This window comes from Desulfosporosinus nitroreducens, from assembly GCF_023897015.1.
GTDB lineage: Bacteria > Bacillota > Desulfitobacteriia > Desulfitobacteriales > Desulfitobacteriaceae > Desulfosporosinus > Desulfosporosinus nitroreducens.
In genome coordinates, this window is sequence record NZ_JAMHFY010000032.1 from 1 (window position 1) to 53451 (window position 53451).

Annotated in this window: 41 protein-coding genes, 1 tRNA gene and 3 pseudogenes; 30 read left to right on the forward strand and 15 right to left on the reverse strand. The window is 41.7% G+C overall.

Annotated features, from left to right (window positions below; genetic code table 11):
• Positions 1–974: 974 nt before the first annotated feature.
• A complete protein-coding gene (ligD, locus tag M8E35_RS22730; RefSeq protein WP_252472835.1) occupies positions 975–3431 on the forward strand; it encodes a DNA ligase D in 2457 nt (818 codons plus the stop codon).
• Positions 3432–3529: 98 nt separating this feature from the next.
• Here ligD and M8E35_RS22735 read toward each other — a convergent pair whose 3' ends face one another.
• Positions 3530–4126, reverse strand: a complete 597-nt coding sequence (locus tag M8E35_RS22735) for a TetR/AcrR family transcriptional regulator (RefSeq protein ID WP_252472838.1) — start codon at positions 4124–4126, stop codon at positions 3530–3532.
• A 142-nt stretch (positions 4127–4268) separates the two neighbouring features.
• Between M8E35_RS22735 and M8E35_RS22740 the strand changes: the two are divergent.
• Positions 4269–4969, forward strand: a pseudogene (locus M8E35_RS22740) (ABC transporter ATP-binding protein).
• Positions 4963–6798, forward strand: a complete 1836-nt coding sequence (locus tag M8E35_RS22745) for an ABC transporter permease (RefSeq protein ID WP_252472841.1) — start codon at positions 4963–4965, stop codon at positions 6796–6798. Before M8E35_RS22740 ends, M8E35_RS22745 begins: the two are co-directional and overlap by 7 nt.
• A 315-nt stretch (positions 6799–7113) precedes the next feature.
• Here M8E35_RS22745 and M8E35_RS22750 read toward each other — a convergent pair whose 3' ends face one another.
• The 4 genes from M8E35_RS22750 to M8E35_RS22765 form a co-directional block, all read right to left on the reverse strand.
• Positions 7114–9612 carry an FtsX-like permease family protein gene (locus M8E35_RS22750; RefSeq protein WP_252472844.1) on the reverse strand — a complete coding sequence of 833 codons (2499 nt, stop codon included), beginning with the start codon at positions 9610–9612 and terminating at the stop codon, positions 7114–7116.
• Complete coding sequence (locus M8E35_RS22755; protein WP_252472846.1) at positions 9609–10286, reverse strand: ABC transporter ATP-binding protein; 678 nt, start codon at positions 10284–10286, stop codon at positions 9609–9611. The genes M8E35_RS22750 and M8E35_RS22755 overlap by 4 nt, the downstream gene beginning before the upstream one ends.
• A 110-nt stretch (positions 10287–10396) precedes the next feature.
• Positions 10397–11317: a sensor histidine kinase gene (locus tag M8E35_RS22760; RefSeq protein ID WP_252472849.1), complete on the reverse strand. Its 921-nt coding sequence runs from the start codon at positions 11315–11317 to the stop codon at positions 10397–10399.
• Entirely contained in the window at positions 11317–12003 is a 687-nt protein-coding gene (locus M8E35_RS22765) for a response regulator transcription factor (protein WP_373887477.1), read from the reverse strand. Before M8E35_RS22765 ends, M8E35_RS22760 begins: the two co-directional genes overlap by 1 nt.
• A 162-nt stretch (positions 12004–12165) precedes the next feature.
• Here M8E35_RS22765 and M8E35_RS22770 point away from each other — a divergent pair, with 162 nt between their 5' ends.
• From M8E35_RS22770 to M8E35_RS22785, 4 genes are all read left to right on the forward strand, one after another.
• On the forward strand, positions 12166–12399 hold the full coding sequence (locus tag M8E35_RS22770; RefSeq protein WP_252472852.1) for a hypothetical protein: 234 nt from the start codon (positions 12166–12168) through the stop codon (positions 12397–12399).
• Between the two features lie 370 nt (positions 12400–12769).
• Positions 12770–14134, forward strand: coding sequence for a fibronectin type III domain-containing protein (locus M8E35_RS22775; RefSeq protein WP_252472863.1), 1365 nt, complete (start codon positions 12770–12772; stop codon positions 14132–14134).
• Between the two features lie 651 nt (positions 14135–14785).
• On the forward strand, positions 14786–17428 hold the full coding sequence (locus tag M8E35_RS22780) for a translation factor GTPase family protein (protein WP_252472866.1): 2643 nt from the start codon (positions 14786–14788) through the stop codon (positions 17426–17428).
• 61 nt (positions 17429–17489) lie between these two features.
• Positions 17490–18122, forward strand: coding sequence for a YczE/YyaS/YitT family protein (locus tag M8E35_RS22785; protein WP_252472869.1), 633 nt, complete (start codon positions 17490–17492; stop codon positions 18120–18122).
• A gap of 323 nt (positions 18123–18445) precedes the next feature.
• Here the strand turns inward: M8E35_RS22785 and M8E35_RS22790 are convergent, their stop codons facing one another.
• Both M8E35_RS22790 and M8E35_RS27240 read right to left on the reverse strand, forming a co-directional pair.
• Positions 18446–19657, reverse strand: a complete 1212-nt coding sequence (locus tag M8E35_RS22790; protein WP_252472872.1) for a cell wall-binding repeat-containing protein — start codon at positions 19655–19657, stop codon at positions 18446–18448.
• A gap of 6 nt (positions 19658–19663) precedes the next feature.
• Positions 19664–19840, reverse strand: a pseudogene (locus tag M8E35_RS27240) (hypothetical protein); the annotation flags it as partial.
• 152 nt (positions 19841–19992) lie between these two features.
• Between M8E35_RS27240 and M8E35_RS22795 the strand changes: the two are divergent.
• The 13 genes and pseudogenes from M8E35_RS22795 to galU all read left to right on the forward strand — a co-directional run bounded on the left by M8E35_RS22795 (position 19993) and on the right by galU (position 33633).
• Positions 19993–20653: pseudogene (locus M8E35_RS22795) on the forward strand (DUF1847 domain-containing protein).
• Between the two features lie 267 nt (positions 20654–20920).
• On the forward strand, positions 20921–21331 hold the full coding sequence (locus tag M8E35_RS22800) for a hypothetical protein (RefSeq protein WP_252472875.1): 411 nt from the start codon (positions 20921–20923) through the stop codon (positions 21329–21331).
• Between the two features lie 835 nt (positions 21332–22166).
• Complete coding sequence (locus M8E35_RS22805) at positions 22167–23747, forward strand: [FeFe] hydrogenase, group A (protein ID WP_252472878.1); 1581 nt, start codon at positions 22167–22169, stop codon at positions 23745–23747.
• Between the two features lie 18 nt (positions 23748–23765).
• A complete protein-coding gene (locus M8E35_RS22810) occupies positions 23766–24542 on the forward strand; it encodes a 4Fe-4S dicluster domain-containing protein (RefSeq protein ID WP_252472881.1) in 777 nt (258 codons plus the stop codon).
• 29 nt (positions 24543–24571) lie between these two features.
• The gene (gene nrfD / locus M8E35_RS22815) at positions 24572–25795 is read left to right on the forward strand and encodes an NrfD/PsrC family molybdoenzyme membrane anchor subunit (RefSeq protein ID WP_252472884.1); all 1224 of its coding nucleotides are present in this window, start codon (positions 24572–24574) and stop codon (positions 25793–25795) included.
• A gap of 265 nt (positions 25796–26060) precedes the next feature.
• Positions 26061–27104: a 4Fe-4S dicluster domain-containing protein gene (locus tag M8E35_RS22820; RefSeq protein WP_252472887.1), complete on the forward strand. Its 1044-nt coding sequence runs from the start codon at positions 26061–26063 to the stop codon at positions 27102–27104.
• Between the two features lie 47 nt (positions 27105–27151).
• Positions 27152–27466 carry an ArsR/SmtB family transcription factor gene (locus M8E35_RS22825; RefSeq protein ID WP_252472890.1) on the forward strand — a complete coding sequence of 105 codons (315 nt, stop codon included), beginning with the start codon at positions 27152–27154 and terminating at the stop codon, positions 27464–27466.
• Positions 27467–27580: 114 nt separating this feature from the next.
• Positions 27581–28150 carry an SF0329 family protein gene (locus M8E35_RS22830; protein WP_252472893.1) on the forward strand — a complete coding sequence of 190 codons (570 nt, stop codon included), beginning with the start codon at positions 27581–27583 and terminating at the stop codon, positions 28148–28150.
• Between the two features lie 309 nt (positions 28151–28459).
• Positions 28460–28894, forward strand: coding sequence for a DUF1285 domain-containing protein (locus M8E35_RS22835; RefSeq protein ID WP_252472896.1), 435 nt, complete (start codon positions 28460–28462; stop codon positions 28892–28894).
• A 332-nt stretch (positions 28895–29226) separates the two neighbouring features.
• Positions 29227–30309 carry an AAA family ATPase gene (locus tag M8E35_RS22840; RefSeq protein WP_252472910.1) on the forward strand — a complete coding sequence of 361 codons (1083 nt, stop codon included), beginning with the start codon at positions 29227–29229 and terminating at the stop codon, positions 30307–30309.
• A complete protein-coding gene (locus tag M8E35_RS22845) occupies positions 30306–30959 on the forward strand; it encodes a hypothetical protein (RefSeq protein WP_252472912.1) in 654 nt (217 codons plus the stop codon). Before M8E35_RS22840 ends, M8E35_RS22845 begins: the two co-directional genes overlap by 4 nt.
• Positions 30935–32308: a vWA domain-containing protein gene (locus tag M8E35_RS22850; RefSeq protein ID WP_289710983.1), complete on the forward strand. Its 1374-nt coding sequence runs from the start codon at positions 30935–30937 to the stop codon at positions 32306–32308. The genes M8E35_RS22845 and M8E35_RS22850 overlap by 25 nt, the downstream gene beginning before the upstream one ends.
• Positions 32309–32745: 437 nt before the next feature.
• Entirely contained in the window at positions 32746–33633 is an 888-nt protein-coding gene (galU, locus tag M8E35_RS22855; protein ID WP_252472916.1) for a UTP--glucose-1-phosphate uridylyltransferase GalU, read from the forward strand.
• Positions 33634–33789: 156 nt separating this feature from the next.
• Here the strand turns inward: galU and M8E35_RS22860 are convergent, their stop codons facing one another.
• The 3 genes from M8E35_RS22860 to M8E35_RS22870 form a co-directional block, all read right to left on the reverse strand.
• Positions 33790–34152 (reverse strand): hypothetical protein, encoded by a 363-nt coding sequence (locus tag M8E35_RS22860; RefSeq protein ID WP_252472918.1) that lies wholly within the window; start codon positions 34150–34152, stop codon positions 33790–33792.
• 61 nt (positions 34153–34213) lie between these two features.
• Positions 34214–35203, reverse strand: coding sequence for an NAD-dependent epimerase/dehydratase family protein (locus tag M8E35_RS22865; RefSeq protein ID WP_252472920.1), 990 nt, complete (start codon positions 35201–35203; stop codon positions 34214–34216).
• Entirely contained in the window at positions 35200–36480 is a 1281-nt protein-coding gene (locus M8E35_RS22870) for a UDP-glucose dehydrogenase family protein (RefSeq protein ID WP_252472922.1), read from the reverse strand. The genes M8E35_RS22865 and M8E35_RS22870 overlap by 4 nt, the downstream gene beginning before the upstream one ends.
• Before the next feature lie 187 nt (positions 36481–36667).
• Here M8E35_RS22870 and M8E35_RS22875 point away from each other — a divergent pair, with 187 nt between their 5' ends.
• The 7 genes from M8E35_RS22875 (at position 36668) to M8E35_RS22905 (ending at position 45805) form a co-directional block, all read left to right on the forward strand.
• Positions 36668–39505 (forward strand): CotS family spore coat protein, encoded by a 2838-nt coding sequence (locus M8E35_RS22875; RefSeq protein ID WP_252472925.1) that lies wholly within the window; start codon positions 36668–36670, stop codon positions 39503–39505.
• 766 nt (positions 39506–40271) lie between these two features.
• A complete protein-coding gene (locus tag M8E35_RS22880; RefSeq protein ID WP_252472927.1) occupies positions 40272–41810 on the forward strand; it encodes a sodium-dependent transporter in 1539 nt (512 codons plus the stop codon).
• The gene (locus M8E35_RS22885) at positions 41807–41911 is read left to right on the forward strand and encodes a methionine/alanine import family NSS transporter small subunit (protein WP_252472929.1); all 105 of its coding nucleotides are present in this window, start codon (positions 41807–41809) and stop codon (positions 41909–41911) included. Before M8E35_RS22880 ends, M8E35_RS22885 begins: the two co-directional genes overlap by 4 nt.
• Positions 41912–42129: 218 nt before the next feature.
• Positions 42130–43056: a DUF2935 domain-containing protein gene (locus M8E35_RS22890; RefSeq protein WP_252472930.1), complete on the forward strand. Its 927-nt coding sequence runs from the start codon at positions 42130–42132 to the stop codon at positions 43054–43056.
• Positions 43057–43510: 454 nt separating this feature from the next.
• Positions 43511–43918, forward strand: coding sequence for an IS200/IS605 family transposase (tnpA, locus tag M8E35_RS22895; protein WP_252472932.1), 408 nt, complete (start codon positions 43511–43513; stop codon positions 43916–43918).
• 4 nt (positions 43919–43922) lie between these two features.
• A complete protein-coding gene (tnpB, locus tag M8E35_RS22900; RefSeq protein ID WP_252472935.1) occupies positions 43923–45017 on the forward strand; it encodes an IS200/IS605 family element RNA-guided endonuclease TnpB in 1095 nt (364 codons plus the stop codon).
• Between the two features lie 584 nt (positions 45018–45601).
• The gene (locus M8E35_RS22905) at positions 45602–45805 is read left to right on the forward strand and encodes a hypothetical protein (RefSeq protein ID WP_252472938.1); all 204 of its coding nucleotides are present in this window, start codon (positions 45602–45604) and stop codon (positions 45803–45805) included.
• Positions 45806–45954: 149 nt separating this feature from the next.
• Here M8E35_RS22905 and tlp read toward each other — a convergent pair whose 3' ends face one another.
• Complete coding sequence (gene tlp / locus M8E35_RS22910) at positions 45955–46170, reverse strand: small acid-soluble spore protein Tlp (protein ID WP_252472940.1); 216 nt, start codon at positions 46168–46170, stop codon at positions 45955–45957.
• A gap of 952 nt (positions 46171–47122) precedes the next feature.
• Between tlp and M8E35_RS22915 the strand changes: the two genes are divergently transcribed.
• Entirely contained in the window at positions 47123–47890 is a 768-nt protein-coding gene (locus tag M8E35_RS22915; protein WP_252472942.1) for an alpha/beta fold hydrolase, read from the forward strand.
• A 170-nt stretch (positions 47891–48060) separates the two neighbouring features.
• Here M8E35_RS22915 and M8E35_RS22920 read toward each other — a convergent pair whose 3' ends face one another.
• The gene (locus M8E35_RS22920) at positions 48061–49104 is read right to left on the reverse strand and encodes a hypothetical protein (protein WP_252472944.1); all 1044 of its coding nucleotides are present in this window, start codon (positions 49102–49104) and stop codon (positions 48061–48063) included.
• A gap of 328 nt (positions 49105–49432) precedes the next feature.
• Here M8E35_RS22920 and M8E35_RS22925 point away from each other — a divergent pair, with 328 nt between their 5' ends.
• Positions 49433–50092 (forward strand): NAD-dependent epimerase/dehydratase family protein, encoded by a 660-nt coding sequence (locus M8E35_RS22925; protein ID WP_252472945.1) that lies wholly within the window; start codon positions 49433–49435, stop codon positions 50090–50092.
• Positions 50093–50307: 215 nt separating this feature from the next.
• Here M8E35_RS22925 and M8E35_RS22930 read toward each other — a convergent pair whose 3' ends face one another.
• The 3 genes from M8E35_RS22930 to M8E35_RS22940 all read right to left on the reverse strand — a co-directional run bounded on the left by M8E35_RS22930 (position 50308) and on the right by M8E35_RS22940 (position 52723).
• Positions 50308–50811, reverse strand: coding sequence for a CBO0543 family protein (locus M8E35_RS22930; protein WP_252472947.1), 504 nt, complete (start codon positions 50809–50811; stop codon positions 50308–50310).
• A 249-nt stretch (positions 50812–51060) separates the two neighbouring features.
• The gene (locus M8E35_RS22935; protein WP_252472949.1) at positions 51061–52026 is read right to left on the reverse strand and encodes an NAD(P)H-dependent flavin oxidoreductase; all 966 of its coding nucleotides are present in this window, start codon (positions 52024–52026) and stop codon (positions 51061–51063) included.
• A gap of 520 nt (positions 52027–52546) precedes the next feature.
• The gene (locus tag M8E35_RS22940) at positions 52547–52723 is read right to left on the reverse strand and encodes a hypothetical protein (protein WP_252472951.1); all 177 of its coding nucleotides are present in this window, start codon (positions 52721–52723) and stop codon (positions 52547–52549) included.
• 652 nt (positions 52724–53375) lie between these two features.
• On the opposite strand from M8E35_RS22940, the gene M8E35_RS22945 reads away from it, so the two are divergent.
• A tRNA-Glu gene (locus tag M8E35_RS22945) sits at positions 53376–53451 on the forward strand.

Here is a 53451-nt window from a genome sequence, read left to right on the forward strand (position 1 = left end):
CTTTCTTTAGTGGTTTTATTATATCAGGTTCATTATCTTTTCAAGAAATCTTGTCGAGTTTTCCTAGACCATTATAGGTCTACAAAGTAATTCTTTTTAGGATGTTCACAATCAGCTTTTTACTAATTTCAAATAACCCCAAGTAGCCAAAGGAAACCAAAGAACAAATGGTATAATTGAGTCTATTATTCCATGTGAAAGTTTTAAAACGCCAAGTTTCGTAATCATTTGGCAAAACATCATGCTATAAAACACGCCAGAAATAGTGTAGAGATAAATATAAGATCGTTTGTTCGGCAAGAAGTAGAAATATATTATAAAGAAGATAGCCCAACTAATCGGTGCCAGAAAATGAATACCTATTAGTCCAAAAGGCTCATAATTAATATACCTAAATGATTCGGTAATATTTGCTATACTAACAAGTACAACATCAAATATTGCCCCAAAAATAATTCCGTAAATCGATAATCTGCGAATTTCAGCTTTAGGTACTACTGCAACGAGAATTGTAGCAAAAATCAACGTGTAAAAGAAAGGAATAAAATTTTATTGCCATCTTGTATCTCCTAACAATTTAATAATTATAGTATTCCTTCTAATCACTATTATATTTATGCTTGAAAGGCCTCATTCCAACTCTCCAGGAAATAAGCGGATACTTATAATTCAATTGGAAACAATAGTTCCGAAGGTGTATTCACAATGATATCGTGTAAATCGTTCCTAACTTTTGGCATGGCTGCGATCCCCATCGCGATCGCAATGTACACAGCCACAGAGGATAATGACATCCCATTTCAATAAGTTACATAAGGAAGACAAATAGCCACATCCGATTTAAGAAGACCAGCGCCCACTGCTGTAAGAGGGTCGCCTTGGAACCCAAGTTCCGGCCAAAGTGATCGACCCTAATAAGAGTTACTTAAAGCAGTGTTGAGAAGGCAAAAAAGAGAAGGAACCGGCGTGATTATATGACTGCAAAACTCAATGAATACAACCAAAAAAGGAATTTTGCCAGAACCTTGGAACCGGAAGGGATAACAGAAGTGGCCCAAGAGGGTCTGAGGTATGTCGTCCAGCACCATCTGGCTCGCAGAGATCACTACGATTTCCGCCTGGAATGGGAGGGAGCTCTATTGAGCTGGGCGGTGCCCAAGGGCCCTTCCTATGATACCCGTGACAAGAGGCTCGCCGTACGGGTGGAGGAGCATCCTTTGGAATACAGAAACTTTGAGGGGACGATTCCCCAAGGGGAATATGGCGGCGGTGTGGTCATGCTCTGGGATGAAGGGTGCTGGGAACCCTATGGGGATGTAACTGAAGGACTCAGTGCCGGTATGCTGAAGTTTGTTCTGAAAGGACGCAGGCTTAAGGGAAAGTGGGCTCTGGTGCGTTTGAAAGGGAAAGCGGGCGAGAAGCAGGAGAACTGGCTGTTGCTTAAAGAAAAAGATGAGTATGCCAAAACTGCCGAGGGGATTTCTGAATTTACCACCAGCATCAGAACCGGGCGCACCATGACGGAAATTGAAGAAGGGGAAGAAGAAAGGATCACGAGGAACCCCTTCAGCAGTACCGGCGTGCAGTTGGCCCAATTAGTCCATACGGATCCTAAGGGTGAGGATTGGCTTTATGAGTTGAAATACGACGGCTACAGGATACTGGCCTATATTGAAGGCAACAGTGTCCGGCTGATCACCAGGAACGGCCATGATTATTCAAAGCGGTTCCTGGATGTCGCCTCTTCTCTCGCTGAATGGGCGGTTGGCCGGGCGATGATTCTGGACGGCGAAATGGCCATCACGGACGCAGCGGGCAAGACGGACTTTCAGGCACTGCAGAACTATCTGAAAAATCCCCAGGCCAATAACCTGACCTATATCGTCTTTGATCTCCTGGCCTTGGATGGAGCGGACCTCAGGGGACACCGCCTGATTGACAGGAAGGAAACCCTGGCAGCGTTGCTGAAAGATGCCCCCGAAAACCTCCACTACAGCCGGCATGTGAGAGGAAACGGCAAGGAAAGTTTCCGCGCGGCCTGTGAGGCAGGCATGGAAGGGATCGTCGGCAAAAAAGCCGATTCCGTCTACAGCGGAGCAAGAAACGGTGACTGGATCAAACTAAAATGCGATAAAAGGCAGGAATTTGTCATCGGTGGATATACTCTTTCCGATAGAAAAACGAGGGGGGTAAGTTCCTTGCTCTTGGGCGTCTATGCAGGCGGGGAATTAGTCTATGCCGGACGTGCCGGCACCGGCCTGAGGGAAGCCGACATGAAAGAGCTGGAGGGAAAATTTGCGGGCCTACAGAGAAGGGAGCCCCCTTTCCAACTCGGGCCCAAGCCCAGGTCGAAGGAAAAGATCACTTGGCTTGAACCTGAGCTGGTGGCGGAAATTAAATTTGCCGAATGGACCGCAGATCATCTCTTAAGGCAGGCAAGCTTCAAAGGCCTGCGGAGGGATAAGAATCCCAGAGATATTAAAAAGGAAAAAGCGGATGAGGATAGAGCGGATGAGAAAATAAAGTCCCCATCAGCCGTTAAAGAAACGGAGAGCGTTGTGGAAGTAAACACCAACGGTATCATCATTGAAGGAATCAAGATCAGCAACCCGGACAAAGTGATCTTTGCCGACTCGGAAATCACCAAAGTGGATGTGATCCGGTATTACGCCCAGGTGGCAGAGCGCATGCTGCCCTATGTGAGCCACAGGGTTCTCAGCATTGTCCGCTGTCCCAAAGGCATAGCCCAGACTTGCTTTTATAAGAAGCATCCCGGTCCGGGCAGCAAAGGAATCGTCACCATCTCTATTTCCACCGGCGGCGGAGAACAGGAAGACTACTTCTATATTGAGAACCCAGCCGGGCTGATCGCTGAAGCACAAATGGGCACCCTGGAATTTCATATCTGGGGAAGCCGTGTCGACGAGCTGGAAAAGCCTGATATGATGGTATTTGATCTGGATCCTGACGAAGGAATGGACCTGAGCAGGGTGCGCCAAGGTGTGCTGGATGTGAAAAATATTCTTGCCGATCTTTCCCTGAACTCGTACCTCAAGACCAGCGGCGGCAAAGGGTACCATGTGGTCGTCCCTTTAAAACCTGCCGTAGCCTGGGATGGGTTTCACGATTTTGCCAGGCGCGTCGCCGAAGTGATGGAGCAGAAGTGGCCTGACCGCTACACAAGCAATGTGAGAAAGGCTAAGCGTACCAACAAGATCTTCATCGACTGGATTCGCAACGGCAGAGGTGCTACCAGCATTGCCCCCTATTCCCTGAGAGCGAGGAACGGGGCCGGGGTTTCCATGCCCATCGCCTGGGCTGAACTGGACACGGTGGCTCCTGACGGTGTCAATATGGCGGAGGCGCTCCGGAGGATCGGAGGCAATGATCCTTGGAACGATTTTTTCCGGAATAATCAGCAGCTTAAATGAATTGCTGTTGAGTGCATGTGAATTAGGCAAAAAAATAAAGAGGCTTGATTAGGACAATCAAGCCTCTTTGCATATAAAGCAGCCATAATGGCGGACGTCTATTGCTCCCTATGTCTGATGAGCCCGTTCAGAAACAGCAGGTTGATTTCCTCTGCCAGTTTGGGGTTCTGCTCAAGGGTTGGGCGGATTTTTCTGTTATGGAGGAAATAGTGGTAGAAGATGTCGATATAGATTTCTATCGCAGTGTCGGAAATATCCGCTGAAAAATAGCCGATTTTCTTTCCCTCTTTGATGAGACAGGAAATCAGGCGTTTGTTTTCTATATTGAAATCATCGAGATACTGTCGGAGAACAGGATCGCTTTCCACGGCTTCAAAAAAGAAATCCATGTTGTACCGGTTTTCATAGATAATTCTGTTTTCCAGGTATTCCCTCATCTTGTCAATGAAACTACACTCTTTTTCAACCAGTGCTTTTGTCTCATTCAGGCTTTCATCTAAAATGTTTTTAACGATGATTCGGCGCAGATTGTCTTTGCTCTCAAAAAAGTTATAAATGGATACCTTGGAGACGTGGGCTTTTTCGGCGATTTCGGTTACGGTTACTTTCTCAAAGCCGTATTTACCGAACAGCTCTAAAGCCGTTTGCAGGATTATGGCTTTTTTATCGTTTCTTCTCTTTTCAAATCCGTCCATCAAATCACCTCCCCGAAATATGAACTATATAAACCTTAAACGTAAATAATATTACCATACCCTCGTTGACGCGTCAACGAGGGTATGGTAATATATAAACCAAAAACGGTTATAAAGTTCATAATTTGAGAGGAGCAGAGATATGGCGGACGTTATTTTTGATAATGTGAGCAAGGATTACCAAATAGGAGAAATCACTATCCAGGCTGCAAAGAAGGTGTCGTTTCAGGTCCGGAACGGTGAGCTTGGCATTATTCTCGGACCCTCCGGCGCAGGCAAGACCACGGTGCTCAACCTTTTGGGCGGCATGGAGAACGCCACGTCCGGGAAAATTCTTTTTGACGGCAAGGATATTACGGTCATGAACGATTTGGAATTGACCGACTACCGGCGATACAAAATTGGCTTTGTTTTTCAATTTTATAATCTGATCCCGAATCTGACTGCGGCGGAAAACGTGGAGCTGGCCAAGCAGGTTTGCAGATCACCGCTGGAGCCGGAAGAGGCCCTGGGTATTGTTGGCTTAAAGGACAGGATTCACAATTTCCCGGCGCAGCTTTCCGGCGGAGAACAGCAGCGCGTCGCCATTGCGAGGGCTATCTGCAAAAAACCGGACCTGTTGCTCTGTGACGAGCCCACCGGTGCCTTGGATACCGAAACGGGCAAAACCGTTCTCAGGGTTTTGTCTGACATCAGCCGCAAGTGGGAAAAACGGTGATTATCATCACCCATAATTCTCTGGTCGCACCCATTGCCGACCGGCTGATTGAAATGAAAAACGGCAGGGTAGTCCAAGAGAGCGTGCAGGATTCTCCCGCCGATCTGGAGGGAATCAAATGGTAACGATGCTGCAAAAAAAGATTTTACGGGATATTAAGGAAAACCGCTGGGCGTTTTTGGCCATTGTGTGTATTTGTTCCCTGGGGATTGCCCTGTTCAGCGGCATCAACTTGTATGTGAGTACGGTTAAAAACGAAGTGGCCGATTATTACGAACAGGCAAATCTTGCTGATTACTGGATTTACAAGGTGGAGGTTTCCGATTCCGATTTGAATAACATACGGTCATTGACCGATATTCAAGAAGCGCAGCGTCGGAAAGTAACGGACATTTCACTGCCAGGAGCATCAGGTGCGGTTCTGCATATCCATGCTGTTGATGAAGCGGCCATAATCAATGTGCCGGAGCTTCTCGAAGGAAATCTGCTTGACGGAAGCGAAACAAACGCTCTTTTGCTGGACAGCCGCTTTGCCGAAGCACACGACCTGTCCGTAGGTGACATTATTACCACCGGGGAAAGTGAAAGGCAGAAAGAGTGGCTGATCAAAGGGATTATCCGGGATGTGGAATACGTTTACTACGCCCCGGAAGGGTTAACAGTCCCGGAATACCACAAATACGGATTTGCCTACACAAACGCTTCCGCTCTGCCGGATGTGGCTTTCAATGAAATCGTCTTGACTGTTCATGAAGCATCAAATCTTTCACAGGAAGAAATTTCGAACAAAGTACGCAAAACGCTTGAGGGAGCCAATATCCTTAGCCGCCATCATCAGACCAGCTACCGGAAGGTTGCGGACGCTATGACCGGTGTAAAACAAATCGGGCTATTGTTTTCCATCGCCTTTTTCCTGACAGCGGCCCTAGTGACCTGGATTACTGTATCCCGTATGATGGAGAATCAACGCCAGCATTTGGGAACACTTCGTTCGCTGGGCTACTCCAAAAAGGAAATCACAGGACGGTACGCGCTTTTCGGGGGGTTGATCACCATTCCAAGTATGATTTTAGGATGGGTCATTGCCAGGTACCTGATTGCGGAATTCCTGTATGGTATTGGGATTACCTATTACACAATAGACGCGACTGGTGTCACGCCCTTTACGCTGCATTTCTTTTTGTCGGTGCTCTGCGTGGCGGCGGTTACCTGCGGCGCCGCGATGCTCTCCTGCCGTAAATTACTAAAATTGACACCTGCTTCACTTATGCGGCCAAAGCCGCCGGCACATGGTCACCGGATTCTGCTGGAACGAATCACGCCATTTTGGAGACGCTTAAGCTTCAGCGGAAAAATTGTGACAAGAAATCTGTTCCGTAACAAGGCACGGATGCTCATGGGGCTAGTCGGTATTATCGGTTCCACTTCCCTGATTCTGTGCGGCTTCGGGCTGATGAATTCTATTAACGCGATGCTCGACAAGGCGTTTGATGAAACAGTGCAGTATAATGTGGAGATTAAACTCCGAACCCCCTCGACCGGCGAACAGCTTTCCGATATTTATGATACGCTAAACAGTGCGCGGAATATCGACGCCACTATGGCGTTCAGTGTTTATCTTTATGGTGAAGACGGTAATGTGCAAAGCCCCTATCTTGTCGTGATGGACGAAGGACAAAAAAGCTTGGGCTTCAAGGACACAAAGGGCAACTCGGTCCATTTCCCAGAGGATGGGGCCTTTATCACTCCAAGGATGGCGGCCGCTCTTGGTGTGGATGTCGGCGATACGCTCACAGCACAGCTCCTTGATGGATCAATTATTTCACTTGAGGTTGCCAATATAGTGGATTTTCCTCTCGGAAATGAGGTCTATATGGGCAAAACCGCATTTTTCAAAGGTATCAGATCTCCCGTTCCTGGTAAGAACGCTGCTGATAAACGGGCAGGGGCTTGACCTGAACAAGCTGAAAAGGTGCATAGCCTTATCAAAGAAAATGAGATGACAACAAAAAATCTGGCCACGATATTCATTTTGAGCATCCGGAAAAATTTATTCAGGTAATGGCAGAATCTTTGAACAGAATAAGTCGTATTCCTTAAAGCAGATATTGCGGAATCCGTCTCAAGGTGAAAACACTAGGGATATCTTATGGTGATACTGTAAAAGGTAAACTTCAGGAGTGTGATAAAATGACAAAAGACGTATAAAAGCGCTGCCATGGATGGCAGCGCTTTATCCATGAGATAGCATAACAATGCGGTTGAATACTCATGACTCAGTTTCTCGCAATCGTTCTACAATACTCTGCTTATCTGTTGTGTGATAAGCAATCAAAGGAACGAAAATTCCCAGGACAAACAGCAATGGCAAAACAATCAGCAACGGCCAGAAAACAAAGTGATAACTGGTAAACCAGATTTGCCCGCACAGCGGGCGCACAATCAGCAGCGAGCAAGCGATACTCAAGACAACAGAACTCGTTGCCGTCAAAGTTGCATAATATCTGCCTTCAAAACACAACATTTTCACAAGCTGTTTACGCGTCATGCCAATGCTTTGCAGCATAGCAAATTCTTTGCGACGGGTCAGGATACTGGTCAAAATAGCGTTGATAAAGTTCAGCACCCCAATGAGTCCGATGATCAGCGCTAAGGCACCGCCAATCAAAACGGCCGTGTTCTGTATGCCCTTCAAGCCCGCCAGCGCAGTAAACTTAGACTTGTAATTCATGGTCGGCTCAACGCTGTCTGTATACTGTTTCAAAAAGGTTTCCATACCGGCCTCTTGATCATCGCTAATGTTAAAAGCGTAGCTCATAACATAGGTTTTGCCGGTTAGTTCTTTGTACACCTCACTCGGCAAAAAGAAGATGGAACCCAGCCAGCTGCCGTCTGTATTGGTGTTGGGGTTCTCAATCACATGGCCAAGCACGGTCATCTCCCGCACCTTATCGCCGCAGGTCAGCCTAAGCACATCCCCAACCTTGTGGTTGGCACTGTTCATTTCCACGTTGCCGTGATCATCTGTCGCTACTCCCTCCAGGATATAGTTGCCTGTGGCGAGCTTGTCGGCGTCAAGTTCACCATCCACAAGGCGCAGACGGCTAAAGGGAAATTTGTCAAGGCCGTATAGGGCTGTTGAGAATGAACCATCCGGTTGTCGGTTCATGGTCTGCGCGGAGGTTTCGCTTTGATAGCTGCCCCAGGAGCCATACAAACGTCCTCCTGTCTCAAAGTCTTTTTGACCACTTACGGCAGCGATGAACCTCTCGCTCAAGGCACTTTCCTCACCGTCGTATTGGTTATTGAACAGATCGGCATGGCCAATCAAGAAGTCTGAATCGCAGAAGTTTTCAAGAGCTTTGTTGACGTCCACACTCTGAGATAGGGTGAATACTGTGTTGGTAAGCACAATGCTCAGGCCTAAGCTCAGGATCACCAGAAGGGTGCGTTTTTTATTGCGACCGAGGTTTGCCAGAGCCATACGTTTTGGTTTGGCGCCATTTTTGGACTTCTTCAGTTTTTTTCTATTACCCTGAACGTTATCGGTGTAACCCACCGCTTCGACAGGAGATACCTTTGCCGCCATCTTTCCCGGCTTATAGGTGCTAATCAATACGGTAAGCAAGGCAAAAACAGCAGCACCTGCAAAAATGAGTGGATTGGGCGATACGGACACGGCACTGCCTGCGTAGGTGGATTGTGCCATCAAGGTCGGCACCAGTGCCTTGCCCACAAAGAAACCGCCTAGCAAACCAAGAGGAATGCCGATCAACGAGAGCATAAGTGCCTGACGGCGGATGATGGTGCGCAGCTGTCGGCCGGTGGTGCCGACAGTTTTCAGAAGACCGTAGAAACGAATATCCCGCAAAACGGAGATTTGAAAGATATTGTAGATAATTAAATAACCAGTGAATACAAACAGCAGGAGGGCGCTGGCCAGCCCTATGATCGTTCCGGCATCGAGCGCGACGCCTGTGGACATATAAGCCCAGTTGACGCCTGTCGCCATGTAATTGGGTGAACCCTCTTCAATAGAGAATCCGCTTTCGGTCAAAACCCTTTCCAAATCCCTCTCGATGTTCAGACTGTTTTCAAATTTGATATACCCATTGACAGCACCTGTGAGTGAAGAGTCTTGATAATAAGTGTTTTGCAGTTCATCTAGATGGGCGTCCACATAAGCGCGAGAGGAAAAAATCTGCCCAATATTGAAGCCCGGGTCGCTTTCCCACCAGCCCGCCAACACGAAATCACGCTTTACCTGCTTACCGTGGACGCTAAGCTCCAAGCTGAGCGGTGCGCCTACTTCCAGTGGAACCCCCATCAGCTCCAGCGTCTTGGTATCGGCAAGTACCTCATTTTCGGCCTGTGGCTTGTGTCCACCTGTCGGTTCGGCAAAACCGAATTTCAGGCCCGTGTCATCATAATACCAAAACTCCGTACGCCGCTTGATGAGGTTTTCATTATCAACGCTGTCGCCAAGTATCCGGCAGTAGGCCATTTCCTTGATAAGTGGATGCTTGCTCACACCCTCATACTCTTGATCGGTAACATATTTGATGACGGCATGGCCATCTCCGCCGGACATAGCCATGCTGGCCCGTTGCATACTTTCCACAGCGCCAAATCCCATCGTAAAAATGCTGGTGAACAAGAGCGCAGTCAGCGCGATAGCAATCACAGCAAAGATGTTGCGTATTTTGTTGGCCCGAAAGCTCTTGTCGGCCAGATTGCGGATCGCTTTTTTGTTTCTGACTTTGATCATGTGTGCTCACCGCCTGCTATTTTTCCGTCCTCAATACGGATGATGCGGTCTGCAAGCTGAGCAATTTCTTCGTCATGGGTGATCATCACAATGGTCTGCTTGAATTTCTCAACCGTCACTTTAAGCAGGCCCAGGACATCCTGGCTGGTCCTGCTGTCTAAGTTGCCGGTTGGCTCATCGGCGAGGACAATTGCCGGCTTGGAAGCCAGCGCTCTGGCAATGGCAACCCGCTGCTGCTGACCGCCGGAAAGGTTGTTCGGCAGGTTCTGCAGCTTGTTTTCCAGTCCCAGCGTTTCGATGATCTGCGTTACATAGCTTTCATCCGGCTCGTTGCCGTCGAGCTGGGTGGGCAGGACGATGTTTTCATAGACATTCAGCACCGGTACTAGGTTATAGTTTTGAAATACAAAACCGATTTTGCGACGTCGAAAAATGGTCAACTCTTCATCTTTCAGCAAAAATATTTCTTTGTTATCTACAATCACTCTTCCGCTGGTAGGACGGTCAAGACCGCCTAGCATATGGAGCAGGGTGGATTTCCCGCTGCCGGAGGTACCAACGATGGCTGCGAATTCTCCGGTTTCTACAGACAGGTTCACGCCAGCCAGCGCATGGACAGCCGTTTCACCGCTGCCGTATTGCTTTTTCAAGTCTATTGTTTCTAAGATGGTCATTTTGGTTTCCTCCCCAAAAAAAAGTTCTGTATCACAGTTTTCTATGATACAGACACTCTAGCAAATCAATCTTTCCACATTCTTTCTCAAATCTAACAGTTTTGAAAGATTCATCGTTTTTCTGTTGGAAGAAAAATCGAGAAAGTAGCGCCTTGCCCCAATTTTGAGGACACTTTGAGATAGCCTCCGCCGGACGAAATGATCTCTCGTGCTAAAAACAGGCCAATTCCTACTCCCTCTTGACAGCTAACTGCAGCAGAGCGATAAAAACGCGAGAAGATTTTGCTGTGTTCCTCCTCGGCAACCCCAATACCTTGATCGGTAATGTCGATCCGGTTAAACAGCTCATAGGGCGTAGCTTTAATTTTGATGGTGCTTTGGGCAGGGGAATATTTAACCGCATTATCGATGACATTATATACTGCCTCGGTTGTCCATTTGAAATCAAAATAGGCGGTGCAGTCGGTTGAATCCACGACAACAGTGATTTCTTTGGCCGCAGATTTTGGCTTAATTTGCGCTATAGCAGCGTCCAGCAGCTTTTGTACTGCTTCCTTTTTAAGATTGATGGTGATGATCCCGGTTTCCAACCGAGAAGTTTTCACCAGGGCTCCTATTAGGAAATTCAGCTTTTCAGCTTGCGTAGATAAGGCTTTTACACATACGGCACAATCCTCCGGCAATTCATGTTCCTTCAGCAGCTGTGAGTAAAGCAAAATGTTGGCAATAGGTGTTTTGGTCTGGTGGGATATGTCTGAAATCAGACCTTTTATTTTATTCCTTTCCTTGATCAGGTTTTTAGAGGACACTGCACAGGAGGACAAAAACCGTGCCATTTTGGCTTCCAGGGCAGATAGAGTAGATTCGTCAAAAATGCTTTCGGAAAAATCACCGTCTATAGCGCAGATTAGCATAGTATTTAGCTTTGCCATGATCTGCCGCATTCTTCTGCGATAAAGGAGAACAGCTATAGCGGCAGCGACAACCCCAGTAATAGCAGCTGTAACATAAATCAAATTCGACTTGTCCATCACTTTAACGCCCATGTGTAGCCGGTACCGTAAATTGTTTTGATATATTTAGGCGAGGATGGGGTGTCTTCCAACTTGTCGCGCAAGCGTTTTATCGTAACTGAGAGAGCGTTTTCGTCCACATATTCGGCACCGTCCGTCCAAATCACATCAACCAATTGAGCCCTTGCCAGGGTATAGCCTCTGTTTTCGATTAAAATGCGGAGCAGCTTTTGTTCGGTTTTGCTTAGTTCAAGGGGCGCACCATTTTTGGAAAACTCCATCCTGCCAAAGGAAAACAGAAAACCGTCAATCTGCATGGTATCGGATGAAGCAGGGTTGCTTTTTCTTAAGCAAGCATTTACCCTTGCCCGTAAGATCATCAAGCTAAAGGGCTTGGTAATATAATCGTCTGCTCCTAATTCCAGACCTGACACCACATCCGTTTCCATATCGTTGGCGGTCAGAATGATCACGGGTACAGCGGATGATTGGCGAAGCTTTTTCAGAAAATCGAGCCCGTTACCGTCGGGCAGATTGATATCAAGAACAATCAAATCAAAAGGAAGGTTCTCCAGGTTCTGCTCTGCGGAACGCAAATCCTGTGCTTGAATAAACGCAAATTCACTGTCTTTGAGGGCAAGCGATATGCCGTTACTTAATGATAGATCATCTTCAATAATCAATATATTTTTGATTGCGCCCACCTCCTGCACAAGATTATTAAAGTTTGGAATCGTTCAGCTTTTACCGTGCACTTTGATTTTAATAACTTCTTCAGTATATCATAAAGAAAGGAATGGATGATGTTCTGCTAGCCATCTGCGTAAGGCGACCACAGTTCCCTTATTTTTAGAGCCACTAATTTATTGACCGATAAGGGAGCAGACAGCATATCGGATGTTATAGAACAAAATGGAGTAAAACTGCAAATTGATAATGGAGCATTGGTGGATCGATTTTTTGCTGGACTAATGCCAGTGCTTAGCTTTGTCATCTACTTTGATGAGTGGAAAGAACATTATCATATGTCGGATGAAGAATTTAAAGACGCATTTATAAAAAGCTATAAAACTACCTATGGGAATCATTATCGATTATAAAAGAGGTAAATTCTTTGCACTACTACTGACTGTCCGGTTAGTTAGTAATAAAGTACCTTGCTCTTAAAATAAACGAATTATATAAAGGAGGCTCTTATTATGAATGTAATTGAGATTAAAAATCTTACCAAAAAGTATGGTACTGAGTGCTATGCGAAATTTGGATACATATATAAGGATTAGGAAAGCCCGAAACAAACACCATACTAAAGGATCGACGTTATTTGAGAAAAACGGACTTTGGAATGAATATTTTTAAATAACTGGCTTTTAAGGTTATTAATATGCCTTTTTCCAATACACCCACCTAAACTGAATAATTAATACGTATTAGTTAATAAACCCATAATTTTGAAGAGGAGGTAAAATAATGTCCAAACTCAGAAAAATAACGTTAGTCGGTGTTTTAGCTGTAGGATGTTTAGTTGCTGGGGGTATACTGTCAAATGTTCCAGTAGCAAATGCTGCTTCCATGCAAGCTAATCAAAAGCCTGGTCAGCGACTTGGACAACAAGATCAAAAGCCTGGTCAGCGACTTGGACAACAAGATCAAAAGCCTGGTCAGCGACTTGGACAACAGGATCAAAAGCCTGGTCGGCGACTTGGACAACAGGTGCAACAACATGAACTATCCGTACCGGATGATTTTACTGCAACAGTTAAAGGTACCAGCGAAATATACCTAGCCTGGGATTCTGTTAGTGATGCAACATCCTATAATATTTACAGAGCAACTTCTTCTTTAGGAACTTACACCAAAGTTGATGCCGTTACAACCACAAATTATACCGATGATGATTTGTCCGGTGAAACAACCTACTATTATAAAGTAAAGGCTGTTAATAGTTCTGGAACAAGCGATTACTCATCTGTAGTTCATGCAACAACTTCTGATGAGGCTGATGAACTGTCCGTACCGGATGATCTTACTGCGACAGCTGAAAGTTCCAGCGAAATATACCTAGCCTGGGATTCTGTTAGTGATGCAACATCCTATAATATTTACAGAGCAACTTCTTCTTTGGGAACTTACACCAAAGTTGATGCCGTTACAACCACAAGTTATACTGATGATGATTTGTCCGATAATACAACCTACTATTATAAAGTAAAGGCTGTTAATAGTTCTGGAACAAGCGATTACTCATCTGTAGTTCATGCAACAACTTCTGATGAGGCTAATGAACTGTCCGTACCGGATGATCTTACTGCGACAGCTGAAAGTTCCAGCGAAATATACCTAGACTGGGATTCTGTTAGTGATGCAACATCCTATAATATTTACAGAGCAACTTCTTCTTTGGGAACTTACACCAAAGTTGATGCCGTTACAACCACAAGTTATACCGATGATGATTTGTCCGATAATACAACCTACTATTATAAAGTAAAGGCTGTTAATAGTTCTGGAACAAGCGATTACTCATCTGTAGTTCATGCAACAACTTCTGATGAGGCTAATGAACTGTCCGTACCGGATGATCTTACTGCGACAGCTGAAAGTTCCAGCGAAATATACCTAGACTGGGATTCTGTTAGTAATGCAACATCCTATTATATTTATAGATCAACCTCTTATTCTGGATCTTTTACAAAAATTACTACCGTTACAACCACAAGTTATACCGATGATGGTTTGTCCGATGATACAACCTATTATTATAAAGTAAAGGCTGTAAACAGTTCTGGAATAAGCGCATATTCATCCTTAGTTCATGCAACTACTGAAGACTAGTAACGATATATACTATAAATGAATACGGAAACCTTCAAAACTAAAATTTATTGAGTTTTGGAGGTTCTTTTTTTCATAGAAACAAAACAAAGAAGATGAATTTGCCTGAAATAATGATCTAAGATTTTGTTTAACCTCGATGAAAGAATCCATTCAATTTCAAAATAAATAGAGACTTCACACGGAAGGTGAATATTAAGTATACTGTATATTAGCTCCTTGAGAACTTCAATACAATTGGTAAATAACCCAAATTCCTTAATATTATTCTAATAAAGGCGGGAAAGCTACACGTAAAGACAGGGGGTGTCATAATGATGTCTGAGGACATTCAGTGAAAAGGCGGCTCCTTTTCACTTTCGAAAACAAGTGAGAGAGTAAAATTTGCTGTTTGCAAATTATACTCTCTCACTTGTTTTTAGGGACACCAAAAAGAGGCTCTTGTCGTCTTTCCAACAGCCACTGGTTTTTTATGATTGGCACATAGATTCATATGTCTGTGGCTTGATGAAGGGTTTTGGGCTTTGTTTCTCACGATAAAATTGTCAAATGACAAACTTACTAGTATCATGATAATGGAAGAAGTGACATTCAGGCCTAAAGGGGCTGTGATTTTGAGAAACTGACAAACAGAAGGATTTGAAATAGATTATGGGCAAATTAGTCATTGGAATAATAGCACATGTGGATGCAGGCAAGACGACATTATCTGAGAGTCTGCTTTATCTAAGCGGAAAAATAGGCAGATTGGGCAGGGTGGACAATAAGGATGCTTATTTAGATACCTATGATCTAGAAAGAGCAAGAGGAATCACCATTTTCTCCAAGCAGGCGATGTTCGAAATAGGTGAGACTCAGATTACCTTACTAGATACCCCGGGACACGTAGATTTCTCGGCTGAAATGGAAAGAACACTTCAGGTGCTGGATTATGCCATTTTAGTGATAAGCGGTGCGGATGGGGTGCAGGGGCATACCAAAACACTATGGCGGCTCCTTCACACGTATAGGATACCGGTTTTTCTATTCATCAATAAGATGGATCAGATTGGGGCGGATAAGGACAAGTTAATGAAAGAATTGAAAAATCAGTTGGATGATGGGTGTATAGAATTTGGTCAAGTTCAGACGGACGATTTCTACGAGCAACTGGCTATGTGTGAAGAAATAATGATGGAAACCTTTCTGGCAACGGGACATATTGAAACTTCGCAGATTAAAAGAGCGGTCACTGGGCGCAAAGTTTTTCCGTGCTTTTTTGGTTCCGCTTTAAAATTAGAGGGCGTTGAGCAATTTATGCAGGGTATTGTGAAGTATGTCATGATACCTTCTTATCCCGATCAATTCGGGGCTAAAATATTCAAAGTAGCAAGAGACGAGCAGGGGAACCGCCTTACGTATATGAAGCTTACAGGCGGAAGACTCAAGGTGAAAGATGTCTTAACGAATAGCATCTGGAAAGAGAAAGTTAATCAAATTCGTATCTATTCCGGACAGAAATTCGAGGCGGTGAATGAGATAGAGGCAGGCTCTGTATGCTCAGTAACAGGACTCAGCCAAGCCAGGCCCGGAGAAGGCTTAGGGATAGAGGAAGCTTCAGATACTCCAGTATTGGAACCCGTGCTGTCCTATCAGATTATTCTGCCGCAAGGGTGTGACCCAAGAGTGATGCTTCCTAAGCTACGTCAGATTGAAGAAGAAGAGCCGGAACTTCATATTGTCTGGGATGAACAGCTGCAGGAAATACAGGCGCAGATTATGGGAGAGGTACAGATTGAGATTCTGCAGAGCCTTATACAAAGTCGTTTTGGTGTTGATGTCGCTTTCGATGCAGGACGGATTGTCTATAAGGAGACGATTGCTAATGTCGTCGAAGGGGTGGGGCACTTTGAGCCCTTGCGGCATTATGCGGAGGTCCACCTGACACTCACGCCGGGTGAGCCGGGAAGCGGTCTGCAGTTTGGGGCGGAATGTAGTGAGGATAGCTTAAGTAAAAGCTGGCAAAGACTTATTTTATCCCATCTGGAAGAAAAGGCCCATAAAGGAGTTCTAACTGGGTCAGCGATTACAGACATGAAAATCACTTTAGTCTCAGGTCGAGCACACAATAAGCATACCGATGGCGGTGACTTCAGAGAGGCTACCTATCGTGCAGTGCGCCAGGGGTTAAAGGAGGCTAAGTCCATATTGCTGGAGCCTTATTTTGCATTTCAGCTGGAACTGCCTGGGAAAATGGTGGGAAGAGCTATGACTGACATTGAGAAAATGCATGGCTCATGCGAAATATCACAAACAAATGGCGAGATGGCGGTTCTTGTGGGGAGCGCTCCCGTTGTTACCATGAGGAATTATCAGAAAGAGGTAATGGCCTACACCAAAGGACTCGGCAGGTTGTTTTGCAGCTTAAAAGGGTACGAGCCATGCCATAATGCAGAAGAGGTCATAGAAAATACCGGCTATGATTCGGAAAGAGACCTGGCAAATCCGACAGGGTCGGTATTCTGTGCCCATGGTTCGGGCTTTTTGGTGGAATGGGATGCCGTCAAGGATTATATGCATGTTGAAAGCTATCTTCAGCAAAAAGACTCGTCGATAGAAACAGCCCCAAACCAGGCCTCATACACTGAAGAGCGGTGGATCAGTTTAGAGGAGATTGACCAAATTATCAATAACACTTTCTATGCGAACCAAGGTAAGAAGTCTGCCTGGAAAGCACGCAAAACAGCCCGGGACAGTTATTATGAACCGGTTACCTATGTCAGAGAGAAGGAAAACAAAGAAGAGTATCTCCTTGTGGACGGTTATAATATTATCCACGCATGGCCTGAACTGAAAGAGCTTGCAGACGATAATATGGATGGTGCCAGAATGAAATTGATTGATACTCTAAGTAATTATCAGGGGATTCGAAAATGCCAGATTATCGTTGTGTTTGATGCTTACCGTGTTCAGGGGCATTTTGAGGAAGCAATGGACTATCATAATATCCATTTGGTATATACCAGGGAGGCACAAACGGCGGACCAGTATATCGAAAAGTTCGCCTATGATAATCAGAAGAAATATAATATTACAGTTGCAACCTCAGACGGTTTACAGCAACTTATTATCAGGGGGGCAGGAGGTGCCTTATTATCCGCCAGAGAACTGAAGGTTGAGATCGAAGGGGCTAATGAAAGACTAAAGCAGGAATATCAAGAGGTAAAGGGAATAGATCGTAATTACCTGGTAGATGCATTGTCTCCAGCCGCGAAACAGCAGATGAAAGAAATAGTTAACAAAAATGATCAGTAAAAATTAATCCTCGAATTCACAGAGAGGGATTAAGATTTCCAGCAGGTTGAGGAGGAAATATATGTTTCAGTCACGTCAGCGTTTTATATTCTACGTCTCAGGTATTATTATCATGACCTTCGGGATAGCATTAACAATTCGTTCGTTAATGGGAACCTCCCCATTTGACGCACTCCTGGTAGGATTATTTCAGACATTTGGATTAACGATTGGAAGTTGGGAAATTGTTGTAGGTCTAGCTCTGGTATTATTTAATGCAGCTGCTCAGCGCCGAAAGCCTGAATATTTCGCCTTACTTACTTCTTTGATTACTGGTATGGGAATAGACCTTTGGCTTTTTGTATTGGGCGATTTAATTAGTCCTATAACACTGTTCGGTCAAGCTTCTTGTTTAATACTTGGAGTAGGGTTTGTGGGTTTAGGAGTTGCTGTTAATTTACAAGCCGACTTTGCACCAAATCCCATGGATCGGTCAATGCTAGTCATAAATGAATTAACGGGTCTTAATGTCGCAATTTCACGGGCACTAGTAAGCCTTGTCCTTGTAATACTTGCTTTCATATTTAGAGGCCCTATTGGTATTGGCACATTATTTTCTGCCCTTTTCACCGGGGTATTTATAAAATTTTTTATGCACTACACAGCGCGTATAAACAAGGATATGAACACCTATCTTAAGAGCATAACTCCCTAAAAAACCACAACCCGGTGTTTGATGCCTGACACCAACTTATCTTAAGGTTTAGAGAGAACTAGCTTGACATATACCGCAGTACGACATAACAAAGACCGATCAAATGATGATCGGTCTTTGTTAGTCAGTATTTTAATGATCATTTGAGGGCCGCTGAAATGATTTGTAGGTCAGTCTTCAGTTCAACCGTGTTATCTGAAGTTCTATACGTAATTGAACTTGATGATATAAGCCATGTTGTACTAGAAAACTAAGTTTGACGCAGGAAGTTAAGGATTTTATTGACCTAGAAACGTGTCGCACAGCATGTCCGACGAGTAGTATTAGTCGCGCAAGTATTTTAGAGTGCTAAATACATTTTCAGAAACGACACTTGTACTACCTAAGACGACGACTTTCTTGGGCGAAAGGGTGTTGAGGTAGACTGAGCTTAATTTCTCAGGGATCTCGTTTGGTTTAACTAAAACGATAGGGGATAGGATCGAACCAGCAAAAATTGAACCAGCTAGAGCATCTGGGAAATTTGTTCCAGTTGCCACGAAAAGATTAGGACTCAGGTCACTAAAGAGAGCATCGGCGATCATAGCTGAGGTTTCATACTGGTCAAAGCCTCCAAAACGTTGGAAGTTTGCATCTGGGAAAAGATCTTGGAGTTGTCTCTCAACCTGAGCACTAACCGCACCCACTCCCCCAACTATCGTAATATTCGTTGGTTCAAGATCTGTGAGATAGGCTAGAGGCTCAGAGGGGATGTTGTTTTTCTGAACGAGAACCATTGGGATACCAAGCGCAGAAGCATAAGGGGATATCGATAGAGAATCTGGGAAATTTTCTCCGGTAGCGATGATGACTTCCCCGCCTCCAGAAGGCTTGACTTGTTTAGCAATCTTGGCAGCAGTTCCATAACTAGTTACACCAGCAAGACGCTGAACAGTATAGTGATAATATGGCTCGTCTTTTAGCTCAGCTTCAAGAGCTGAAGATACGACTGCTGTTCCGCCAAGAATATAGATTTTACCCTCTGGGATTAGAACTCGTTTTATCTCGTCAATCGTTTTCTGATTATCGCCATAAGGGTCAACCAGCAAAAGAGGCGTATTTTCTAACACACCAAGACTTGCTCCGGCTAAAGCATCAGGGAAGTTATAGCCGGTAGCAAGAAGTACGGCATTTGTACTAAAATCGGCAGGGAACATTTTTTGAGAAATAGCGATAGAGGTATCAAATCGGTCATAACCAGCAAGTCTGGTACTGGTTGGAAGAAGGGTGTCCACTACCGGACTAGGGGTAGTTGTGAGCTTAGTTCCTGTATCATTTCCTAAAACCCCTTGTATATTATTACCCCAGGTTAAAATTGTGCCATCAGTCGTTAAGGCAATATAATTACTTGGTCCGGCAGCAATTCCTTGAACATTAGTTAAGCCGGAAACTTGTACCGGGTTCATCAATATATCATAACCGAGAGGAGAGTGATTTGATGGCTTGGTCCAATCGATACCCCAAACCCATACAGTTCCGTCTTGGCGTGTAGCCATCGTATGACCACTTCCTGCGGTAATGACTTTGACGTTATTAAGGCCTGAGACTTTAACAGGTATAGCTCGATTATTCGTTGTTCCGTCGCCTAATTGGCCATGAGAGTTATTTCCCCAGGCCCATACGGTGCCATCAGCTTTCAGGGCGGTTGAATAACTAAATCCTGCAGATACTGCGACGATTTCTGAGAGACCTTGAACCTTTTTGAAAAAAAGAAGGAAACTAAAGAAAAATGGAGAATTTTCGAGAGAGTTTAACTTCTACTGGTGAATAGAGGAGGGATGAAAATAAAATCAGTCGATTATTGAACGTAGGTTAAAAAGGGGTTTGAAAAATGAGTAAAGAAACTAAGAATCTAAGTTGCGTAGACTGCGGGCTTATTAACTGCTATAGGAGAGAAAAAAGCTTTCCGCAATTCTGCCTTACAACGAATACTGATAATGAAATGATCGAAGAAGCGAAAAGCCTTTATCTAAACGATGAGTTCGTTTCTAAGTTGTCCCATGCGGCAGCAGAGATTGAGGGGACATACTTTGGTAAGATAACTCGTGTAGAAGAGATCGTTCTCTTTGCTAAAAGAATTGGAGCAAAGAAAATTGGGATCGCAACCTGTGTTGGTTTAATGAGTGAAGCTAAAACGTTTGCAAAAATACTTAATTCAAAAGGGCTGGAAAGTTATTGTGTGATCTGTAAGGTAAGCTCAATTGACAAAACAGAAATCGGTATAGACGAAAAGTTTAAAATTAAAAAAGGCGGTCATGAATCCATATGTAATCCTGTTTTGCAAGCAAAATTACTTAATAAAGAAAAGACAGACTTAAATGTTATAGTCGGGCTATGTGTTGGTCATGACTCAATATTTATTAAGTACTCAGAGGCACCTGTGACAACCCTTATTACTAAGGATCGTGTACTTGCCCATAATCCCTGCAGGGGCATTATATACAAGCGGATTTTACTATACGAGATTGCTTGAAGAAAACGATACTGAATAAAGAACATACCCCCTTAATTTAGGGGGTACACTATTGCGCAAAATCATTATTCTCTCCTATCAGTAGGATCTTACTGCCAAGACCCACTGGAGACTGTGATTGTGCTATATCGGGGTTGAGTGATAGCTCTTAGTAAGAGCGTGAGCGGGATTAAGAAAGTGATTGTCTTTTCTTTTGTGTATCTTTTTAGAGGGATCACATGCATAGCTTCTTTAATGAATGCCTATAATGTAAGTAAAGATAAAGGTGACTAAAGAGGAGTTCAATATGAAAGAAAATAGTTTTATCCAAAAGGTTAAAGATAGTTACTTTGAAGAGTCAACGATTGAACTCGAAGAATTGAAGAAGATGCTGAAAGAAGTTATGCCTGTGGAAGGCTATGTAGATTCTGAAATGTTCGAAGAGGATGGAGTCATGACCTTCGTTTTTAAGGACTACTACAATGAAGATAAGTGGGATGCAGCAGACTTACTTTGTAAGTTAAAAATCAATTCTGAAGGAATCATTCAAGTTGTTGAACACGATATTCCCCCGCTCTTTAACGATATAAACAAAAAAATAGCGCTATTGCTCTCAGGTCTTGTTGGGAAGAAGTTGGATTATAAAGTTAAGGATGGCAATATCGACCCCCTTGAGACGGTGGTTGATTATTTGTATGACGAAACGAAAAGTTTATAATAGGTTAAATTCTCGTGTACTCTGTTGATAGATGCAGACTTAAGCGCGAATGGTGTTTTTGTCTTTGGAGCAGGGGACTTTATAAAGTACTGATAGAATGTATGAAGGAAAGTGACGAGGATATGGCTAAGATTTGCTGCTACGGCTTATTTGAGCAATAAGATTAACATATGCTCGATAATTGAACTTTGTATAAATTTAGGCTATGGGAAGTGGTGTTTTAAAGGCACCGCTTCCTTTTATGCTTATCAATAAGGATATTTTGCTGTTTACTAAAAAAACTTTAATCATAGGAAAGAAGCACAGGATAGACTGAATATTGTGGCTGTGGTTCATGGCATTCTTAAAAACAATGCTCTGCTCAAGTTAACTCTTAGGTTTCTTTTTAACTATTATAATGAATATTACGGCTTACATGTTAACATGTTTACCACTGTTTGAAAGGCCCTTTGAGCATCTTTTTAAATTACAAGTTGAAAATTAGTTTAAAGTTTCTAAATGTTTTATTTATAGACAAAAGACTTTTTTTATGTACTTTAACGTGACAGATGGTATTCAGATATTAAAATAAAAGAGATGAGTTATACTCAAAGCATTTCGTAAGAAAGGAGCTCTATACTAAATTTCCTCAAAAAGTGTATCTATAAGAAAAAGTTATTACCCATGTCAGAGATTAGTTTAACAAATGATTCATTGTTTTTTTGTTCAAATCATATGGGGTACATAAGTGTAAAAGTTCACAAAAACAAGTGAATATTTTCACCTGTTAGACAATTCTAAAAATATTCAAATAATGTTTGCAAAGAGAGTTCAATAAAAAAAGGTGGTAAAACACATGGCAAGCAAAGTAGGACGAGTAAAAAGTTTGTCCAGACGTTCTTTCCTTAAGTTTGTTGGAGGAGCAAGTTTAGTCGGTGTTACGTTAAACTTGACTGGTTGTGGCAAACCGATTACACCCGATAAAGCAATTGGTGGAAACGGCTGGATGCCGACCCAATACAATGCACCAGGCAACTGGCCAACCAGCGTTCGCGGTCGCGTTCCAATTGATCCAGAGAACCCGGCTATTGTCAGAGATGACCAAAAGTGTATTCTTTGTGGCCAATGTATTGAAGTATGTGAGAAAATTCAATCGGTTTTTGGAAATTATGAACTACCCATTAAAAAGGAATTCGTTTGTGTAAATTGTGGCCAATGTATTCAATGGTGCCCATCCGGAGCAATTTCGGAACGGGATGATGTTAATAAAGTATTCAAAGCTCTCGCAGATCCAAACGTCACAGTTGTAGTGCAGACTGCGCCTGCAACTCGTATTGGTCTGGGCGAAGAATTTGGTATGCCTGTAGGAACTAATGTTCAGGGCAAACAAGTTGCCGCCTTGAGAAAATTAGGGTTTGACGTAGTTTTTGATACTAACTTTACAGCTGACCTGACCATTATGGAAGAAGGCACAGAGCTTGTTAAGCGTGTCACTGGCGAATTGCATCACCCTATTCCGCAGATGACATCATGCTGCCCGGGCTGGGTTAAGTTTGTGGAATATTTTTATCCTGAGCTTATTCCTAATTTATCATCAGCCAAGTCTCCTCAGCAGATGGAAGGGGCTTTAATTAAAACCTATTTCGCAGAAAAGAAAGAAGTAGATCCTAAAAAGATCTTTTCAGTTGCCATCATGCCTTGTACAGCCAAGAAATTTGAATGTCAACGCCCGGAAATGAATTCAGCCAGTAAAGAGTTAAATGACAGTAAAGTTTCCCCTGATGTAGATGTAGTTCTTACAACAAGGGAACTTGCCAGAATGATCAAGCGATCCGGTATCGATTTCGCCTCTCTTCCAGAAGAGGAGTATGATAAGTTGATGGGTACCGGAACAGGTGCAGGAGTAATTTTCGGCACGACCGGTGGCGTTATGGAAGCTGCAGTACGTTCTGCCTATTATCTGATAACTGGGCAACAGCCACCCGCGGCGCTTTGGAATTTAACCCCGGTAAGAGGAATGCAGGGTGTTAAAGAAGCAGCAGTTAATATTCCAGGTGTTGGAGATGTAAAAGTTGCTGTAATTTCCGGTCTGGCTAATGCCAGAAAGGTAATGGATCAGATGAAAGCAGGTCATGCTCCCTGGGCTTTCATGGAAATAATGGCTTGTCCCGGAGGCTGCGAATATGGCGGCGGCCAGCCCCGTGCTTCATCACCTCCTTCAGACGAAGATCGCAATCGACGTGCTGCATCTTTATACAATATTGATGCGAAGGCAAAACTGCGCAATAGTCACGATAATCCCGAGATCAAACAAATCTATGCCGATTTCTTAACCGCTCCGATGAGCGAAAAAGCAGAAGAACTTCTGCATACACATTATGTTTCCAGAGCTGATGATTTTATTCCTAAAAAGTCCGAAGAAAACAAATTATATTAAGTTTAGGAGGTGGAAAAAATGGCAAAGGGAGTACTCGTAGATATACCGAAATGTATAGGCTGTGAAAGCTGTTCGGTCGCCTGTAAATTGTGGAATGAGCTTGAATGGGATGAGCAGGAGAAGAACAAGACTGCTATCGACAGAGCAAAGGAACCAAACAATGGCTTATGGCCTGAAGAATGGACATCAATAAATCGTTATGACCTGGAAAAGGACGGCGAATCCGTCGCACGATATGTCAAAGCCCAATGTATGCACTGTGAAGATCCTGCCTGTGTATCATCATGTTTCTCCAAGGCATTCCAGAAGCTTCCCGAAGGACCGGTTATCTATGATCAGAGTCTGTGTGTAGGTTGCCGCTACTGCATGATGGCATGTCCATTTGATGTACTGAGATACGAATGGAAGAAAGCCATTCCTGGAGTAAGGAAATGCCAGATGTGCGCCACAAGAGTTGCTAATAACCAGGAAACTGCATGTACATCAGTGTGCCCGACAGGAGCAATTATCTTTGGGGACAGAGACCAATTGCTGGCCGAAGCAAAAAAGAGAATCAAAGAAAACGGTTATGTAGATAGAGTATTTGGAGAGAAAGAAGCAGGAGGAACTTCCTGGCTATATATCTCGGATACGCCATTTGAGCAGATGAGATTCAGAACGGATGTAACAACCAAGCCGTTGCCTTCTTATACAGAAGGATATATGAAAGCTACACCATTTGTGGGAGTCGGCTGGGCGGCAATATTAGCCGGATTATATGTATTTAACAATAAAGGCAAGGAACCTCTAGATTAATACAGCAAAAACAGAATGGAGGGAAATGTATGGAACTCGTCACTACCGTCGTAAGTCGAGCAGGCGCTAAAATGTCCAGCGTGAGATGGAAGTTTAGAATGACCCCCATGAGATGGGTTTTTACGGGCATAGCGGCTGCAGCTATAGCAGTAATCCTGGTGCGTTTTGTCTTAGGCCTGGGTGCGACAACCAACCTAAACGACCAGTGGCCATGGGGACTCTGGATTTCTTTTGACGTATTGTTGGGGGTAGCCCTGGCAGGAGGCGGATATGGAACAGCCCTTATAGTATACGTACTTCGCCGTGATAAGTTTTATCCCATCGCAAGAAGTGCAATGTTGACATCATTATTAGGTTATATTGTTGTTGTACTCGGTTTATTGATTGAAGTAGGACAATGGTTCAACTTCTGGAGACCTTATGTATCATGGGGACATGCCAGTGTATTGTTTGAAGTTTTTTGGTGTATTTCCTGTTATACAGTGATTCAGATCTTGGAATTCTGCGAAGTGGGAACCGAGAAAGTATTTAAAGGGGCCCACAAATACCTGAAGAAAGCAATGCCTGTAATGCTGATAATCGGTATTACTCTGCCAACCTTGCACCAATCATCACTGGGCCAACTGTTTTATCTAATGGTAGGTAAAGTGAACCCACTTTGGTGGACAGCATTTCTGCCGGTGTTCTTCCTGTTATCCTCATTCTTCGTCGGGGCAGGTATGATTGTTATCGAAAGCACTCTAGCCGGGAAGGCACTCAATCATAAAGTAGAAATCCCTGTTTTAAGAGGGTTGGTCAAAATATCTGCTGGAGCTATGATCTTGTATCTGATGTTAAAGATCACGGATATGGTGGTAAGAGGGACCTTTGCTAATGCTTTTGCCTTTGATTTGCCCAGTATCATGTTCCTGAGTGAACTGTTTTTTGGGGTAATAATCCCGATAATCATAGCATTCAGTTCCTTGTCCAGCACCCGTAAAGGCCTGATCTGGTTTGGAATACTTACCGTCAGCGGAGTTATTATGAACAGGTTTGATGTACTTTTCACAGGAATGGGAAAATATCTGAACCAATACGGCGGATCTTATGTCCCTGCCGTGTCAGAGTTTATTGTCAGCTTAGGACTAGTGTCAATAGCTTGTTTAGCATACCTATTCTTAGCCGAAAACTTCAATATCATGGGCAATCATGAGTCAGAACATGCCGATGATATAACGATTAAAGATGGTAAATACGCTTCCACCGCAAAATAAGCATTTAGCTTAAGTTATCCACTTAATCCCTCTGATTAATTTTAGAGGGATTAAGTGGATATATGAAAATTAATGACTTGCCCAAATTTATACGATATAAGATATACTAGATAGAATGGTTACTAAACGTACGAGGTTAGATAAGCTTCTGCTTGAAAGAGCCCTTGAAAGAGTCAACTCAACTTATGCCAGGTCAAAATAAATGTCTGTGCTATAGTTTTAGTTATAGATAAAATTGAATAACCGTTCAGAAGAGGTGTCTTTAATGATATATAATGGTCAGATTGTTTATAATCAAAATAATTGTCTCAATGAAAAAAAGGCCTCTGATAATCTTTGTCGGTTATGTATCGACTCCTGTCCCCATCAAGCCATTTCCATATATCGTGAACTTGATGCTAAGAGCTGCACAGAGTGTGGGATTTGCACGGCAGTATGTCCCAGCGATGGATTTGTGTATCGCGACACGGATACGCTCTATGAGTATCTCAAAAATTCAGAGAAGATTGTTTTAAACTGCCCACAAGCAATTCCGGCAGGTCATGAAATCCCTTGTCTGGGAATTATTGACCGGGATTTATGGGTGACCCTAATGTTATATGCCCGGGAGAAGGAATTAACTATATTCACCGGAGTGTGTGCAGATTGTCCGGATAAAAAAGCATGCGGGATAAGTGTGCAGATTTTTATAGAATTACACAACGCATGGGAAGATCATCCGCCGGTATTGATAAAGGTTGCAGCTGACGATGGAGACAGTGAATCGACGGTGTCAGTTCAAGCCCAGAACGAGAGTAGGGGCTGGCGGGACATCGGACGTGAGAAATTTGAAGAAATCCGAGGGGGGAATACTTCCCTTGAGCCATATCTTATTCCAAAGACTCGGCAGTTCTTAGAGGAAACCTGGAAGTCCTTAAAATCCGAAATTGAGGTACTCCCTATACCCGCATTAAAGGTGAGCGAACGATGTACAAATTGTGGTGAATGTCCAGAGATTTGCCCGCAGGGAGCTTTAACAAAAACGGACACCAAGGAACAGCTGACCTTGATTTATGAACCACTGAAATGCGTCCACTGTCAAAGATGTGTCAGTATATGCCGTTCAAAAGCTATAAGTATGGAAGTTAAATCCTTATCCTATCGTTTGCTAACTGGCAAAGTTCTTTTGTATCAAGGAAAGCGACGGTTTTGCGCTTCATGTAACAAGCAAGTGTTTGACGACTTAGAGCCACCCTTGTGTATGGCTTGTGCGACAAAAAATCCGTATGGAAGTTTTATGATTACACAACATTCTAGAAGCCAGGTGTAGAGAATCGACAGTTATCTAATGCGCTAAAAAATTATAGGGGCTAAACGATGGATATTAAAAAAACGGCAAAGATATTTAAGGCCCTATCCAATTCCAATAGGTTAGAATTGTATCTAAAAATTGCCGAGGCCTATGAAACCGGTTTTGAAACGGGAGGAGAATGTTGTGTCGCGGATATTATGGGTTGTTTGAATATTGGTGCTCCAACTATATCACATCATATAAAAGAGTTGGCTAATGCAGATTTGATTACCACTGAAAAAAGGGGAAAGTTCTTAATCTGTAGAATAAATGAACAACTGGTAGCTGAAGTTGGCAAGATGTTAGTCCTAAATCGGCTGGATAAAAATCCAATCCGTTAATATAATATAATATAATTTTTAAATCAATGAGTTGGTGTTTTTGCTAAAACGATTCGACAGATATAGAAGTATAGAACTAAAATGAGTTGGGAAGTAAATTTATAGGAGGAATACATGGCCTGGAGCAAAATGAGGCAACTTCTCGAGGGCTTTCTTTGCCCTGCATTATATGGAAGAGTTGAATACTGTGCAACCGGCTACCGTTATTTACCTGATAAAGCTGGCTTTTGTTATATTACGGTAAATAAAAAGAACGTGTTCAATATGAGTGATGTTACTACATTGATTAGATGGTATCATACGGAGCAGGAAATAAAGAATGAGCCGGATCTTAGAATCCCTCTCAACAATGAAGAAATTGAAGCAGTCAGAAAAGATACCAACGGGACAGTCCCTGAGGATCGCCTAGTTGTAATTGCGAGAAATAGAAAAATATCGGAATATGCAAAGACGCTGTTGTCCGCACAGTCGGCATTAAGTAAATCAAATTTTTACGTTTTAGCAAATAAGTTTTTAGCTACTTCTATAGTGGAAAGTATAGAGAGCGATGATATATTATTGAATATATTGGCTTTGGTGGATAGAAGGGTCGGGAAAAAGCGACTTTTAAGTATGACTGAGAATATGAAGTTAAAGCACCCGATTGTACAGTATTTTTATGAGCTACGGCTTAGTGCTTTGTAAGATAGGATTAAATTTGACCAGACACCTTTCCATCGGAATGCTGGTGGTGTTGGGGAGCGTCCTGAACAGCATACAAAACCGTACTGGAGTTTATTTAACCATTAGGAAATGAAGTTTAAATGTAGCTATACAGTTTTTTGGTTGCTTTGCTACCTCGAGGGTTGGAAGAGATGGCCTTTTTCTTCGATGTTTTGCTTTGATTAGGAAGGTAGAAGGAGGAAGAATGGGAAAATAACTATAATTGATTGGTTTATGTGGAATTAAAAATTAGTTAGTGAAAATTAATATTACATGCAAGGAGGTAAAGCCTTGGATAACTTACGCGCCCCCGAACTTTTTATTGATAAGGATGGACTATGGTACGCCGATGGCGTACTTATGATCAATAAAGAAATTATTAAGTTATTTGCTGCCAATCTAAAAAAAGATGGTCATGATAAATATCAGATAGACTGGCAGAATCAATTGTACCCTGTGAGGGTGGAGGATGTTCCTTTTTTCGTTCAATCAGTAACCGAGCAGGTTGGTCAGCTTACGATACAGCTTAATGATGGCCGAAAATTCCCCCTGCCTCCTGGCAATATTGTAGTGAAAAACAATATCCCCTACATCTCTCTGTTCTGGCAGCGTGATACGAAACTATCTCGTCCTTCCTATTCTGAGTTATGTAAAAATCTGATCGAGCGGAATGGTCATTATTTTATCAAACACGGCGATAATGAATGGCTCGTTGAAGACGTATAATCTTATCGGACATAGTCGCAACCTCTTTCTTGGCGGATTTTGTGTTGTAACTCTATCGGACCAAGCGGTTGCTGCTAGGTCCTTATTTTTTTAGGACTAATTATATTTGCGTAATTATAATACCTTATCAAACATTTAAAGTTGAACTGCGATGAATTCTGGAAAAACACCAAAAGGTGGAGAAAAGAACTTAACCTTAGTGTTTATAAAAATTATGGTACTTGGGTTATATTATGGATATAAAATGGAAAGGATTTGATTGATTAAACATGGTCACACATGCGGTGCTGCATGTTACGGCACAGCTTGGACCAACGGAGGTGCAAAACAATATGTCTACGGCTTGTGCTCTTGCTATTGCTATTCAGGCTGGAGTACCGATCTTAACCTGGGGCCCCCCAGGTGTAGGAAAAACTGCAACTATTACGATGCTTGCCGATGTACTGGCACTCCCGCTCGAAGTTGTTCTGGCATCCATTCGAGAACCTTCGGATTTTTCCGGTCTTCCGGTAATTAGGGAGGAAGGTGTCCGCATGGTGCCTCCCGCATGGGCTCATCGCTTGGCACAGGCCGGAAAAGGTCTACTTTTTCTTGATGAAATCTCCACAGCTCCGCCTGCGGTTCAATCTGCCTTATTAAGAGTTGTTTTGGAAAGGGTAGTAGGGGATTTAGCTTTACCTGCCAATGTATCTGTTGTTGCATCGGCAAACCCTCCGGAACAGGCCGTTGGTGGATGGGATCTTTCCGCTCCTCTGGCGAACAGATTCTGCCACCTTTTTTGGTCCATGGACACTCAGGGTTGGATAGACGGTATGATTGGGGGATGGTCTATCTCTGACTTGCCGCATCTTCCTTCGTCCTGGGAGAATACTATATCGGAAAAAGAGGTGCTTGTGGCCTCCTTTATCCGGTATAGGCCAAATTTATTGCTACAGGTGCCCAAAGATGAAGGTCAAGCCGGAAAGGCTTGGCCGTCTCCTAGATCTTGGTCCACGACAGCTAGATTATTGGCAGCTGCGGAAACGGTGCGGGCAGAAGAGGACGTTATTGCTTCTCTCATAGCTGGATGTGTTGGCGAAGGAGCCTGTTTGGAATTTTTAGCCTGGCGCAGAGATTTAGATCTGCCGGATCCGGAAGTAATATTGGCCAATCCGACCTACCTTCGGCTTCCGGATCGCGGAGACCAGGCCTTTGCAATACTGACGGCTGTTATCTCTGCCGCTGTTGGCAGGCTAACAGAAGAACGCTGGTTTGCTGCCTGGTGCGTACTTGCCCTGGCATCGGAACACGGAATGAAAGATATTGCAGCGGTTGCCGCCAAAAAATTAGCCGCAGCCAGGAAACAGGAATTACCTATACCACTGAAAGAATTACAGGAATTTGCGCCGTTGCTGCAAAAAGGGGGACTAATGTGAATCCTCCTTATGAGTACCGCAACATACCTTGGAAGGAAAATGCTTTCGAGCAATCCGGCCGGGTTTTAGTGGGCATGGAAGGGATAAGGGAATCTAGACTGGACGTATTTAATTATGAAGGTTCAAAACTATCTGCTTACCATATTTATGCTGTTCTAAAAGTGGCAATGACTGAGTACTGGGTCGAAAGAATGGAAAAGTTGCATCAAAACCGGAAAAGCAATTGGAAGGCGGAAATGCTAGTGAGCCCTGAAGGGAAGAAAGAGTACCGTCTTTATACAACTGGACAGAATGATCCTGTCTGTTCGTCGGTAATTGCCATTTCCAACAACCAAATCCATAACTTTTCCATTCTGTCGGAAGATGCGGCCCCTCTCTTGAAGAAAATCTTTGAGGATTATCCTCCGGTCTTTCTGCCACGCTACCGAAATTACCGGCAAAATTCATGTTTTCCAACTCTTTATTATTTAGATGCTCAAACTATGAAATTTTTAAGGCTTCCGGAGCCAATAAAAGAGCAGAGAGAGCGAACTCAAAGAATTATGGTCGATAAAGATATTTTTTCATCCGGTACCTTTCAAGCAGGTGAAACGTCTGGAATCATTGAAACAATTGAAGCATTAAAATGTTTGGAGGTGTTACAGGCGTGATTCTCCCCCTGGAGCTGCAGTCAGCCCGCATTCGCCTGGCTAAAGAACGTCCCTATTTGGCTTCCGCTGCCTGGGCTCTCCAGCCGGTACCAAAGCCAGGCTTGGAAACAATGGCAGTCGATATGTATTGGAGACTCTATTACGATCCAGCCGTATTATCCCGTTGGTCGGTGGAAGTTATGGAAGGCGCTTTATACCATGAAATTTGTCATCTTCTCCGCAATCACTCTGAAAGGATGAGGAACTTTAATCCGCGCTTAAGCAACATTGCTGCAGACGCGGAAATTAATGACGACCTTATCCGTGAAGGTGTTAAATTTCCGAACCAACCGGTGACTCCCGAATTCATCGGACAACCGGAAAACCTCCTGGCAGAGGAATACTATGCGTCCTTGGAGAAACAGGAATGGCCGCCTTCTGCCGATCAAACGAAGAATCACGTACATTCAGATTCACCCGTCGAAAAAGAAACAGGCGAAGCAGCTCATGCCAGTGGTCGGAACTTTTCAAAGGTTATAGAGGGAGAGTACGGCGGTTCCGATTTACCGGAACCGCCTAGGCCCGGTTCTGGTCGGTGCGGCTCTTGTGCAACCGGTCAAATGGCGCCTTGGGAGGATAAACCGCCTACCAAAGGTTCCTCATCCGGTCTCAGTCGAACGGAAGGAGAGTTAATGCGCAGGGATGTTGCCAAGCAAATCAGAGAACATGTCAGAGATCAGGGCTGTGTACCTGGTCATTGGGCCCGATGGGCAGAAGAAAAACTTCATCCAAAAGTAGACTGGCGAAAACAACTTGCTGCTGCTGTCCGATTTGCTGTAGCGGATACAACTGGGGCAACAGATTATTCCTACCGTCGTCCCTCGCGTCGCCAGGGGCAGGTTGGAAATGGAGATGTTATTTTTCCGTCCATGCGCTGTCCTGTCCCTTCAGTGGCCGTTGTAGCGGACACCAGTGGAAGTATATCTGAGAAAATGCTTGCCCAGACCCTAGCCGAATTATCCAGTATCTTAAAGTCCTTGGGACAAAAGGAAGGAATCCACGTTTTGGCCGTGGATCAGACTGTTGAGTTTTGCCGTCGGGTGTTTCGTCCGGAACAGATCCAACTCGCGGGAGGCGGAGGAACAGACATGGGGATTGGCTTGGAAACTGCTGCAAGATTAAAGCCTTTACCTCAATTGGGAATCGTTATTACCGACGGACATACATCATGGCCCGATCGTCCACCACGAGGGATGAAAGTCATTGTAGTTTTGTTCGGGGACGTAACGGCCCCTGATTGGGCCAAGGTAATCCAAATTAGTGCACAGAGCGAGGGAGCTATAATAAAAGCTGTTCGGCTGATTGAATGAAAAAGTGAAATACTCATTGTTTTCACAGTGGCGCTGTCATGTCAACCATAGGGATTACCCCAAACTGGTGACGGGTGTTGAAATATCAGGGTATTATTCGTACAAAAACTTATAAACAATAGGTTTGTGGTCTGCTACAGAAAGGAAAATGGTATTCCCTGATATTTAACATCTAGGGGATGGTTTTAGGCATTTAGTCAGAGGGGTTTCCTCTAATAAATAACTAAACCTAGGTATATCGAAGGATAAGACCTAGGTTTAGTTATTTTATACTATTGACATATTAGCAGTGTAATAACGTAATTGAATATGTAAATGATCAGCTTAGGAAAACTACTAGCCTCTTCTTGCGGCATCAATAATTATTAATATTGGAATATTATCGAATTCACTCATATATGATGACATAATAATATAAACAATTAGTGAGGAAAGATATGAGAAAAATTCGTAAAGCAGTTATTCCGGCAGCAGGACTTGGCACACGTTTTTTACCGGCAACAAAGGCTCAACCTAAGGAAATGTTACCGATAGTGGATAAACCTACAATCCAGTTTATTGTTGAAGAAGCCGTTCAATCGGGGATTCAAGACATTATAATCGTGACAGGTCGTAGCAAACGCGCTATAGAAGACCATTTTGACCGTTCGGTTGAACTGGAGATGTTCTTAAAGAACACCAATAAAGAAGCCCTTTTGGATGTGGTACAAGATATTTCGAGTATGGCGAACATTTTCTATGTTCGTCAAAAGGAAGCTCTGGGATTAGGTCATGCTATCTATTGCACAAGCAAGTTTATTGGAGATGAGCCTTTCGCAGTATTGCTGGGGGATGATATCATTCATGCCAAGGTACCTTGTTTGAAGCAAATGATTAATATTTACGAACGTTATGGGGCTAGCATTGTCGGGGTCAAGGAGGTCCCTTTAGAAAAGGTTTCTAGATATGGAATCGTAGATGGAGAGAATATTGGTGAACGTATATATAGTGCTCGAGATTTGATTGAAAAGCCTAGTCCAGAAGATGCCCCTGCGACACGTCTAGCAATTATGGGGCGCTATATTTTAAATCCGGAGATTTTCGGAATTTTAGAGAGCCTTCAGCCTGGTCAGGGCGGAGAAATACAACTGACTGACGGTTTGCGCGAACTTAGCAAATTACAGAAGATTATCGCCTATGATTTTGAAGGACGTAGATATGATGTAGGAGACAAATTGGGTTTCATTCAAACTACAATTGAATACGGCTTAAGACATGATGATTTGTCTGATGATTTAATGAACTATCTACGTGAACTCATGCAGGTAATTCCACTCCGATCGTAGCCCTGTCAATAGAGAACCTGATGTTGAACCAGTGCCTTCAGAACATTACTAGAGGATGTCTCAACTAATTGAGTCATCCTCGTGCTGTTTTCGGCTTTTCACACTTGCAACTCCTGTGAAATACGCGTCTCCTGTGACGACCGAGGTCCAATTAGTTTATCTATTAATTACATTAACCTTCTGTCCCGTTTGATAACTAGTACCATTATTCTCTTTCTTGGGCTCAGCTTCTACTTCTTCAGCTTCAGCTTCTGCTTCTACTTCATCGTCATCATCATCGTCATCGTCATCGTCATCGTCATCGTCTTCATCTTCATCTTCGTCTACGTCTACGTCATCATCTTCTACTTCTTCAGCTTCTACTTCATCGTCATCATCATCATCATCTTCGTCTTCGTCATCCTCATCAAAATCGAGTTTTATTGTTTCTCCATTTTTAAACGTTACTTTGACTTTTTCAATATTGTCTTCATTTGTAATTGCATCATAAAATAGTTTTAGTAATTCTTCTTTGTACATAATCTCTTACCTTTCTTCAATAAATTTTCGGCCAAGATATATCTTTACCGTATAGAATGTGTTAGATATAAGATTCTTTGTGTATTATATGACCGCTTTTATAAAGTGGTACTGAATTGTAGCGAATGTCGTTGATCTGTTCTTCTAATCCCGATTTCAAAGAGCTTACTGGATTATAGTTTAATAATGTTTGCGCCTTCGATATATCTGCCCAAGTATCCTTCGGATCGCCATGAAGCTGCTCCATAAATTTCAGATTGGCCCTTTCGTTGAGTAAATCTTCAAGTATCGCTATGACTTCTAAGATGGAAGCTCGTTCCTTACCACCAATATTGATGGTTTCCCCGATCACTCCATCTGCATGAAGAGCCGCAACAGTTCCTTCAACACAATCCCTGATAAAGGTAAAATCACGGGTTTGCTTTCCATCTCCATAAATACTAAGAGGTTTGCGCTGCAAAATAGCATTGATAAATCGATGAAAAGCCATATCTGATCGTTGTCTTGGACCAAACAGAGTAAAATATCTTAAAATAACAATGGGGATCCCGTAACTTAGCTGATATACCTTACATAAATATTCAGCGGTTAATTTACTCACGCCATAAGGAGAAAGTGGAGTTGGAATAGAATCTTCTGCTACTTTCCCTACTTTCTCCCCATAAACTGAAGACGTTGAAATATAGATGAACTTTTTAAGCGGGCAATTTCGTACCGCCTCTAATAAAATTTGAGTGGCTGAGATATTATGGTCTACATAAGATTGAAAATCAGTTCCCCAACTTGTGCGAACACCAGGCATTGCCGCTAAATGGTAGACTACTTCAACTCCGTCGAGAATTGACTCTAAGTTAGCTTTGCGAAGGTCAACTTGATGAAATAGAAAACGAGGATGGGCAAGCAGCCGCGTTAGATTCCTCTCTTTTGTTTGCTTAAGAGAAGGATTAATAAATCCGTCAATCCCAATGACCTCAGTCTCGTCGAATTGGAGTAATCGTTCACAAAGCTGTGAGCCGATAAAACCAGCGGCTCCAGTCACTAATACTTTCATTGTTTTCCAACCCCCAAGTAAACTAATCCTTGTTTCCTGACAAGTTTTTCATCGATACAGTTTCGAGCATCAAGAACAATAGATCCCTTCATTCTCGATTTTACTTCTGACCAATCACTTTCTAGAAATTGTGGCCATTCAGTCGCAATAATTAAAGCATCTGAATTCGTAACCGATTCATATTTATCGGTATGGGAATGAACACCTGGTAATTCAAGTTGTACCATAGGATCGTGTGTGTGAACTCGACAGCCCTTTTCAAGAAGCTTGTTGATTAGAGTAATTGCTGGAGATGAACGTAAATCGTCCGTACCAGGTTTAAAGGTCACCCCCCAAACTGTAATCTGTTTTTCCGTTAAATCCGGAACTTCTGTAGTCAGTTTATTCAAGTACAGCTTAATTTGGGTGTCATTTACTTCCCTGACAGCATCAAGTAGTTTCGTTTCTACGTTTTTCCGTATCGCTGAATGTTTGAGAGAACTAAGATCTTTGGGTAGACATGATCCGCCAAACCCTAATCCTGAGTTTAGAAAGTACCGACCTATTCGAGGATCAGTCCCTAGTCCTTTGGCAATATCGGCATAGTCTACTCCGTAAGCATCACAAATACGAGCCATTTCATTAGCAAACGAGATTTTCGTGGCTAAAAAGGCATTACTAGCGTATTTAATGAGTTCCGCTCCAGTCAAACTGGTAAATATATAAGGCGCTTTTCCTCGTTTATAAAGCTTTTTAAGCTCTTTTATTGGACGACTGGTCTTCGTGCCAAAGACTATTTTATTTGGGTGATAAAGATCCCATAAGGCTAATCCTTCACGCAAAAACTCGGGATTGGAAACTATATCAAATAAGTCTTCGTTGATGCCTTTTTCAACTAAGGTTTGGTAAATCCATTCATTGGTTCCCGGAGGCACAGTGCTTTTAGTAATAACAATTTTATAGACATTTGTTGTCGAAGCAATGACTTCAACGATCTGGTTAATAAACGTCAGGTTACAGCTTCCATCTTCCTGGGAAGGTGTACCAACGGCAATTAGAATTATTGGATAATCTTTAATACTCTCTTCCACCTGTGACGAAAAAAAGAGTGTATTATTTTTAATGTTTTTATTGATTAACTCATCCAATCCAGGTTCATATATGGGAACTTTACCTTGACGAAGGCTTTCAATTTTTGATTCTTCCATGTCCACACATATAACTTCATGTCCAAAGTCGGCTAAAGCAGCAGCCGTTGTGAGGCCTACATAACCTGCGCCTACGATGCATATTCTCATTAATCGCTCCACCTATGCTAATAAAATGTCCGCAAGATAGTTTATTAGAAGATGAGAATAAGGGTGCAAATGTACAAATTATGAGAGTAAATTTAGAATTATAGACAAATTGAATTTTTTCATGATTCCACTCACCGTCAAGGTTGAATAGATTATATATGTACCTTGATAAAGTGGAGGGAAAGATGTGAATGAATATCAGATTCACCCGTGGGATACTGAAGATCACCCTGAAATAATCGATTTAGATATGTGGGTACCACCAGAAATTGATGAATTAGCAACCGAAGTAATCGCTTGCTACGACATGAAGGTCAACGTTAAAACGTTAATTACCGCTAAGTCAGACAAAGGTGGGGCCATTTGGAAAATTGAAACCGATAAAGGACCTCGCAGCTTAAAAGTCTTACACCGTAAGCCCGCTAGAAGTCTTTTTAGCGTGGGGGCGCAGGACTATATAGTAAAACAAGGAGGGCGAGTACCGGAATTAAAACAAACCCAAAACGGGCTTCTCTATGTCGAAAAAGGCGGAAAGTTATGGATTGTTACGGATTGGATTGAACCCCTCACTCCAGCGAATAATGACCTTGAAGGTGCTCAAGCCTTATGCTATGGTTTGGGAGAGTTTCATAAGCGTTCTAAGGGATATGCTCCCCCACCAGGTTCCAAAAGAGCGTCTAGATTGTATCGTTGGCCCGATTATTATCGAAAAGTTATCAGTAAATTCAATTGGTTTAGAAGTGTCGCTCAAGCTTATCATGATCTTCCAAGCAGCCAATTACTTCTTTCCACTATCGACGTTTTTGAACGAGAAGCTCATGCCGTAGTCAGCGTTCTTGAGCAATCATCGTATGCACAGATGGTTGCCATGGGAGAAGAGCACTGGGGACTTGTTCACCAAGACTTCGGATGGTCTAATGGTCAACTTGGAGCTGGTGGACTTTGGGTGATCGATCTAGACGGAGTATCTTACGATTTACCAATTCGCGATCTACGAAAGCTAATATCAAGCACAATGTTCGACTTGGGCAAATGGGACGTTACGTGGATTCAGGGAATGATAAACGCCTATCACTCAGCGAATCCTCTTGACCTAGAAACGTATGAGATTCTATTAAATGATCTAGCCTTTCCCAATGAGTTCTACAAACACATAAAAGAGATGTTATACGATCCTCAAAATTTCCTGAATCTAAATGTTGAAGCGATTCTTCAGCGTCTGACTCTCGTAGAACAAACAAAGGGCCAGGCCTTAGCTACACTGAAGCTCGATAAGGATAAGTTTAAGACAGGTAACTATGCATCGATACCAGTTTCTGAACCTGAGATTCTTCAAATGATGCAAATGAAAGCGACTAAGGAAAAAACGACTTTACCAAGTCTAATCGAAGAAAATTCTCTCTTAAATTCAACGATGGTGCAAGATGGCTCTTCTCTTAAAAAGAAAACTCATAAAAAAAATAAACTTATAAGTATTGAAAGAGGTAAGAGCTCCGGTGGGAAGGATAGTATCAATAACAATAGGGACCATCAATTAAAGATCCTTATGATTTGTACTGAAAAGTTACCAGTCCCACCAGTACGAGGCGGTGCAATTCAAACCTATATTCAGGGAATATCGGGGAAATTAGGCCAGAAACATGATTTAACGATCTTGGGAACAACCGATTCCTCGCTCCCCCTTGATGAAACTAGAGATAATATTAAGTATGTAAGAATCGACGGTCAGCAAATCTTCGAAATTTATGCCGAGAAGGTTCTTAATTTCCTTCGTGATGAATCCTTTGACCTTATTCATGTCTTCAATCGACCGAGGCTTATTCCGTTAATTCGTGAAGTCGCCCCTCATTCTCGACTAATCTTAAGTATGCATAACGACATGTTTAATTCTAATAAGATTTTACATGCCGATGCGCTTTCGGCTATTGCTGAAGTAGAATGTATTGTCACAGTCAGTGATTATGTCGGAAATACGATCTCAAATCTTTATCCTCAAGCAGCAGAAAAGGTTCAGACGATCTATTCAGGAGTAAACCTAGAGGACTTTGTTCCTTGGGAGACGTCAAATACTGCCGCTCAGATTCGCCAGAAACTCAGGAAAGAAAATAATCTTGAAGACAAAACAGTTATTTTATTTGTTGGGCGGTTAACTCCTAAAAAAGGAACAGATCTTTTAATTCAAGCACTAAAAGAGGCTCATTCTTCTAATCCGAAGATTGCCTTGGTCATCGTAGGCGGAACATGGTATAGCGTGGATAGAGTCACTGATTACGTTGCTTATATACGTGCCCTTGCAGAGAGAGCACCATTTCCGGTAATTACTACGGGTTACGTTTCAGCTGATAATATTCATCAGTGGTTTTGGGCGGGAGATATTTTTGTATGCCCTTCCGAGTGGCAAGAACCATTAGCTCGTGTCCACTACGAAGCCATGGCAGCCGGCTTACCCTTTATCACAACAGCAAGAGGTGGGAATCCAGAGGTTGTCATTGATGAAAATGGGTTAGTTGTTCAGAAACCCGAGGACCCTGTTGAATTTGCTGAGAAAATTACAATACTCTTATCTGATCCCAAGCTTAGACAAAGAATGGGGCAGACCGGTAGACGTTTGGCAGAAGAACGGTTTGGTTGGGAACGAGTTGCTCAGGAAGTCTTAGAAACATGGAAACTGGGAGCTTCTATTAAAACCAATCTGAAGAACGATCGTACCGAACTCATGACGAGTGAGAGTTTAGAGAAAGCCAAATTGAAGGATAAAGGCAAGGTTAAAAGTAAGGTTAAAATGAAAAAAATAGTAGAAATAAAAGTTAATGATACCGATAGTATTAAGCGCCAAGAAGAGGTCTGTGTTGATTTGGAAAATCTTTCATCAGCAGTGAAAGTCAGTTCCAACGTTGTGAAGATTACCCGAGACATTATTTTTCCTATGAGTTATGATCATGATTTAGTGTATATTAATACACCCTCAAAAGTATCAAACTTTTCATCAGTCGTGAAAGTGACCAGTGCAATGATACGACGTTAGGTGCGAAAATCGCCACCCCTTGTAGATTTTTATTTATTCTAGAAGGGGTGGGCTTCAGTGTTATGTTGAAAAATAGTACAAAATCCGATGAGGTGCTTATTATTCGGAATGATTAATAAAACTAAATGTCGCTTCAAGAGCGGCTCTTTCAATACTAACGTAGTTTCAAACAGGTCCCCGGATCATTCGAAGATGGGCAAGTTAAGGTCGCCTGTTTAAAGTTAGGCGGCCTTTTTAATTTGTCCGTTTGTACGATCGGTAGAAGAAAGAAATTTTACCCTAAATATTTTGCAACTGCATTTGCTGTATCGTACTTGTCATTTCCACTTAGCGACACTTCGTTTGTGCGACCTCCCCGGGGACGAAAATTAATGCTTTAATACGTCCACTGAAACATAAAATATACTTTTAAATTCCCCCAAAACCCTGACCCCCTGACAGTTAAGAATTTTCCTATTGAACAACATTGTGGTACCGCAGGCAGAAATCAGCCAGCAGAAATAGAATGATTCAGGCATTAAAGGATGCACTTTGTTTTTGATCTGTAGTTTGAGAAGGTAGTTCTTGTAGTTCAAGCGTTCACGAACTCTTGCTGGCGCATTAACTCCTTGGGGGCTTAACTTGGGGCAACTGTACGAATAGCTTATCATTGCTCGGTTAGGGTAAATCTAACAGCATAGTCAGAAAAACTAATAATAATCAGTTGGGTGGGGATAATTAGAAGAATACACTATACAAAAAACGAATAGAGAGGGTGGCAAAGAACATGGAAAGTCGTGAGCAATGGGGAACGAGGGCTGGTTTTATTTTAGCAGCCGTTGGTTCCGCTGTTGGACTAGGAAATATTTGGCGTTTTCCGTATGTGGCATATGATAATGGCGGAGGCGCATTTTTCCTTCCGTATTTATTTGCACTTTTAACCGCTGGTATTCCTCTTCTTATTATGGAATTTACAATGGGCCATAAATATCGTGGTTCTGCACCCTTATCTTACGCACGCATGAATAAGAAAACAGAGTGGATTGGTTGGTGGCAAGTATCCATAGCCTTCGTAATTTCTACGTACTATTCAGTTATTATCGCATGGGCGATGGCTTATACGTATTTTGCAGTGGGGTTGCAATGGGGAGAAGATACAGGTGGATTTTTAATGGGGGAATACTTACAGCGCGTTGATATTGTTAATAAGGACGCCGTCGGTTCTGTTGGATCAATTGTTCCGGGAGTTTTTATCCCGTTAATAATTGTATGGATAATTGCTTTAGGAGTATTGTTTAAAGGTGTTAAAAAAGGAATTGAAAGAGCAAACCGTATTTTTATTCCAACTTTACTTGTCATGTTTTTAATGATTGTAATTCGTGCACTTACGTTAGAAGGCGCTACTCTTGGTCTAGAAGCGTTGTTCAAACCGAATTGGAGTAAAATTGCCTCTCCAGGGGTTTGGGTTGCGGCTTATGGGCAAATTTTCTTCAGCTTATCGATTGCATTTGCAATTATGATAACCTATTCTAGTTATTTACCTAGAAAATCTGATATTAACAACAATGCATTCATTACAGCTTTTAGTAATTCAGGTGTTGAGCTTTTGGCAGGTTTTGGGGTCTTTTCTGCGTTAGGATTTATGGCTACACAAGCAAATGTTCCTATTGAAGAGGTTGCAACAGCAGGTATTGGCTTAGCGTTTGTTGTATTTCCAGAGATATTAAACTCTTTTCCGGGTTTGAATGGACTTTTTGGTGTTTTATTCTTTGGCTCGTTAGTTTTTGCAGGGCTATCGTCATTGATTTCGATTGTAGAGACGTTCATTGCTGGGGTACAAGATAAATTCAAATTGTCACGTACAAAGGCGGTTATAATAGGTGGAGGCCTTTCAGCGCTGATTTCAATTTTATTTGCAACTCAAGGAGGGTTATTCTTCTTAGATGCAGTTGATTACTTTATTAACACATTTGGGGTTGCCTTAGCTGGACTTGTTTCTGTTGTCACTGTTGCTTGGGTCGTTAGGAACTTAAAGCCATTCCAAGATCATGCTAACGCAATTTCGGACTTGCGTACAGGTTTATGGTGGAGAATCTGCTTAAGTATAGTGACACCAGCAGTATTAGGCTATATGTTCGTACTAAATCTTATCGACAACCTAAAAAACAATTACGAAGGTTATCCGACTGCATTTCTTATTTATTCGGGTTGGGGAGTAGCAATTGCTACGTTCGTTGTTGGCTTTATCTTGGCCTCTCTGAAGTGGGGAGCAAAGGATTTAGAAGTAGCCACATACTCTGAAGATAAAGGAGTGGATAAAAAATGAGCAGCAGTGCAATTGTAATGATGTTTGTCGGTATAATTGTCATTTGGGGTGGACTTGTAGCAAGCATTTGGAATGCTGTTAAAGTCTCTAAACAAAAATAGTTATCATGATAGTAAAGAGGCTGACTTCATTAGTCAGCCTTTAAATTTTTGAAAAAACTATATACTATGCAGTGTTCATGGATGAAAACGCTGCTTAAATCGATGCAGAGTTGTGTTCGTCCAGAGAAGGCTGAAAATATTTGTGATTGAAAGATACTGACATGCTCAAACTCTAAACTTAGGAATAAGATTTATAAATATTCATAACAGGGGGTGCTATGGTGTTAAGTCAGGATTTTGTTCGTTCTTCGATTGAACTTAATCTATTTTTCTTAAGAATAATGAAGGAGCATCTAATATTTATTGAAGCAGACCTCTCACAAAGGGATATTCATCTAAGCCATATAATAGTTGCTCTTCGCAGTGAGGCTACAAACCTGCTTAAGACTACTATTGCCTTAGCAAATGGTCATGTTAGTCCGCAAGCTGTCAGTTCGGGTGAATTTATTACCAATTATACTTTTAATGCTGAAAAGGCAACCGAGTTTTTCACGGGAATTACAATTGATAAGGATGTATCTAATGCCGAATTGACTATTGGCAGTGCAGTCGCCTCTAAAATAAATTCGGCATTAGTAGATCAGGTTGCTGCCTTAAATAACAATGCGATTGCAGTAACCCAGGCTATTTCTAATTTTAAAGCAAGCGTTCTACAAGACGTGTTAGCTTGTCGAACTTATACGCACAGTTATCCTCTATTACTCGATCATATAAACAGAGAGGCCCAATTTTATCTAAGAGCACTTAAGAAGATTCAAAAAAGAGTAGACTTCAATTTAGTAGGAGAGGCAGTCGAGCAAGAAGCCTTTTGGAATCGAATAATGGGCGAACATGCCAAATTTGTGCGTGGATTTCTTGATCCTACTGAAGAACTGTTATTTGATAAGGCACACCGCTTCGGAAAAGAATTTGAAAGGCTCACGATTGAGGCTATTTCCCTCAATGAAAACATCAGCAGATTCCCCGAAGTAACAATAAAAAGCATGAAGACCACAAATGCTATTAGAAACTTCAAACAATCCGGCGTTGAAGGAATACTAGGCTGTAAAATAAAAATCGTTGCCCTCCCACTAATTGCTGATCATATACTGAGAGAAGCGAACCATTATTTGAGGATGCTTAAGGAATTTGATTCAAGAAGATAGCGAACATGGACCTAGAAAAGGAAACTTTACTTGGTCCTAATATGTGCACCACGTATGTCGATTAAGAATAAACTCAAGAGTCCAATTTAAAGGTCTAACCCCCCTGAAGATATTAAGACCAGCAATAATTACGATGCTCCTGGGGATTTTATGGCGCAGTTCTAAAACTATTTAATCAATTCCGGGACACCCACTTCTTCAAGTGGGTGTTCCTTATTCTACTTCGGTGACGATAGTCTCCAGTGGAGAGTATCGCCGAGCGCCTTTCCCAATAGGAACACTTGGCGCGAAGGAGGTAGACTTCCCACAGAAGTCTCGATGTTCAGCTTTAGCTGAACGAGTTCACTATTCTTCTTACCACTTGTTGCCGTAAAGCCCCTAGTTTCAACTATGGGATATAAGGCAATTCTAGGTTCTAATTGTATTATATAGGTATGTGCAGTATAATATAAATATGGATATAAACTACAAATCTAACAACAACATTGTCTATTCATGCAAGTACCATGTGGTGTGGTGTCCAAAGTATCGTAGGAAGGTTTTGGTTGGTCAAATTGAAGTTCGCTTAAAGGAGTTGATAAGGGAGATATGCGAAGAACTTCAATCCGAACTAATAGAACTGGAGATCATGCCCGACCATGTCCACCTTTTGATAGAAGTAGATCCTCAATTTGGTGTTCATAAGGTCATTAAAACGATCAAAGGAAAAACGTCGAGAATACTTAGAAAGGAGTTTAAAGAGTTAACCACTAAATTGCCAACGTTATGGACTAATTCGTATTTTATCTCTACAGTTGGAGGTGCGCCGTTAGCCATTGTTAAGCAGTATATTGAAAGTCAAAAGGTTTCAGAGAGGAGGTAATGCCTTGCACAAAGCCTTTAAATTTCGGCTATATCCAACCAAAGAACAGATAGTACTCATTAACAAAACGATAGGTTGTACTCGATACGTCTACAATCACTTCCTTGATGCACGTATTAAACTATTTGAGGCTGAACGAAAAACCCTGAACTTTAATTCTTGCTGTCTTGAACTCACACAATTAAAGAAACAAATCGAATGGCTTCAAGAGGTCGATTCCATGGCCCTCCAGCAAACTCTTAAAGACTTGGATAAAGCCTATCAAAAGTTCTTCAGAGAGAAAAAGGGGTTTCCTAACTTCAAAAGTAAAAAGAATCCTAAACAAAGCTACAGAACTAACGCCAATAAATCTAGTATTGAGGTAAGTGATAGCAAGATTAAGCTCACCAAACTTGGATGGGTAAGTTTTGCGAAGAGTAGAGAAGTTGACGGAAAGATCATTTCAGCTACGATTCGCAGAAATCCTAGTGGAACCTATTTCATCTCAATTCTTTGCGAAGTAGAGATTCAACCTTTGCCAAGAGTCGATCAAGCCGTAGGGATTGACTTAGGAATTAAGGAGTTTGCCATCACGTCTGACGGTGAACATTATAGGAATCCTAAACACTATCGCAAACACGAACGTAAGCTGAAACGGCTCCAACGAAAGCTATCTAAAAAACAAAAAGGGAGTCACAACCGAGACAAAGCGAGAATAAAAGTTGCTAAGGCCCATGAAACTATTCGCAATTGCCGTCAGGATTTTTTGCATAAGCTAACAACTAAACTGATTCGTGAAAATCAAACGATCTGTTTGGAAGATTTGCAGGTAAAGAACATGATTCAAAATCATAATCTAGCAAAGTCGATAGCGGATGTTTCTTGGTCTGAATTCCGGTCAATGCTGGATTATAAAGCGAGATGGTATGGACGGAAATTATCGATCATCGGCAAAACATTCCCATCCAGTCAGCAATGTTTTGCATGTGGTTATCGCAATAAGGATGTAAAAAACTTGAACCTGCGAGAATGGATATGCCCAATTTGCGGCATGTATCATGATAGAGATGAAAACGCCGCCAAAAATATCCTTAGAGAAGGATTAAGGCTGGCAGGATAAATTTCTTTGCCGTGGGACACGCGGTTTAAGCTTGGGGAGTACACGGCATAAGTCGGTATGATGAACCTAGAATCCCCTGGATTCATCCAAGGGGAGTGTCAACACAAGGAAATACACCAGGAATAATAACACCAAAGTCGAAGGTAATAGCAGAAAAGACGGATGTCCCTACTAATGAAAATACAGATCCTAGTCATAATTAATTCTTCAAGATTTCACAGGGCAGCTTTGGCTGTCCTGATTTTTTTACCACTTAAATAGGCCTTTCGCTAGGTATTTTAGGTTTACGAAGCGATTTGGAGACCATACAAAGAGATGTTTACCTTGAGAGTGTTTCGGAGAACATCCTTTGCCTAAATTAGCCACCTTTTGGAAACGCCGAAAACGGGCAAGAATCTTTGGAGAATTCAGGACCTTGATGCATAAGTAGAATCGATTATGAGCATATAGTAATTATATAGACAAATGGCATTAAAAATGGTAAAATATATTTGTATTATTCAGAAAATTCAAAAGGCAATATAGCCTTGTTAATTCATGAAAAAAAGGTGTTAAAAGAAGTTGGAAAAAGGGGAGGGTGCAATATGATTGAATCCAAAAAACCAGGCTCATTCCTCCGCCATGAAAGCCAATTTGAAGTCGGAGATCGCGTGGAGACGTTTAATCACTGCGTTGGAACAGTTGTACGAGTTGATCGCGATAAAATTGGAGTCTTTATTGTAGTGCGGTTAGATATCCTACCTCGTGAATTTGCATACGAGCCCTGTGATCTGAAAAAAATCCAATAAATTTCTTCTTAATTAATGACGATGTACTGAATAGGCCACTAGGCAGCTATGCCGAATTGTTTCGGGATGTATCGAAATTGGAAAAAACAGCCTCTTCTCAAATAGAAGGGGCTGCCTGCATGGTATTGAACGCAAATAGAACTTAGTTCTTAATCACGAGCTTCATCCTTCTTTTCTGCTATAAAATAGTCAATACTCTCCTTGCGGCGGTCATTTTTTGCTTCAATAGCTTGCTTCTCATCAGCTTTAATCTCATCTGCATGTTCATCCAGGTAATCCTCAGCAGCATGTAATTTAGCTAAAGTGTGGTTGATATGCTCTTGCAGGTGCACCTCATTATCCGCCCGATTATCAGGTTTGGCCAATATAATCCCTCCTATCTAATTATGACTGCCTTTTTATGATTACCTAATCCGCAAGATACTATGCGAGTAGACATCCCATTGTGTTGTTACAAAAATTAACAGGACGATTAGAGGGTGTTTGGTTAGGAAAAAGAATGCCATCTTTCAATTTGTGCTAATAGATCAATATGTTCTTATTGTAAAATGGATGAATCTAAAGCATCTGATGAGTTAGTTGCAAATAAGGCGTTATAAAAGGAAAAAAATCAAATATATTCTGGCTATGTCTTGAAGAATGTTATACAATCCACTACTTTAAAAGAAAATACCTAGTTATGTACAGTGTATTTATGAGAAATTTTTAGCATTCGATAAGATATGCAAATCATTAAGATTTAAGTAAAATAAATAATAGCACCCAGGCGTCTTTGAATAGAATGCTGGTGCTATCAGGATGGCACTGAATTTGAGTGCGATTTTTGCTCTTTCGGATTAAAATCTTCTTTGTGAAGAAAGGCTACAATAGTTTGCATATAATTATTCACCAATGCTTGGTTTAAAGAGTTTGAACATTCGTTACAAATACTCCAGCAGGACTCCTCAGTAATTGAAATATCATCTAGCTCATTGGTATACGCGTAATTACAACACACCATCTCAGTTTTTTTTTCTTCCCCACAAACATCGCAGTATGAATACGCAAGTATTAAATTCTTGAGCAACATTATAATCCACCCCTCTCAATGAATAAAAACCTTGTGTTAGTTACAGCATATGACAAAAATTCAGTTTTAGGTATTCAGAAGAAAGAAAAATCAGAATATTTGATTAAATTTTTCGGATGTATTTTGGTGTATCGTTATTGTTGATGAGATTGTGGGAACAATTGGCGCAACGCTTCGAAACAATATGCTGATGGTATGGTTATATTAGTGAGTAATAAATTAAATATAAGCAGTTAGGTGGGGGCGGAATGGCGATAATTAAAATAAATGGAATAAATTTGAATGTAGATATACAAGGCGAAGGATATCCTTTAATTCTTATACACGGACTTGGTTGCGATAATACTCAATGGAAAGGGGAAGTTCAACGACTATCAAAATCCTATAAGACAGTTGCTTTAGATTGTCGAGGACATGGCAAATCTGATAAACCAGACAGTTACACATTGAATGATCATATCCAGGATGTTTTATCGCTATTAGACAGGTTCGAATTCACGGTGACAAATCTTTATGGAGTTTCTATGGGAAGTTATATTGCCCAAGGTGTGGCAATTAAACAACCTCATAGAATAAACAAACTAATTTTAACAGTTCCGAAATCAAATGGTTTGATATCTTCAACACGGAGATTTATTCAGGAGCATGCAAAGGAATTAGTGGGACTAAGTAAACAAGAAAAAAGAACATTTTTCCATAAACATATCGCATATAACTCGGATATATTTTTAAAGGATCCAGAACTTCTTAAAAGTTCGTTAACGCCTCAACAAACAGCAATAGCAAATAGAGCTTTAGAAGGATTCGATTATCTTAGTGAACTGCATAAGATAACGGCAGAAACTCTTGTTATCAGTGGTAAATATGATGAGCTAAATCCTCCTTGTGAAGGAAAGCTATGTGCCTCTCTAATACCAAATGCGACCTTTATTGAAATGCTATACTCAGGTCACATACCTATGGCAGAGGAACCTGAAAATTATAACAGAATAATTGATAAATTCCTAAGCAAATAGGTGAAGCTGATCCATAGTTCTAAAGGATAGCTTCACCTTGATTTACATAATAGAATGCTCATCTCTCAGAGTCAAGATAGCTCCTGACTCTTTTGTCTGGGAAGGAAATTTCGCATAGGACGCTTTAACGAAAATGTTTCGTTTCCGAACTTCAACAGCTGCTATCTGTTTTATTCTTCGTCAAACAACGCGAGAAAGCTTTTGCCAGTATTGAACCATTCCGTTTCGTTGTCGATGGATTTGCCACTTCGTTTAATGTATCGGCTAAAAGGATCTAACTCACTTTTCCTATTGATAAAACGTTCGATAAACGAATATGGATAAATAACAAAGTTGGTATTGTTGACAGTGAGTAATCCATCAAAGTAAAACTCTGTAGATACGTAACCTTGTTTGCTAAGTAACTCGACTTTAGCAAAAATACTGTTTTGTGCAACTCCTTTTTCAAATGCCGAGAGATCATAAATAGGATAATAACAATAGTCGTCATCAAGAAGCTTAAATTCCCGATAGTCAAGCTTCTTAAAATCTTTAATACCGTTGACAAGGTCAAAATTATAATTCTTTCCTACTGGACTTTCCGATGACTCAACTGTATCTTGAATCGAAATATGGACCATAAGGTTTTTAAACGGAATAGGAAAACCAATATAAATTTCCGAATTAACGATTTTTAATTGCGATGACACTGATGCTAAAGTGATTACATTTGACCCTGCTGTCAAGATGTCTGCATCTAATAGTTCGTTAACAGTTGGCAGTCGCCCAACTTTGCTCGTGCTTGTCAGAAGGCCGAAAATCTTTATTATAAAGTACAGGACAAATATATCAGCGAGAATGACACAAAAAAGCAAGATGCTCCGCTCGACGGACGAAAACGACTGTTTCAAAAGATAACCCACGATAGTTGTCCATATAAGTCCACAAAAGGTCAAGGTGATTTGAGCGAAACTTATTATTCTGCGTAAAAACGTATTCTTTTCATTTATTATTTGTTCGTATAAAAGAAACGTTCGAAAGACTTCTTGACCAATAGCACCTTTCTCGAGAAATAGATTTTTCTTATATGGCAACGTGAAAATGCTCCATAGGATTTCCCGACTTCGTTGTACATTATGTTGACTGTTCATGGATATAAAGATGGAGATAAGTCCGACTAAAGACAGCATACCCGAAGTAATCGCCAGTAACATCCCGATTGTTTCCCCAGACAAATATCATGCCTCCATTTCTAAGGTAAAGCTGACACTACAGAACAACCGCTAATGGGGTCTGATTGAATAAGTACAAACCTAGTGTCCCAGATATTTCTCACAATATCCAAGAATTATTAAATCTTAGAATAGTACTACCTTGAGGAATTGATGGTATAAATTGAACGGCATCTTTCTTTGTATGAAGGGTTGGAAGCCAAACCCCTTTACGAATTAGGGGAATTTCCATTAAAGTGAGGGCAATAATGTGATAGAATATCAATATGAAGAGCTGGTTACGATAGCGTTAACCAGCACATAAATACTGTCGAATGACAGGAGGAATTCGATGCTAGGAAAATCGGCACTGTTAGTTGGGGCAAGTGGGTTGGTTGGCGGCGAATTACTCACTTACTTATTGAATGGCAAGGAATACTCAAAGGTATTAATCTTTGTACGTAAAACGCTCGGCATAAAACACCCTAAACTAGAGGAGCGATTAATTAAATTTGAAGATTTGGCCGGATACAAAGATTACTTTGAGGTCAATGATGTATTTTGTTGTTTGGGAACAACGATTAAGAAAGCTCGGAGTCAGGAAGCGTTCAAAAAGGTTGATCTTGAATATCCCCTGGAAATCGCCAGACTAGCAAAGGAAATGAAGGCTGAAAAGTTCCTGGTTATCAGTTCGATGGGGGCAAACCCTAAATCTTCAGTATTCTACTCTCGTATAAAAGGCCTGCTCGAACAAGAGCTTAAGGATATATCGATTAAGTCCTTACATATCTTCCGACCGTCATTATTACTTGGCGCTAGAAGAGAGTTTCGTTTTAGTGAGTCGGCGTCGGCTTTCATAACCAAAGGGATTTCTTTTATCTTCGTAGGTTCGCTAAAGAAATACAAACCTATTAATGCAAAAACAGTGGCCGCTGGAATGTATAAGGCTGCACAGAGTGAGACGGTGGGTATCCATACATATCTCTCCAATGAGATTGCAGAATTATCCTAGGAGAGTATCAGGATCGTTTGGGTTGCAAAAGAGATTTGCAAGCTTCATATAAAAGCCTCTTAACTGATGGCATTTAGCCCTTAATGGACCAAATAAATCATAAAAGCCGTTACTTAAGTTTGATTTGCTCCCCTCAGGGGGCAGTTCAATTAAAAAGTAGCGGCTTATTCTATGAGCAAAAGGTATTAAAATTGGATATTGTATTGACCGAAGAACTATTGGTTTAGGAATGGGATCTGGAATAACGTCATGAGGACAAAAGTAGCGGCAATTGATATTAGCCATGCCCATAAAGGACTTTTATAGTGAATGACAAGCAGTATAAACATGAAAGCATTAAAGATCATTGAGTATGTAAATCGCCAACCGTTGAAATAAGAAAAATGGTTTATCTTTAGTGCCCAATATTCTATGCCGGAAAAAATAAAGACCCAAATAAGTATATAACCGGTTTTTTTAAGGGTTCCTTTCTGAGGGAAATAGGGTAGAAATAACAGAAGAAAACAAGGAAACATAAGCAAGGACATCATAATCTCAGCTAACTGACGCGGCAACATGGGTGTGGTAAAAAGCCATAAGGGTTTAGCTAGTGTTAGATGGAGGTAAAGGAAATTTCCTAATGCCCAAAAGAGAAATGTAGGGTAATATGCCTGCCAATTTTTAAAATTGCCCCATTTTATTGCAATTGCCAAAACTAAAACAGTTAAAATAAGATCCATGTTTATCGTTCCAATCTCTTGTTTGTATTCAAACTGTATATAGTATCATTATTAATTTCAAATGTTATGCGCAGACGTTGCTTGAATTAGCTTGCGTAAAGAATTGGTGTTGCTGAAATACTCTTGATACAATATTTAATGCGTTGGTTGAGAAACAACAACAAATTCTCACGCCAGCGCATTTTTGTTTGAAAGGTACGGTATAAAATGGTATGAGGGCGAAAAATGTTAAATTAAAGTTTCTGAAAGTTACCTTCGAATGTTTTGTAATCTATCCAAGATTATTTCTGACTCAGTGATAATATTTGTGATTAAGTCTTTGATAGATTTGATGTCATAAATTAAACCTACGCACTGTCCCATAGAAATTGTGCCCCCGTCCAAATCCCCCTCTATATAGCAACGGCGTCGCACTCCACTGCCAATAACCTTAAGGATCTCTTCCATGGTGGCTCCTCTGGCCTCCATTTCCAAAACTTTTTCTGCTGTAACATTTTTCATTACTCTAGCTGTGTTTTGAATAGACCGTTCGATTATTACTGTATCTGTTTCTTCAGCTTGTATCATCCATTCTTTAAATTTAGGATGAGCCAAACAGTCTGTAGTAGCCAGGAAACGGGTACCCATGACAACCCCTTCCGCCCCTAAAGCTAAGGCAGCTATTAACCCACGGGCATCTGCAAACCCTCCTCCGGAAATTACCGGAATTGATAAGGTGTCTGCTGCTTTTGGCGTCAATACCAATGAAGTAACATCATCCATGCCTGGGTGGCCTCCGCATTCATACCCTACGATGATCACAGCATCCGCGCCAATGCTTTCCGCTTTTTTTGCAAAACGTATTGAGGGCACCTTATGAATTAATTTAACACCAGCCTTTTTTAGCTCTGGTACAAAACTTTCCGGACTCCGACCGGTCTCGACGACAAGCACATTCTCCTCGATCACTGCTTCAAAATATTGAATTGCTTTATCCTTCTGACCTACTCCCGGCAGGATGGTGATATTGACACCGAATGGCTTATCCGTTAATTCACGAGTTCTGCGTATTTCCTCAATCAGTTCTTTTTTGCTGGGAAATGTTGCAGCAGAAATAATGCCTAATCCTCCCGCATTTGACACCGATGCCACAAATTCGGCTCGTGACAGCCACTGCATCCCACCCTGAATTATCGGATGTTCAATGAGTAAGAGTTCAGTAATCTTAGTCTTCATTGTTCTTCTCCTTTCAATTATCGCCATAACCTAAGGCATCTCTCGGACGTTTTCTTCGTTAAGTTCCCCCAAGATCATGCATCCATGGACGGAATAGAGTGAATTAATAGTAAATTCTCACATTAATACAATACCATTAATTAGCAATTTTGTAAGTAGTAGTTCAGCTAAAAACATTTTTTTAAAAGGATTGTAAGTAAGGCAGGGAAAACTAAACTGCTTTTTATCAATGGGAAATTTGGAAAAAGATCCATATAGAAGATGTTTTAACGCTGACTAGCGTTTTTTTTGTGACCTGAAGATTCAGGAGGAATTTAGCAATGCTTTAAGAATATTTTGTGTAGGTGTCGAATTATGTAAGGATCTCCGAGTAGTCGCAACTAATGGAGAACAATGAGTGTTGCTTTACATTAATGGGAACTGAAGATGGGGGTAGACTGCAATTTGAGCGATTGTGAATATGGCAGAAATTATGGCAAAAGAATTGACCAGGCATTTAATGTCTGGTCAATTTGGCTTTTTAAAAGATTACACCTAAGGCGATAAGGATTAAAATTGCGATAAAAATAATCGCGACACCAATTCCAACGCCGACGCCCGTAGTTACAGGAGGGCACCAACAACCAACAGGCCCGATGTGTGGTGGAGCACCAACAGGAGAAATGTGAGGGAAATGACATCTTCTAAATTTGTTCATTAAATAGCCTCCTCAAATATTAGAATATTGCCTTAGTACATTCTATGATTTGCCAACTGTCTGGGTAACATAATCTCACAATAAAGTAATAAATTGGATGACGGACGGATAAGCTCTAATTTTCTTTGTCAAAGACATTTCGCTATTCTCATAGGTATTGGAAAACCTGACGATCGAATGATTATTATTTTAGATACAGAGAAAATATTTTCCGCGAATTTGCTACTCTTCAAAACGCTTTTATTAAGCAAGAAATTAAAAAAAAACGGCGTAACCTCAATCTTAAATTAAGTATGGTTTTTTCCATGGCACCACGCATTGCGTTATTTAATTTCAGATGATTAAGGAGAATAAATGACTGCAACCGACTAGAGGGTACAATCACTCATGATGAATTTATACCTGAATATTATTTGATAAATTATGCTGCAAAAATAAAACTTTGCAGAACGATATTGGATAAAAATAACAGTTTACAACATGTGCTAGAAATGTTAATCTAACTGAGCGCCGAAGAAAAGACACAAATTAACTAGAAAAATGGAACAATACGTTATTGACAACTTAGTTTAAAAATGCTAATATTTAAATCCGGCCAGGCTAAAAAACAGGCCGTTGGTCACCTCCGAATTTTGGAGATTGTCTCTTAGATGGCCCGTTGGTCAAGCGGTCTAAGACACCGCCCTTTCACGGCGGTTACACGGGTTCGAATCCCGTACGGGTCACCA

What these genes read in the sequence shown, in the direction of transcription:
- ligD (WP_252472835.1), top strand. Translation starts at nt 975, where the DNA reads ATGACTGCAAAACTCAATGAATACAACCAAAAAAGGAATTTTGCCAGA.
- M8E35_RS22735 (WP_252472838.1), bottom strand. Translation starts at nt 4,126, where the DNA reads ATGGACGGATTTGAAAAGAGAAGAAACGATAAAAAAGCCATAATCCTG.
- M8E35_RS22745 (WP_252472841.1), top strand. Translation starts at nt 4,963, where the DNA reads ATGGTAACGATGCTGCAAAAAAAGATTTTACGGGATATTAAGGAAAAC.
- M8E35_RS22750 (WP_252472844.1), bottom strand. Translation starts at nt 9,612, where the DNA reads ATGATCAAAGTCAGAAACAAAAAAGCGATCCGCAATCTGGCCGACAAG.
- M8E35_RS22755 (WP_252472846.1), bottom strand. Translation starts at nt 10,286, where the DNA reads ATGACCATCTTAGAAACAATAGACTTGAAAAAGCAATACGGCAGCGGT.
- M8E35_RS22760 (WP_252472849.1), bottom strand. Translation starts at nt 11,317, where the DNA reads ATGGACAAGTCGAATTTGATTTATGTTACAGCTGCTATTACTGGGGTT.
- M8E35_RS22775 (WP_252472863.1), top strand. Translation starts at nt 12,770, where the DNA reads ATGTCCAAACTCAGAAAAATAACGTTAGTCGGTGTTTTAGCTGTAGGA.
- M8E35_RS22780 (WP_252472866.1), top strand. Translation starts at nt 14,786, where the DNA reads ATGGGCAAATTAGTCATTGGAATAATAGCACATGTGGATGCAGGCAAG.
- M8E35_RS22785 (WP_252472869.1), top strand. Translation starts at nt 17,490, where the DNA reads ATGTTTCAGTCACGTCAGCGTTTTATATTCTACGTCTCAGGTATTATT.
- M8E35_RS22790 (WP_252472872.1), bottom strand. Translation starts at nt 19,657, where the DNA reads ATGGCTACACGCCAAGACGGAACTGTATGGGTTTGGGGTATCGATTGG.
- M8E35_RS22800 (WP_252472875.1), top strand. Translation starts at nt 20,921, where the DNA reads ATGAAAGAAAATAGTTTTATCCAAAAGGTTAAAGATAGTTACTTTGAA.
- M8E35_RS22805 (WP_252472878.1), top strand. Translation starts at nt 22,167, where the DNA reads ATGGCAAGCAAAGTAGGACGAGTAAAAAGTTTGTCCAGACGTTCTTTC.
- M8E35_RS22810 (WP_252472881.1), top strand. Translation starts at nt 23,766, where the DNA reads ATGGCAAAGGGAGTACTCGTAGATATACCGAAATGTATAGGCTGTGAA.
- nrfD (WP_252472884.1), top strand. Translation starts at nt 24,572, where the DNA reads ATGGAACTCGTCACTACCGTCGTAAGTCGAGCAGGCGCTAAAATGTCC.
- M8E35_RS22820 (WP_252472887.1), top strand. Translation starts at nt 26,061, where the DNA reads ATGATATATAATGGTCAGATTGTTTATAATCAAAATAATTGTCTCAAT.
- M8E35_RS22825 (WP_252472890.1), top strand. Translation starts at nt 27,152, where the DNA reads ATGGATATTAAAAAAACGGCAAAGATATTTAAGGCCCTATCCAATTCC.
- M8E35_RS22830 (WP_252472893.1), top strand. Translation starts at nt 27,581, where the DNA reads ATGGCCTGGAGCAAAATGAGGCAACTTCTCGAGGGCTTTCTTTGCCCT.
- M8E35_RS22840 (WP_252472910.1), top strand. Translation starts at nt 29,227, where the DNA reads ATGTCTACGGCTTGTGCTCTTGCTATTGCTATTCAGGCTGGAGTACCG.
- M8E35_RS22850 (WP_289710983.1), top strand. Translation starts at nt 30,935, where the DNA reads ATGTTTGGAGGTGTTACAGGCGTGATTCTCCCCCTGGAGCTGCAGTCA.
- galU (WP_252472916.1), top strand. Translation starts at nt 32,746, where the DNA reads ATGAGAAAAATTCGTAAAGCAGTTATTCCGGCAGCAGGACTTGGCACA.
- M8E35_RS22860 (WP_252472918.1), bottom strand. Translation starts at nt 34,152, where the DNA reads ATGTACAAAGAAGAATTACTAAAACTATTTTATGATGCAATTACAAAT.
- M8E35_RS22865 (WP_252472920.1), bottom strand. Translation starts at nt 35,203, where the DNA reads ATGAAAGTATTAGTGACTGGAGCCGCTGGTTTTATCGGCTCACAGCTT.
- M8E35_RS22870 (WP_252472922.1), bottom strand. Translation starts at nt 36,480, where the DNA reads ATGAGAATATGCATCGTAGGCGCAGGTTATGTAGGCCTCACAACGGCT.
- M8E35_RS22880 (WP_252472927.1), top strand. Translation starts at nt 40,272, where the DNA reads ATGGAAAGTCGTGAGCAATGGGGAACGAGGGCTGGTTTTATTTTAGCA.
- M8E35_RS22885 (WP_252472929.1), top strand. Translation starts at nt 41,807, where the DNA reads ATGAGCAGCAGTGCAATTGTAATGATGTTTGTCGGTATAATTGTCATT.
- M8E35_RS22890 (WP_252472930.1), top strand. Translation starts at nt 42,130, where the DNA reads ATGGTGTTAAGTCAGGATTTTGTTCGTTCTTCGATTGAACTTAATCTA.
- tnpA (WP_252472932.1), top strand. Translation starts at nt 43,511, where the DNA reads ATGGATATAAACTACAAATCTAACAACAACATTGTCTATTCATGCAAG.
- M8E35_RS22905 (WP_252472938.1), top strand. Translation starts at nt 45,602, where the DNA reads ATGATTGAATCCAAAAAACCAGGCTCATTCCTCCGCCATGAAAGCCAA.
- M8E35_RS22915 (WP_252472942.1), top strand. Translation starts at nt 47,123, where the DNA reads ATGGCGATAATTAAAATAAATGGAATAAATTTGAATGTAGATATACAA.
- M8E35_RS22925 (WP_252472945.1), top strand. Translation starts at nt 49,433, where the DNA reads ATGCTAGGAAAATCGGCACTGTTAGTTGGGGCAAGTGGGTTGGTTGGC.
- M8E35_RS22930 (WP_252472947.1), bottom strand. Translation starts at nt 50,811, where the DNA reads ATGGATCTTATTTTAACTGTTTTAGTTTTGGCAATTGCAATAAAATGG.
- M8E35_RS22935 (WP_252472949.1), bottom strand. Translation starts at nt 52,026, where the DNA reads ATGAAGACTAAGATTACTGAACTCTTACTCATTGAACATCCGATAATT.
- M8E35_RS22940 (WP_252472951.1), bottom strand. Translation starts at nt 52,723, where the DNA reads ATGAACAAATTTAGAAGATGTCATTTCCCTCACATTTCTCCTGTTGGT.